At 64.1% G+C, this 57,671-nt stretch carries 36 protein-coding genes and 3 pseudogenes (1 of these 39 running past the window's edge); 10 read left to right on the top strand and 29 right to left on the bottom strand.

The annotated features are described in order from the left end of the window. The 5 genes and pseudogenes from EMO90_RS02080 to EMO90_RS02060 form a co-directional block, all read right to left on the bottom strand. A pseudogene (locus EMO90_RS02080) lies at positions 1-166 on the bottom strand (ABC transporter substrate-binding protein) (it extends 1,037 nt beyond the left edge of the window). Positions 167-517: 351 nt separating this feature from the next. Beyond that, positions 518-1,468 carry a carbohydrate ABC transporter permease gene (locus EMO90_RS02075; RefSeq protein WP_150353879.1) on the bottom strand — a complete coding sequence of 317 codons (951 nt, stop codon included), beginning with the start codon at positions 1,466-1,468 and terminating at the stop codon, positions 518-520. Next, positions 1,468-2,403: a carbohydrate ABC transporter permease gene (locus EMO90_RS02070; RefSeq protein WP_150353880.1), complete on the bottom strand. Its 936-nt coding sequence runs from the start codon at positions 2,401-2,403 to the stop codon at positions 1,468-1,470. Before EMO90_RS02070 ends, EMO90_RS02075 begins: the two co-directional genes overlap by 1 nt. Further along, positions 2,400-3,605, bottom strand: a complete 1,206-nt coding sequence (locus EMO90_RS02065) for an ABC transporter ATP-binding protein (protein ID WP_150353881.1) — start codon at positions 3,603-3,605, stop codon at positions 2,400-2,402. The genes EMO90_RS02070 and EMO90_RS02065 overlap by 4 nt, the downstream gene beginning before the upstream one ends. A 290-nt stretch (positions 3,606-3,895) precedes the next feature. Further along, on the bottom strand, positions 3,896-4,138 hold the full coding sequence (locus EMO90_RS02060; RefSeq protein WP_150353882.1) for a hypothetical protein: 243 nt from the start codon (positions 4,136-4,138) through the stop codon (positions 3,896-3,898). Between the two features lie 1,121 nt (positions 4,139-5,259). Between EMO90_RS02060 and EMO90_RS02055 the strand changes: the two genes are divergently transcribed. The 5 genes from EMO90_RS02055 to phnX all read left to right on the top strand — a co-directional run bounded on the left by EMO90_RS02055 (position 5,260) and on the right by phnX (position 12,525). Further along, positions 5,260-6,156 (top strand): MurR/RpiR family transcriptional regulator, encoded by an 897-nt coding sequence (locus tag EMO90_RS02055; protein WP_150353883.1) that lies wholly within the window; start codon positions 5,260-5,262, stop codon positions 6,154-6,156. Positions 6,157-6,541: 385 nt separating this feature from the next. Next, positions 6,542-7,321, top strand: a complete 780-nt coding sequence (locus tag EMO90_RS02050; protein ID WP_150353884.1) for an ABC transporter ATP-binding protein — start codon at positions 6,542-6,544, stop codon at positions 7,319-7,321. A gap of 6 nt (positions 7,322-7,327) precedes the next feature. Then, complete coding sequence (locus EMO90_RS02045) at positions 7,328-10,198, top strand: extracellular solute-binding protein (protein ID WP_190971984.1); 2,871 nt, start codon at positions 7,328-7,330, stop codon at positions 10,196-10,198. Between the two features lie 285 nt (positions 10,199-10,483). After that, positions 10,484-11,695: a 2-aminoethylphosphonate--pyruvate transaminase gene (locus EMO90_RS02040; protein WP_223849730.1), complete on the top strand. Its 1,212-nt coding sequence runs from the start codon at positions 10,484-10,486 to the stop codon at positions 11,693-11,695. Positions 11,696-11,739: 44 nt separating this feature from the next. Further along, on the top strand, positions 11,740-12,525 hold the full coding sequence (gene phnX / locus EMO90_RS02035; RefSeq protein WP_150353885.1) for a phosphonoacetaldehyde hydrolase: 786 nt from the start codon (positions 11,740-11,742) through the stop codon (positions 12,523-12,525). 201 nt (positions 12,526-12,726) lie between these two features. Here the strand turns inward: phnX and EMO90_RS02030 are convergent, their stop codons facing one another. From EMO90_RS02030 to alr, 12 genes are all read right to left on the bottom strand, one after another. Further along, complete coding sequence (locus tag EMO90_RS02030; protein WP_150353886.1) at positions 12,727-18,579, bottom strand: AAA domain-containing protein; 5,853 nt, start codon at positions 18,577-18,579, stop codon at positions 12,727-12,729. 1 nt (position 18,580) lies between these two features. Beyond that, entirely contained in the window at positions 18,581-21,985 is a 3,405-nt protein-coding gene (locus tag EMO90_RS02025; RefSeq protein ID WP_150353887.1) for a Swt1 family HEPN domain-containing protein, read from the bottom strand. A 39-nt stretch (positions 21,986-22,024) separates the two neighbouring features. Then, entirely contained in the window at positions 22,025-24,235 is a 2,211-nt protein-coding gene (locus tag EMO90_RS02020; RefSeq protein WP_223849731.1) for a DUF1156 domain-containing protein, read from the bottom strand. A gap of 113 nt (positions 24,236-24,348) precedes the next feature. Continuing rightward, a complete protein-coding gene (locus EMO90_RS12310) occupies positions 24,349-24,780 on the bottom strand; it encodes a DUF1156 domain-containing protein (protein WP_223849732.1) in 432 nt (143 codons plus the stop codon). Between the two features lie 55 nt (positions 24,781-24,835). Beyond that, positions 24,836-28,399 (bottom strand): helicase-related protein, encoded by a 3,564-nt coding sequence (locus tag EMO90_RS02015; protein ID WP_150353888.1) that lies wholly within the window; start codon positions 28,397-28,399, stop codon positions 24,836-24,838. 89 nt (positions 28,400-28,488) lie between these two features. Next, positions 28,489-28,641, bottom strand: a complete 153-nt coding sequence (locus EMO90_RS02010; RefSeq protein ID WP_190971985.1) for a hypothetical protein — start codon at positions 28,639-28,641, stop codon at positions 28,489-28,491. A 217-nt stretch (positions 28,642-28,858) separates the two neighbouring features. Continuing rightward, positions 28,859-29,566 carry a hypothetical protein gene (locus EMO90_RS02005; RefSeq protein ID WP_150353889.1) on the bottom strand — a complete coding sequence of 236 codons (708 nt, stop codon included), beginning with the start codon at positions 29,564-29,566 and terminating at the stop codon, positions 28,859-28,861. A gap of 373 nt (positions 29,567-29,939) precedes the next feature. Further along, positions 29,940-30,143 (bottom strand): hypothetical protein, encoded by a 204-nt coding sequence (locus tag EMO90_RS02000; RefSeq protein WP_150353890.1) that lies wholly within the window; start codon positions 30,141-30,143, stop codon positions 29,940-29,942. Next, a complete protein-coding gene (locus EMO90_RS01995) occupies positions 30,136-30,363 on the bottom strand; it encodes a hypothetical protein (RefSeq protein ID WP_150353891.1) in 228 nt (75 codons plus the stop codon). The genes EMO90_RS02000 and EMO90_RS01995 overlap by 8 nt, the downstream gene beginning before the upstream one ends. 862 nt (positions 30,364-31,225) lie before the next feature. Next, positions 31,226-33,361 carry a DNA primase gene (dnaG, locus tag EMO90_RS01990; RefSeq protein WP_150353892.1) on the bottom strand — a complete coding sequence of 712 codons (2,136 nt, stop codon included), beginning with the start codon at positions 33,359-33,361 and terminating at the stop codon, positions 31,226-31,228. A 180-nt stretch (positions 33,362-33,541) separates the two neighbouring features. Further along, positions 33,542-34,849, bottom strand: a complete 1,308-nt coding sequence (locus EMO90_RS01985; RefSeq protein WP_150353893.1) for a deoxyguanosinetriphosphate triphosphohydrolase — start codon at positions 34,847-34,849, stop codon at positions 33,542-33,544. Positions 34,850-34,859: 10 nt separating this feature from the next. Further along, positions 34,860-36,218 (bottom strand): alanine racemase, encoded by a 1,359-nt coding sequence (alr, locus tag EMO90_RS01980; RefSeq protein ID WP_150353894.1) that lies wholly within the window; start codon positions 36,216-36,218, stop codon positions 34,860-34,862. Positions 36,219-36,445: 227 nt separating this feature from the next. Here alr and EMO90_RS01975 point away from each other — a divergent pair, with 227 nt between their 5' ends. Next, the gene (locus EMO90_RS01975; protein WP_150353895.1) at positions 36,446-37,867 is read left to right on the top strand and encodes an APC family permease; all 1,422 of its coding nucleotides are present in this window, start codon (positions 36,446-36,448) and stop codon (positions 37,865-37,867) included. Between the two features lie 347 nt (positions 37,868-38,214). Here EMO90_RS01975 and EMO90_RS12815 read toward each other — a convergent pair. The 5 genes and pseudogenes from EMO90_RS12815 to EMO90_RS01950 all read right to left on the bottom strand — a co-directional run. Further along, positions 38,215-38,556: pseudogene (locus tag EMO90_RS12815) on the bottom strand (N-acetyltransferase); the annotation flags it as partial. A gap of 1,474 nt (positions 38,557-40,030) precedes the next feature. Beyond that, positions 40,031-40,990, bottom strand: a complete 960-nt coding sequence (locus EMO90_RS01960) for an aldo/keto reductase (RefSeq protein ID WP_223849733.1) — start codon at positions 40,988-40,990, stop codon at positions 40,031-40,033. A gap of 312 nt (positions 40,991-41,302) precedes the next feature. Next, a complete protein-coding gene (gene gnd / locus EMO90_RS12665; RefSeq protein ID WP_317908998.1) occupies positions 41,303-42,196 on the bottom strand; it encodes a phosphogluconate dehydrogenase (NAD(+)-dependent, decarboxylating) in 894 nt (297 codons plus the stop codon). 84 nt (positions 42,197-42,280) lie between these two features. After that, positions 42,281-42,700: pseudogene (locus EMO90_RS12660) on the bottom strand (gluconokinase); the annotation flags it as partial. A gap of 162 nt (positions 42,701-42,862) precedes the next feature. Next, on the bottom strand, positions 42,863-44,296 hold the full coding sequence (locus EMO90_RS01950) for a GntP family permease (RefSeq protein ID WP_150353897.1): 1,434 nt from the start codon (positions 44,294-44,296) through the stop codon (positions 42,863-42,865). Positions 44,297-44,470: 174 nt separating this feature from the next. On the opposite strand from EMO90_RS01950, the gene EMO90_RS01945 reads away from it, so the two are divergent. Beyond that, complete coding sequence (locus EMO90_RS01945; protein ID WP_150353898.1) at positions 44,471-45,223, top strand: FadR/GntR family transcriptional regulator; 753 nt, start codon at positions 44,471-44,473, stop codon at positions 45,221-45,223. Positions 45,224-45,233: 10 nt separating this feature from the next. Here the strand turns inward: EMO90_RS01945 and EMO90_RS01940 are convergent, their stop codons facing one another. From EMO90_RS01940 to EMO90_RS01915, 6 genes are all read right to left on the bottom strand, one after another. Beyond that, the gene (locus EMO90_RS01940; protein WP_150353899.1) at positions 45,234-46,685 is read right to left on the bottom strand and encodes an APC family permease; all 1,452 of its coding nucleotides are present in this window, start codon (positions 46,683-46,685) and stop codon (positions 45,234-45,236) included. A gap of 99 nt (positions 46,686-46,784) precedes the next feature. Next, the gene (locus EMO90_RS01935) at positions 46,785-48,032 is read right to left on the bottom strand and encodes a metal-dependent hydrolase family protein (RefSeq protein ID WP_150353900.1); all 1,248 of its coding nucleotides are present in this window, start codon (positions 48,030-48,032) and stop codon (positions 46,785-46,787) included. A 238-nt stretch (positions 48,033-48,270) separates the two neighbouring features. Further along, positions 48,271-48,777: an S-ribosylhomocysteine lyase gene (locus EMO90_RS01930; RefSeq protein ID WP_150353901.1), complete on the bottom strand. Its 507-nt coding sequence runs from the start codon at positions 48,775-48,777 to the stop codon at positions 48,271-48,273. Positions 48,778-48,897: 120 nt separating this feature from the next. After that, positions 48,898-50,949: a RecQ family ATP-dependent DNA helicase gene (locus tag EMO90_RS01925; RefSeq protein ID WP_150353902.1), complete on the bottom strand. Its 2,052-nt coding sequence runs from the start codon at positions 50,947-50,949 to the stop codon at positions 48,898-48,900. Positions 50,950-51,017: 68 nt separating this feature from the next. Then, positions 51,018-52,205: a cystathionine gamma-synthase gene (locus EMO90_RS01920; protein WP_150353903.1), complete on the bottom strand. Its 1,188-nt coding sequence runs from the start codon at positions 52,203-52,205 to the stop codon at positions 51,018-51,020. A gap of 97 nt (positions 52,206-52,302) precedes the next feature. Further along, entirely contained in the window at positions 52,303-53,319 is a 1,017-nt protein-coding gene (locus EMO90_RS01915) for a pyridoxal-phosphate dependent enzyme (RefSeq protein WP_150353904.1), read from the bottom strand. Between the two features lie 500 nt (positions 53,320-53,819). On the opposite strand from EMO90_RS01915, the gene EMO90_RS01910 reads away from it, so the two are divergent. Further along, complete coding sequence (locus tag EMO90_RS01910) at positions 53,820-54,401, top strand: DUF3592 domain-containing protein (RefSeq protein WP_190971986.1); 582 nt, start codon at positions 53,820-53,822, stop codon at positions 54,399-54,401. A gap of 74 nt (positions 54,402-54,475) precedes the next feature. Here EMO90_RS01910 and EMO90_RS01905 read toward each other — a convergent pair whose 3' ends face one another. Then, entirely contained in the window at positions 54,476-56,335 is a 1,860-nt protein-coding gene (locus EMO90_RS01905) for a phosphatase PAP2 family protein (RefSeq protein WP_223849734.1), read from the bottom strand. Between the two features lie 297 nt (positions 56,336-56,632). Between EMO90_RS01905 and EMO90_RS01900 the strand changes: the two genes are divergently transcribed. Both EMO90_RS01900 and EMO90_RS01895 read left to right on the top strand, forming a co-directional pair. Continuing rightward, entirely contained in the window at positions 56,633-56,959 is a 327-nt protein-coding gene (locus EMO90_RS01900; protein ID WP_150353906.1) for a DUF2089 family protein, read from the top strand. A gap of 10 nt (positions 56,960-56,969) precedes the next feature. Next, positions 56,970-57,308, top strand: coding sequence for a hypothetical protein (locus EMO90_RS01895; RefSeq protein WP_150353907.1), 339 nt, complete (start codon positions 56,970-56,972; stop codon positions 57,306-57,308). Positions 57,309-57,671: the final 363 nt, after the last annotated feature.

The following is a 57,671-nucleotide window of genomic DNA, read 5'->3' as shown; positions in this document are numbered from 1 at the left end:
TCTGGACGAGGTCGGCGCCCATGTTACCGATCTGGGCGCTCTTGAGCTTGTTCAGCGAGTCGTCGTAGTCGCCCTGATACTGGGCGGTGACCTTGATGCCGAGCTTGTTCTCGTCGTTGAACTTCTTGACGAGGGTGTTGATGGCCTCGCCGTTCACGCCACCCATGGAGTGCCAGAAGGTGATGTTGGTGCCGGAGACCTCGTTGGCCGCGGCCATGGTGGCGTCGACGGCGTCGGAGCCGGTGCCGCCGGCCTGCTGGTCGGAGACGGACTGGCCGCAGGCGGCGACGGAGCCGATCATGACGACGGACGCCAGAGCGGCGATCGCTTTCTTGTAGAACTGCATGATTCTTTCTTTTCCTTGTTTTCCTGTAATTGCCAATTGATGGGGTAAATCTTGAAGATCAGGCCGCAATCAGCGACCCGCCTTCCGGCGGGGCTCAATGCCACCTCGCGTCCCTTGGCGGGCCGCTCGGCCGACCGGGCCGGCAGTCCACCGGACTGCCGGCTGATCCGGTCAGCCCTTGACGGCGCCGCTGAACAGGCCGCGGATGAGCTGCTTCTGGCCGAAGATGAAGATCAGGATGGACGGCACGATGACCATCACCACGCCGGCCAGCATAAGCGTGATCGACTGAGAGTCGACCGAGTCGAGCATGGCGATACCGATCTGCACCGTGCGCATGTCGTCGGTGCCGGTCACCAGCAACGGCCACATGTACATGTTCCAGGCGTTGATGAACGTGTAGACGCTCATGGCGCCGATCGCGCCCTTGGTCAGCGGCAGCAGGATCGACCAGATGAAGCGCAGGTCGGAGCAGCCGTCGAGCTTGGCCGCCTCGTACAGCGACATCGGGAAGGACATGTAGAACTGTCGGAACAGGAAGATGCCCATGGCGCTCGTCAGGTACGGGACGATCAGCGCCACATAGGTGTTGAGCATGCCCCAGCCGCCCACGGTCAGGTAGTTGGAGATGATCGTGGCCTCGCCGGGGACCATCATCGTGGCCATGACGACCATGAACAGCACGTTCTTGCCCTTGAAGTTGAGGAAGGAGAACGCGAACGCGGCGAGCGAGCAGGTGAGCACCTGGCCGATCGTGATGACCGCGGAGACCACGAACGAGTTGATGATGAAGCGCAGCAGCGGGATGTTCCTGAACGCGGCCACGAAGTTTTCGAACGTGGGGTGCTTGGGCAGCAGGTTCATCTCGGTGGTGAACAGCTCGCCGGAGGGCATGAACGCCACGGACAGGCAGTACAGCAGCGGCAGCAGCACCACAAGGGCCACGAGGATGTTGATGAGCACGCGGCCGGTGAGCCTTGCGCGGCGGCGGGCCACGGCCTTCTGGCGCATGGTCTCCTTGAGGGCCTTGAGCTGCTCCTCGGTGGCGTTGTTGAGATGCAGGACCACGGAGGCGGGCGCCACCGGGTCGTTGACGGTGAGTCCCTGGACTGGATTGGTCATCAGTACCTCACACCCCTCTTCTCGATGCGGAACATGATCAGCGTGATGATCATGACGATGATGAACAGAATCACGGATTCGGCGGAGGCCGCTCCGAACTTGTAGTTGAAGAACGCGTCGCGGTAGATGGCGTAGACGATCACGTTGGTCGCCTCGCCGGGGCCGCCCTCGGTCAGGATCTTGATCTGGCCGAAGGATTGGAACGCCTGGATGATGTTGACCACGAGCGTGTAGAACATGATCGGCGACAGGCCCGGCAGCGTCAGGTGCACGAACTGCTGCCAGCTGTTGGCGCCGTCCACGGAGGCGCGCTCGTAGATCGTCTCGTCGATGTTGCCCAGACCGGCGGAGAAGTACAGGAAGTTGATGCCGCTGTTGAGCCACGCGGTCACCAGGGCCACGCACCACAGGGCGGTCTTCGGGTCGTTCAGCCAGTTGATGTCCAGACCGAGCAGCTTGTTGACGATGCCCACCGAGGGGTGGAGCATGATCTGGAAGATCATGGCCGCGGAGCTGGAGGCGATGGCCATCGGCAGGGCGTACGCGGTGCTGAACACGCGCAGACCCGGGAAGGCCTTGTTGCACAGCACGGCGGTGATCAGGCCCAGCGCCATCGCGCCCACCACCACGATCACCACGAACACCAGCGTGACCACCATGGAGTTGCGGAACCAGTCGGACATGAACAGGTCCACGTAGTTGCCGATGCCGTAGAAGATCTTGGCCTGGCCCAGCTTGTTGGTCTTGTAGAGGCTCAGCCAGATCGTCTTGAAGAACGGGTAGAACAGGAACACCGCGAAGATCACGAAGCTCGGCACCAAATACAGGTACGGGGCGATGCCGCTCTTGCGCGGCGGGTTGTCCTTGATCGGCGCCGCGCCCTTGTCCGCGCGCGCCTCGCTTACGGCCTTGGCGGCCGACTGGGCGTCACTCATGCGCCCACCTCCTCTTTCTGTGCGTCGTCCGCCGCCTTGGCCGCGTCGTCGCGGGCGTCGAGCTCCGCGAACACGCTGGCCTCGGTCTCGCGATCGAACACGTGGATCTGGGACGGGTCGTAGAACAGGTCGATCGACTCGCCCACCTTGGTGCTGTTGTCCGGACGCATGCGGGCGGACTGCTTGACGCCCTGGCGCATGAAGTAGAGCATCACCTCGGCGCCCAGCATCTCGCGCGCGGTCACGGTCTCGGAAATTCCGCGGCTCATGGACGCGAAGCCCAGGCGCTCGGCGTCGGCGCGGTCGTAGATGTGCTCGGGGCGGATGCCCAGGATCACGCGCTGGTTGTTGTAGCGCTCCTTGAGCAGGGCACCGCGCTCGCCGGGGACCTCGACCTCACCGCGATCGGTGCGGCCGTCCTCCTTCTCGAAGACGAGGACCGTGCGGCCCTCCTCCTGGCGGACGGTGGCGTTGATGAAGTTCATGCTGTACTGGCCGATGAACCCGCCCACGAAGATGTTGGCCGGGTGGTCGTAGACGACGGTCGGCTTGTCGGCCTGCTGAACCACGCCGTGGCGCATGACCACGATCAGGGTGCCCAGAGTCATGGCCTCGGTCTGGTCGTGCGTGACGTAGATGATCGTGGTGCCGAGCGCGCGGTGCAGCTTCTGCAGCTCCACGCGCATCTGGGCGCGCAGCTTGGCGTCCAGGTTGCTCAGCGGCTCGTCCATGAGGAAGGCCTTGGGCTTGCGCATGATCGCGCTGCCGATCGCCACGCGCTGGCGCTGGCCGCCGGACAGGGCCGCCGGGTAGCGCTTGAGGAAGTCGGTGATCTGCAGCAGTTCGGCCACCTGACGCACGCGCTTGTCGATCTGATCCTTGGCGATGCCGCGGATCTTGAGGGAGAAGGCCAGATTGTCGTACACGTTCATGTTCGGGTACAGCGCGTAGCTCTGGAAGACCATGGACAGGCCGCGCTGCTGCGGGTCGAGATAGTTGTTCAGCTCGCCGTCGACCCACATTTCGCCGTCGCTGATGTCCTCCAGCCCCGCGATCATGCGCAGGGTGGTGCTCTTCCCGCAGCCCGAGGGGCCCACGAGAATCACGAATTCCTTGTCCTTGATGTCGAGGTTCACGCCCTTGACGGCATAGGTATGGCCGTCATACGTCTTCCCGACGTTCCTAAGAATGATTTCAGACACAGATGTTCCGCCTGACTTGTTTTGACTTCGTTTTTTCTCTCCGACGGCTCCTGATGAAACAGCGTGAAAGTGAACGGAAGGCAACCAACACACTCAAACGAAAGTGAACGCTACATTGACATCAGACGTCGTAGCACTATGTATTTTACGTAGTTTTCCGACGGTCGGAACAAAACAAGCCCCTGACGCCATGAGCGCCAAGGGCTTGTATTCCGACCATTTTACAGTCGGCCGGCAACGTCATCGATCACCATCGACCGCCGGATCGTGCACACAACTACGTAGGGAAACTACGCCATGATCCGCAGCAGCATCGGCAGGGCGGGCATCACCACGGCCGCGCCGAAGATCACCATGAGCACGCCGAGGAAGATGAGCGGGCGGGTCATGCCCTCCCACGCGGGCAGCCTGCGCATCGTGCGCACCCCATACGCGACGCCGGAGAGCACGAACGACACGAGGCCGAAGATCAGCAGCGGGCCTCCCACCACGAGCAGACCCATTTGCGACAGCAGATTCACATCCAACATCATGGCCTCCTTTCGGCCGTTTGTCCGGGGCCGGCAACCCTTGCCCGCCCAGTGATTACAGTCTGCCCGATTCTCCCACGCCCCGCCCTCATGCGTCGGGATGATTATGACAAGGCGACCCGCGCGGCGCCTCATCCTTGGGGATGATGACTGCCCTCGCGTCATCCTGAGCACTGAGCCGTTAAGCGGACAGCCCGGTGGGCTGTCCGTAGGCAGGCCGAGCCGTGAAGCGAACGCCGGCGGCGTTCGCAGGCGAGGGCGAACGACAGTGAGCGAATGAAGCCGCGGCCGCAGGCCGACCGCAGTTGCGGTCGAGCCGCTGCCAAGGCGGCGACGGTCCGGCGCAGCCGGACACCGCAGCGGAGTCGAAGGATCCTTAACCTCGTGCACTAATACTTTCTGCACGATGACGAAGGATCCTTCGCTCCGCTCAGGATGACCGAACAATCGTCACCGAACCGGATAATTGCGGGCTGTGCGGACCGATTCCGGCTCTTCGCAGCACTATCGGGCCGAAATCCGGCCGAAAAACGACCCGATAGTGCTGCGAATTCCCGATTCCGGCCCGCACAGCCCGCAATGTTGCATCGTACGGCAACCGCACGGCGCCGGGACGACTCATCAGACGACTCATCGGCACGCAAAATGAGCAAATCCAATGCCGACGAACGCCTAACCGAACCCGGCCAAACCTCTCAGACACAGAATGAGCAAATCCGATGCGCTACGGCCCCTAAACCGGCTCCATCACAATGGATCCGCTCATTCTGCGAATCCGCAGACACAGAATGAGCGAATCCGATGCCCTGCGGCCCCTAAACCGGCCCCACCGCAAGGAATCTGCTCATTCTGCGAATCCGGGAGCGCAAAATGAGCGGATTGGATGCGCGATGACGCAATGCACAAAGGTTAAGGATCCTTCGCTGCGCTCAGGATGACCGAGAGGCCGACTCAGGATAGCAGGGGACCGACTCAGGATGACGGGGGCGGCGAAAGGCCGCCTCGCCCGTGCGCCGATCTTCCGAAAAAGTTCACCTGTGCTTCAACTACGGCGGCGCAACGTACCTCCGCGTTCTTTTATGCTGGGAGACGTAGAGCCGTCCAACATGATGGAGTCAGGAGCAATGGGTTCGACATCGCACATCATCGAGCGCATCAACCGTATCTACCCCACGCTTCATCCGGCGGAGAAGCAGGTTGCGGCCTTTGTGCGCAGCAGCCTCGACGTCATCGGTTCGCTCACCGTAGGGCAACTGGCCGAGCAGTGCGAGGTCAGCCAACCCACGGTGATTCGCTTTGCCCGCAAGCTCGGGTTCAACGGCTACCGGGAGTTCCGCTATGCGGTCGCGCATCCGGCCACAAGCCTCGAATCGGCCGACGATACTGCATTCAACCCGCTCGAGGGCTTCAATCTTCACCCGTGGGACAATCCCGACGATGTGCCCCACAAAACCGTCGCGGCCGCCACGACGATCCTCAACGAGATGCTCGGCACGCTGGATATCAAGGCCTTCCGCCGTGCGGTCACGCAGATCGCCAAGGCGCGCGTGATCGACATCTACGCCGTGGAGGATTCGCTCGCGCCCGCGGCCGACCTCAACGTCAAGCTCAGCTATCTGGGACTGCAGTGCCGTCTGCATCAGGATCCGTACCTGCAGCAGATCTCGGCCAGCCATCTGACGCCGGCCGATCTGGCCGTGGCCATCTCCTACTCCGGCAGCTCGTCGGACACCGTCAAGGCCCTGCGGCTCGCCAAGAACCAGGGCGCGGCCACGCTGGGCATCACCAACAACGCCGGCACGCCGGTGGCCAACTGGGCCGATGTGACCCTGCTGGCCGGCCGCGATTCGCACACGATCTACGGCAACGCGATCTTCTCGCGCATCTCGCATTCGGCCGTGGTGGACATGCTCTACATGGGCGTGATCCTCACCGATTACACGCGGTACGCGAGCGTTCTCGACGCCTCCGGCCGCGCCATCTCCGACCGCGCCTTCCAGCCCGGCAACGCCGCCGACTGATCGCACAGCGGACAGCACAAAGCGCGCCGCGAGCCGCAAGGCATGCCACCATGCGCCGCGAGCCGCAGGAAACCGCCGGACCCAGCCATTGTCCGGATCCGACCACGGCGCAGCATTCCCCAAAGGCTACGTAGACTACACACTTTCCACGTAGATTAACTTGCTGTTTACCGTAGTTTGAACAACCTTTTCCCCGGCAACCCGAATGGGCCCCCTTCGCCGCGCGATTATGGAATTGGCCCCGGAAGGGACCGAAAACCAAAACCAAACCAACCAAAACACACAACCTCATAACTGAATACCGATCCAGCGCGACCCGAAACGTCCATGCAGTTTCGGAGGGGGACGGCCGCGCACCAACAGAGAAGCACGAAGGTCAAGGAATATGCTCGAACTCAAGAACATCACCAAATCGTTCGGGGACACCCACGTCCTCAACGGCATCAGCCTCACGCTGGACAACGGCCAGATCATGTCCATCCTCGGCCCCTCCGGCGGCGGCAAGACCACGCTGCTCAACATCATCCTCGGCATCACCGAGGCCACGAGCGGCCAGTTGATCTACAACGGCGAGGACCTCACGGACGTGCCGATGGAGAAGCGCGGCTTCAACATCGTGTTCCAGGACTACGCCCTCTTCCCGAACCTCACCGCCTACGAGAACATCACGTACGGCCTGCGCAACAACCCGGGCATTTCCTCCGAGAAGGAGATCAAGGAGCTCATCTCCCTGCTGGGCCTTGAGGAGCACCTCAACAAGCGCATCGACGAGCTCTCCGGCGGCCAGAAGCAGCGCGTGGCCCTGGCCCGCACGCTCGTGATGAAGCCGAAGCTGCTGCTGCTCGACGAGCCGCTGTCCGCCCTGGACGGCGTGATCAAGGAGTCCATCAAGGCCAAGATCAAGCAGATCGTGGAGCAGTACAAGCTCACCACCATCATGGTCACCCACGATCCGGAGGAGGCCTGCACGATGAGCGACAAGGTCCTCATCATCAACCAGGGCAAGATCGCCCAGTACGACACCCCGGAGAACATCATCGAGCACCCGGCGAACGACTTCGTCAAGAAGTTCATCCTCCACCAGCTCGAGGTCAAGCGCAACAACATCTACACCCTGTTCAACGAGGGCGACGTCAAGCCCGTCGCCGCTACCACGGAGGCCTGATCCCCAATGTCGGTCGAATCCATCCAGGCGGGCAAGCAACTGCCCAACGTAGCCCCGGAGATCTCCAACCACGAGCGCAGGCCGCGCGCCCCGAAGCAGACCGAGCTGTGGACCCTGCTGGTGGTCGTGTCCGTGGCGTTCCTCGCCTTCCTCGTGGTCCCGCTGGTCACGGTCATCGTCAAGTCCTTCCAGACCGGCGACGGCGCGGCCACCATGTCCAACTACTGGGCGGTGCTCTCCCGCCCTGAATTCGGCACCTCGGTGGCCCACTCGCTGATCGTCGCGGCCACCTCCGCGCTGGTCGCCGTGCTGCTGGCGTTCCTGCTGGCCTACACGGTCAACTGCACCAACGTGCCGAAAGGGCTCAAGAAGGCCATCACCCTGCTCACGCAGGTGCCGATGCTGCTGCCGACCATCACGTACGGCTTCGCGATCATCTACTCCTTCGGCAAGCAGGGCCTGATCACCAGGCTCCTGGGCTTCCAGCCGTTCGACATCTACGGCTTCAACGGCCTGCTGATCGGCTACGTGATCTACACGCTGCCCACCTGCTTCCTGCTGATCAACAACAGCTTCCAGTTCGTGGACAAGAAGTTCATCATCGTCTCGCACATCATGGGCGACAAGCCGTGGACCACCTTCCTCAACACCGTGGTCCGCCCGCTGATCGGCACGATGGCGATCGCGTTCATCCAGTCCTTCTTCCTGGCGTTCACCGACTACGGCATCCCGACCTCGGTGGGCGGCGAGTACGACGTGCTGGCCATGACGCTGTTCAACCAGATGCTCGGCTCCATCCCGAACTTCAACCGAGGCGCCGTGATCGCCGTCGTGATGCTGATCCCGTCGATCATCTCGATCATCCTGGTGACCGTGCTGGAGCGCTTCGCGATCCGCTACAACAAGATCTCGCAGGTCGAGCTGCCCAAGGGCAAGAAGCGCGACTGGCTGTGCGGCATCGGCTCCATCGTCACCCTGGTGTGCGTGCTGTCCCTGTTCGCCGTGATCATCCTCATCCCGTTCGTCTCCGAGTGGCCGTTCAACACCAGCTTCACGTTCAGCCACATCACCGCGCTGTTCACCGATTCGGAGCTCACGCAGGTGTACACGAACTCGCTGTACGTGGCCGTGATGAGCGCCATCATCGGCTGCCTGTTCGCCTACGCGGCCGGCTTGGTCACCTCCCGCTCCAAGCTGCCGAACTGGGCCCGCCGCACGGTGGACGCGATGAGCTCGATCATCAACACGGTCCCCGGCATGGTCCTGGGCATCGCGTTCCTGTTCGTCTTCTCCGGCACCTCGCTGCAGAACACGTTCTGGATCCTGATCGCGGCGAACATCGTGCACTACTTCGCCACCCCGTACCAGATGATCAAGGACTCGCTCACCAAGATGAACGGCTCGTGGGAGACCACGGCCAAGCTCATGGGCGACAACTGGATCAAGACGATCGTGCGCGTGGTCACGCCGAACGCCCTACCGACCATCCTGCAGGTGTTCAGCTACTACTTCGTCAACGCGATGGTCACGATCTCCGCCGTGGTCTTCCTGACCGGCGCCCGCACGCAGGTGATCACCACCAAGATCTCCGCGCTGCAGCACGTGGCGAAGTTCGATGAGATCTTCGCGCTGTCCCTGCTGATCCTGGTCACCAACCTCGTCGTCAAGGGCCTCACCGCCTTCCTGACCCGCGACCGCAGCCGCGAGAAGGCCAAGGCCGCCGTCAAGGTGAAGGCCCCGCAGGTGGCCGTCGCCTCCGCCGCGGTCCGTCCGGACGCCCGCCAGACCGCGATCGAGCAGACCGGCGCCTCCGGCAACCCGGACTTCCCGCTGCCCACCTCCGGCAACCGCAAGGCCCGCAACATCTTCACGGGCGCGCTGTCCGCCGTGCTGGCCGTCCTGCTGGTGGCGTTCGGATTCGGTGCGACCGCCTCCTCCGCCAACGGCCAGGTGGTCATCTACACCAACGCCGACGACGAGGCGATCGTGGCCTTCCAGAACGCGCTGGACAACAACGGGTTCAAGAACCAGTACATCATCCAGAGCTTCGGCACCTCCGAGCTCGGCGGCAAGATGCTGGCCGAGGGCAAGGCGCTCGAGGCGGACATGCTGACGATGAGCTCCTACTACGTCGATTCCGCACAGGACCGCAACCACATGTTCGCGGATCTGACGGACGTCAAGTCGAAGCTGCTGGGCACCTCGGAGAACTCCAAGGCTCCGGCGTACCGCTCCCCCACCACCGCGCAGGAGGGTGCGATCATCGTCAACACCAAGACGATCGCCGAGGCCGGCGTCCCCGAGCCCAAGAGCCTCAAGGATCTGGCCGATCCGAAGTACAAGGGCCTGATCTCCGTGCCGGACATGGAGGGCTCCTCCACCGGCTGGCTCATGGTCCAGGCGATCGCCGACGCCTACGGCACCGGCGACGAGGGCAGGAAGATCCTCACGGACATCTACCGCAACGCCGGCCCGCACCTTGAGCAGTCCGGTTCCGGCCCGCTGAAGGCCGTGCGCTCGGGCGAGGTGGCGATCGGCTTCGGCCTGCGCCACCAGGCCGTGGCGGACAAGGCCAAGGGCCTGCCGATCGACTTCGTGGATCCGACCGAGGGCAACTACGCGCTGACCGAGTCGGTGGCGGTGCTGGACAAGGGCCGCGCCACCAACCCGAAGGCGCAGCAGATGGCCGCCGTGATCATCGACAAGGGCCGCGCCGAGCTGCTGCAGACCTACCCGACCCCGCTCTACCAGGGCGAGAAGGCCGCGTCGAACGCCTCGAAGAACCCGAAGAACTTCCCGAAGCCCCTGACGGTTGACCTGCTCCAGGAGCATCAGGACTTCTCCTCGGCCTGCAAGCGCGTCGCGCAGGACGAGTAGTCCGCCGAGGTAGCCGCCGCCTGTCCGGGCCAACCAGTCCGGGCCGACCAGTCCGGGCGGGCGGGCCCCTCCCAAACGCTGGTGACGATGTGGGCACAACGGGTGTCCATTGTGCCCACATCGTCACCAGCCCCGCAACCGCAACCGCCCCCTTACGCCAACTACAAATGACACTCCATTGGTCTTTTGTAGACTACGTAGATTTACCAAAAACTTCATAGTTTATTAGAATCGCGCCCGGAAAGTTCCGGAACAGCGCTCTTCCAACCCCCAAGAAAGGAAGCAATGATGAACACCGAATACAAGCTTCTCACCCCCGGTCCGCTGACCACCACCCGCACGGTCAAGGAGGAGATGCTGTTCGACCACTGCACGTGGGACGAGGACTACCAGCAGATCACCCAGAAGATCCGCCGCCAGCTGCTCGAGCTCGCCCACTGCAACGCCGACGATTACACCGTGGTGCTCATGCAGGGATCCGGCACCTTCGGCGTGGAGAGCGTGCTCACCTCCGTGATCGGCAAGGACGAGAAGGTCCTGCTGTGCACCAACGGCGCGTACGGCGATCGTCAGGCGGACATCTGCCGCCACGCCGGCATCGCCTTCACCCAGTACGCCGAGCCGTACGACCGCATCCCGGACGCCGCCAAGGTGGCCGAATACCTGGACGCCGACCCGTCCATCACCCACGTGTCCATGATCCATTCCGAGACCACCTCCGGCCTGCTCAACGACATCGAGGCCGTGGCCCGCGTGGCCAAGGCGCACGGCAAGACCTTCATGGTGGACGCCATGAGCTCCTTCGGCGGCGTGGACATCCCCGTGGCCGACTGGGGCATCGACTTCCTGGTCTCCTCCGCCAACAAGTGCATCCAGGGCGTGCCCGGCTTCAGCTTCATCATCTGCAACAAGGCCAAGCTCGAGGACTCCAAGGGCAAGGCGCGCAGCCTGTCCCTGGACCTGTGGGACCAGTGGAACACCCTGGAAAAGGCCAACGGCAAGTGGCGCTTCACCTCCCCCACCCACGTGGTGCTCGCCTTCTCCAAGGCGCTGGATGAGATGTTCGCCGAAGGCGGCATCCCGGCCCGCTCCGCCCGCTACACGCTCAACAACGAGCTGCTGATCGCCCGCATGAAGGCCCTCGGCTTCCGCCTGTTCCTGCACGACCACCAGGGCCCGATCATCACCACCTTCCTCTACCCGCAGAACACCAAGTTCGACTTCCACGACATGTACGAGTTCATCAAGGAGCGCGGCTACGCCATCTACCCGGGCAAGCTCACCGACGAGGAGACCTTCCGCCTGGGCAACATCGGCGAGATCTACACCGATGACATCGAGAAGGTGACCGAGCTGCTGGCCATGTACATGGGCGAGCGCGGCCTGCTCGAGCCCGCCACCGGCTCCGCCTCCGTCCCCGAGGCGATCGCCGCCATGGACGCCGCCGGTGCCCCGATCAAGGCCGCCGCCCCCGTCACCGTGAAGCTCACCGCGTGAGCCGCAGCCGATCGAATCCAATCTTGCTGAAAGGAACAACCATCATGACCAGCACCCGTTTTGAGGCCGTCATCTTCGACTGGGCCGGCACCACCGTGGACTATGGCTGCTTCGCCCCCGTGCGCGCCTTCCAGGAGGCGTTCAAGGAGTTCGGCATCGAGCCGACCATGGACGAGACCCGCAAGCCGATGGGCATGCTCAAGCACGACCACATCTCCACCATGCTGCACATGGACCGCATCGCCCGCGCCTGGGAGGACGCCCACGGAGCCGCCCCCACCGAGGCCGACGTGGACAGTGTGTACGCGCACTTCGAGCCGAAGCTGCTGTCCATCCTCGACCAGTTCGCCACCCCCAAGCCGGGCGTGGTGGACACCGTTGCGACCTTGCGCGAAATGGGCCTCAAGATCGGCTCCACCACCGGCTACACGGACAAGATGATGGAGATCGTGGTCCCCAAGGCCGCCGAGCAGGGCTACGCGCCGGACTTCTGGATCAGCCCGGACGGCACCGACGGCTTCGGCCGCCCCTACCCGTACATGGTGTTCGAGAACCTCAAGACCCTGCGCGTGACCGATGTGCGCAAGGCCGTCAAGGTGGGCGACACCCTCTCCGACATCCGCGAAGGCAAGAACGCCGGCGTCTTCACCGTGGGCGTGACCGAGGGCAGCTCCCAGATGGCCCTGAGCCAGGACGAGTTCGAAGCCCTGTCCGACGCCGACAAGGCCGCCGCCCGCACCGCCGCGCGCAACGCCTTCACTGCCGCCGGCGCCGACGCCGTGATCGACACCATGGCCGAGCTGCCCGCCCTCCTGCGCCAGATCGCGTGAGCTTTCCGTCATCCTGAGCGGTCCTTGGCGGGTCCTCCGTCATCCTGAGCGTAGCGCGTAGCGCGAAGTCGAAGGATCCTTAACCTTGTGCGTAAAGTTAAGGATCCTTCGACTTCGCGCTACGCGCTACGCTCAGGATGACGAAAAGCGCATTCCCCTCATGACACACCGCGGGCAGCGGTTTTCACATGCTTCGCGGCATTATTCCCCGGCATCTGTCTGTGATGCGGGAAGCCGCCGATACGCGGATTCGAAGGCATCGCGGATCTTGGACCCGATGCCTCGGAATCCATACACCGCACGGGTCTCCTCGAACAGCCACGCTTTGCCGCCATCCGGACGATCCCGAAGAATGCACTGCATGACGAATGAGAGCTCCTGGGTGCTGATGAATTCGATCTCCCGATGCCGTATGATGCGGAATGGGAAGCCCTTGCCCTTCGGAGGAGAATAGAAGCCATCCTTCCCTTGCCGGATTCGTTCGCCGCACTGCTTCAAGCAAACCGTCAGCAATCCGTCAAGCACGCCCTGACGAATGCCGGCACGCCGCAGCACGGCAGCCAGCTGCCGGCTCAGCATGGCACGGCAGATCGGGAACTGCATATACACAAGTTTGATAATGACGTCCGTTAGCCAATCCTCAACACTGTCATAGTCTCGGCGCAACGGCAGATCCTTCACCGCTACGGGTTCCGCATACCGCAGATGATACCGTTCGCCGTACGTGGTGATCGTGCGTCTGCGATCGCCCAGATCGGGGTCTCCCGTGTCCTGAATATCCTGAACATCCTCGGATTCGGCTTCCCCACCGTCAACGTCTGCGGAATGCTCGGGGATGGATTCCGTCACGGTTTGCGCTTGTTCGTTCTCCGATGCCGCCACCATCATGCTTTGCCAGACGGATGCCGTCTGCGTACCCATAAGCAGCGAATGCTGCGTGGGAACGACCACATCGTGTTCGATGGTCGCCAGACCGGAATCCACTATCACTTGGAATGCCTGATCCACGAGCGCGCTGTTACCCATATCTCTGCCGCTCCACTCGTAGATGCGATCCAACTGGGTTTCGATCACGCTTCTTCTCTTGCCTTCGGGGAAGAACGAGAGCTGCCGTATAACGAAGGCGACTTCCTCGGCGCTGATGTCTTTGACGCCTCTGCCCCGTATGATGCGGAACGGCACGTCCACAGGCATGGGATAGCAATAGCCCACCACACATGCAATGTGCCGCTTCGTGACAAGGTATTCCAGAGCCCCCGCAACACGGCGACGCGCATAGGAAGCGGAGTAACCTTTTTCGCGCATGAGCGGGATGACCTGTCGATTCAGCAGATCGACCGATAGCGGGAATTCGTTGGCCACCAGCATGAGCACCGTGGATTGCAGCCATGCCACGTCAGATTCTCCATCTGACTGCTTCGGAATGTCTGATTCGTTGAGCAGATTGCCGTATTCAAGGAGCGAATACTCCGCTTCCATTTCATAGTCGGCGATGCCCTTGGCATGGCGCGCATGGCGCGCATGATGCGTGTCGGAAATGGATTCATCCGTTGCCGGAGTACTGTCGGCTAAAGAGGGTTCGGGCTCGGCGCGGTCCGTCGATTCATCGGGATCGTCCGTTCCGGACGCGCCACGTCCGCCTTCGTCTCCCTTATCCTGCCGCGAAACGTCCGGCTCCGAAGCATCCGCGGCAAGCGCGTCGCGCATCCGCGTCAGCTCTGTCAGATGGGAGTACACCGGCGCCATGGCCGATTCCGGGTCCAGATAGTAATCCAATGCGGCAAGGCGCACGAAATGCCATCCCAGTCGTTCGAGCACACGTTGCTTGGCAATGTCCATGGAGAACTGTTCGGCGGTTTTGCTCTCGTCACCGTCGCATTCGATCGCCAGCCGCTGCCCCTGCCCCAGGTCAACCACGCAGTCGATCGCATACCTGCCGACTCGGTATTGGGCGCGCAGCTCATCCCGGTAACCATGCGCGGTAAGGTTCTCGATCACGTCCCGTTCGAAATCGGTATGCGCCGTCGCCATGGGACTGCTGTCAGGTTCCTCCACCGCGTAGTCACGGATGTATTCGATCAGCCCCCGCCTCAGATCGTTGGCGTTCAGCGCCGCGGGATCCATGGAATAGAACGCCCAGAGCTGGTTCTTGGCACGGGATGCCGCGACGTTCATCCATTGGGCGTCGCTGATGCGCGTGGCGGCATAGGCGTGGCCTCCTGCGGCATCGGTGACGAAGGACAGGAATATGACGTCTCGCTCATCGCCCTGGAATGCGGGAGGGTTGCCTACGCGCAGCCGCCTTTTCGCGTATTCCTCCGCCCCTATGGCCTCGATGATCCTGTCGCTGACGATTTTCTGGTGCGCCTCGCTGCTCATGAGCGTCACGACGCCGAACGTCATGCCGTCGTAATGGGCGTCGGCGCAGCATGCGCGGATCTGTTCGGCAATGGCCTGCGCCTCGCTGAAGTTAACGGTGTCCTTGCCGAACTTCTGCACATGGGCGTTCGCCACGCGCACGGCCCGCAGCGGAGAGCCGATCTCGGGATGGTCGCGCTCGCGCAGCGGGAAGATCTGACTGTCGTAGAAGCGATTGGAGTAGTCGATGATCTCCGGCACGCACCGGAAATGCTCGCGTAGCATGATCTGTGACTGGAACACGCGGTTCGAGAGCGAATACAGCGATTCGTCGAACGTCAGGAGGGACTTGCCGAGGAAATCGGGAATGTACTGCTCCTGCAGCTTCACCATTTTGTCCACGCTCTTGAAGGCGTTGGACGGTGAAGTCTGCTTGTCGTCGCCCACGATCACGGCCTTTCGCGCCAAGGCCAGCACGCCCACCGACAGCAGGTCGCACTGCGACGACTCGTCCACGATGATCACGTCGAACAGCTGGGATACCGCCGGATCGAAGTTGTCCATCACCTTGTGCAGCGGCATGATCCATACCGGCATGGCATTCATGGCTTGAGGTATGGCCCGTCTGGCGGTGGTCAGATAGTTGCCCGCGTTTTTGCCAGTTCCTTTGCCGTAGCGTTTCATCGCATCAAGCCAGATGTTCAACGCCGTGCGGTCGTCCGGGTTACGCGTGAGTTTCAGGTACATGCGGGAAGCGAGGCTCACCGCCGCCACCGTCGCCTTGCGCCGTGTTTCGCTGACGGTTCTGGATTCGTCGATCCACGGTCCGGTTTCCGTTTCGCGCGAGATTTCCGCAAGCCATGCGCAGGCCTGCGCCAGACGCCAGGCGAGCGTGTAATCCTGTTCGGATTCGCAGACGGCCTGCTTGCCATGGGATGCCATGATGGCATCGGCCCATTGCGGAGCCACTGCACCCAGACGATCGTGCAGGGTCTGCAAGCGTGCGGCATCCCGCGCCACGCCTGCCAGACGCACCGCCTCGTCAAGTGCGCGCTGCCAGCCTTCGTAATCCTTGGCATGAAGGCATTCGTTCAGAGATCGCCAGAGATGTGATTCTCCGGCTCCTGCGTGCCCATCCAGCAACCGTTGCACGTCGTCGAGCCGCTGCGCGAGTTCCTGCTCGCTGCGCCGAGCCACCGACGATTCCAGCGCTTCAACAGCGTGGCGCAACGCATCGAGATCGGCGACCGGATCCCCAAACGGGAAATACGGGCGCAACAACCGTTGCGCCGGAGCATAGCGCTCATGCCACCATGCGTTGATGGCGGACGTTCTCTTCGTCAGACTGGCCAAAGCCATCAGGTATGACCCGTTGAACTCCGGGACGGGAATGGGCAGGCCTGCAAAGGTCTGCTGCACCAGTACCGGAAGCGCCGACTGCCGTTGCCGGCTTTGGATGTATGCCGCGACCAATTGCAGCTCATCAGCAGTCTGCGGCGTATAGCCGTCCACCGTTACGGATTCGCCGAATTCGCGCAGCTCCTTGTTGAGGAAGCGCGGCAGTCGCTTGCCCTGACGTGCTCGTTGCGTCCACTGTTCGAGCAGATCGAGCTGGTCCTTCGGATTGCCGTCCGGAACGGACACGGTGTGCCCCAGCAGACGGCCGGACAGCTGCATGCATGAGTCCAACTGATCCTGCAGCAGGGCAAGGCTGCTGCGCAGCCATTCGCGGTGCTCGGGGCTGTCGCGCAGCGTTGCTCCAAGCTCTCGCTCCCATGGTCCGTCCAGTGCCGTGAGTTCCGCGAGCAACGGGCGTACGATCTCTACGACGGATTCCACGTGTTCCACGGGCGAGGCGTCGATGGCATGCATGTCCAGACCGCTGTGCGCAAGGTGTTCCACGCTGGTTCGGATCCGTTCGAGCTTCGCATGCAGCGATGCCAGTTCCGCTCCGGTGGGCAGCACGGACGGGTTCGGCAGGTTCAGGGAACTTTCCCTGGCGTCGTCGTCCCGTATGCGACTCGCGAGTGCAACATATTCGCTGTATTCGTTCCAGGGCAGCGGCACGGACGCGGATGACGGCACATGGTCCGGAACGACGTTGTGCGCCGCGTTCGCCGTCACCCATTGGGCGACGCGGGCTGCAGTCAGGGAGCCTTCCGTGGTTTCGAACTCGTCCATCTGACGCTCGAGGCACTGTGCGAGGCCGCGGTTCAGCTCGGCAAGCCTGCCGTCCGCCGCATCGATGGTTCGGTTCAGTTCGTCGAGGCGTCGGCGCGCGTCGTCAACGTCCAGATCCGTCAGGGAATCCTGCATGCGCTGCACGGAAAGGCGCAGCATTTCGGCGTCGGCCACGGAGTCGCCGATCGGTGCCACCGCAAGGTCCTGGATTTCCTTCGGCATCTTGTTGTGCAAGACGGCAAGTGCCTGCGCTTTCTCCGCGGTGACGAGCACGCGCTTGCCCTGCGCCAGCAGGTGGGAGATCAGGTTGACGATGGTATGGGACTTGCCTGTGCCGGGAGGCCCCTGCACGGTGACGCCCGAATTGCGGTCAAGCTGGCGCACGATGCGTCGCTGCTCGTCGTTGGCGGGCAACGGCATGAGCAGCCGGTCGGCATGCTCGTCGTCGTGTTTGTCACCCACGGCAGCCCGTACCGTGCTAACATCGCTGAACATCGAGGAGAACGCCTCGGGCAGGTAGTCAGATGTCTGCAGCTTTCTGGACAGCCCTTCGTAGAACGCGCTCGTGTTGTCCACGCGCTTGCGCATCAGCAGGCACCATCCTCGCTGCAGCACGGGTTCGTTCCCCGGCTTGATGTCCAGAGTATCGTTGATGCGCGCAGCGGTTCCCAGTTGACTGACGATGACGCGCCTCAGCTCGTTCGACTCTGTTTCGTCCCATACGTCGGCAGGATGGTCGTTGAAGGTGTCCTGATACCGGGCGAGCAGGTTGTAGCCAAGCAGATCCGCGCCCTCGAACGGCGCCACGGACATCCGTGATGGCCCGGTTGCCTCGACGAGTATGGTGCCCGTACTTTCCTTGAAGATCATGTGGGCGCCGGTCAACACCAAGGGGTAGTCGACAGCATGCCGTCCCGACCAGGTGAGGATGCAATGGCCAAAGAGCAGCTCCACGTAATCCGCGTCCTTGTCCAACCGCAGATACATGTTGAACAGTTTCTGATAGAGGTCCAGCGCCGCCTCCAGCGGTTTCACGCTGGTCTTCCACTGCGCCCACACGGTTTCCCGCCACGTCGCAAACGCCTCACGAACGTGTTTCGTCTCCGCTCGAGCTTTGAATGCGTCCGCCGAGGGGTGCGGAGTCCCGAGTTCGCATGCCGCTTCCAGTTCGTCGAAGCGTTGGTTCAGCTTTGGCGTCTGCGTGCTCCTGACAATGGTGAGACGATTGATATACGGTTCCAGCGTCGGGGGGACATCAACAGGCTTGGGCTTGCTCGGCTGTCTCATGGACAGCCACGTACGGTCAGTGCCCAAAGGCCCTACGCTCACCAGATTCGATCGGTCGGGAATCTGCGAGGACAGGATGAATGCTTCGCTGTTTTCCAGCCGACGCGGAGTCCGCGTGGCGAAGGTCTGCGCCACAGCCGCAAGATAGTCCAGAAAGCGGCTTCCTCTGTCCTTGAGGATCGCCCGCGCCTGTTGCTGCTCCGATTGCTGATCTGATTCCTGTAGCATGTTATTCCTCCTCGAACCCGGAGTTGCCGAGTTTCAGGGTTTTGGCGCTGGCGTCGATGATGCGGATGGTGTTGTCGTCGAATCCGCCCGGCATTTCGGCATGGATCTCCAGACTGAGGGAGATGCTCGCACCGGCATACTTGAGCTGGTCGAGGATGCCCTCGTTGATGCGTGCGAGGTCACGGCTGAACCAATCCGGGTCGAGCTCGGCGGTGGCGTAGTAGCGCCTTTTCCTCGCCGGAGCCGGTTCACGGAACGGATCGACCGCGTCCGCCGGTTCAACCGGCTGGGAGCCGGGCGTGGCATGCTTCGGTCGCCGCACGGCGGGTTCGGCGGGCTGCTCCTTGATGCGAAGCAGGCTTTCGGCTTCCCGTTCGGCCTTGACGGCCTCCAGATCGGCCAGTGCCGTATCCCAGTCCACGATGAGCATGGAGTCGGTCACCTGCACCACGGCCTGTGCCGTGTCCGTCACGCCGGGGACGATGAGGTTCTGGAAATGCCCCGATTCATACCGTCCGGAGGCAACCGCGAAGCGATCGTCAGGCGTCAGCATGGCACTGGGCGCATCCTCGATGGCATGGTCGAATACCTCACGGTCGACGAGTCGGGGCATGTACGGGAACCGAGTGATGCACTCCCACACGGTTTTCACTGGCAGCACGCCGTCGGTGAACGCGGACAAGAGATACTTGCGCATGTCCTCTCCCAGCGAGCTGGAGGCGTAATGCTCGACGAGCATGTCGTCGGTCGCCAGTTTGCTGCCGGTGCGCTGCGCCATGGAGTCGCCGCCGCTGTCGGGGATGCGGACGTCGGACAGGCGGTACGCGCTCCTGGCGTCGATCTGTTCGGGATATACGCACCAGCAGTAGGCGTTGCGAATGCGATCGTTCAACGTCCTGTCGAATCCTGCCATCGCGTTCCTAGCCTGTTCGATCTGCTGATGGGTCAGGTTGAGCTGCACCTCGCTGTCGGCCACGCGCTTCCAGCCGAGATAGGAGCGTGCCGCGTCCTCGGTGAAGGTGAGCTGACTGCGGTCGGCCGCGAGGAACACGAGCATGTTGCGGTTGGATCGCTGCGCCGAACCGCGATGCTCGATCGCGTCGCGCACCCACTGCTTGGCTTCGGAGGTGTCGCTTTCGCCCTTGGTGATCGTCCAACGGGGATGCAGGATGACGAGCGTGGCCTGATCGGTGTCCGGAATACCGTCTGTGCCTTCCGGGGCAATGCAGACGCGACGGAACTTGCCGCGCTTGCCCGCCAGCCCTTCCGGCTGGAGCCGGGAGACGATCTCGTTGTAGACGCTCGCCGGGTCTTCACGCAGCCGTTCCGCATAGTCACGCGCGGTCTTGGTGATGGACGGCTGGAGACTATACCGGTATGCGGAACCCTCCGCAAAGAAGTATGTGGAGCGCTGTTCCAGCTGGCTGACGGCGGTACCGAAGTTGCCGGGAACGTCGCCGGGCATGGCGGTGCCAAGCCACACATGCTGAACTCCCAATCCACGGTTGGGCAGGCCGGCGCGAGGCGCAGAACCCATGAACACGGTCCGCGCCACGCGCTGGGTCAGCACACGCTGGCCAAGCGCGGGACGGTCGTTGTCGATCTGCGCGGCCGTGGACTGCGGTCCGGACACGTCAGTGTCAATGATGGCCTTCCACGAGTCGGGCAGATACTGGGCAAGGTTCGAGTAAACGGTTTCGGAATCCAACGGCACGTTGCCGGACAGGATCAGCGGGCTTGAGTCGTTTGACGCCCACAGTTCATGGATAATGGACGACACCAGTGTCAGCACGCCGCGTGTACGCTGGAAGTTCTCCAAACTCGACCAGTCCTCATACAAGCGGTCCAGCAGTTCGGGGTGCAACGGATACGAGGACCGGATGCGTTTGTCGTAATCGGAGCTCGTCACTTCTGCAGGGTACGATTTCGGCTCGGCGCGATACATGGCCATGAACTGTTTGGCCGTGAGCGCTATCTGCGCTTGTGCCTGCGCGTCCGGCTCCTCGAACAGGCGCTTGCGTACGATCTCGAAAGACTCGTCGCGCGTAGAGGGACGCCACTGGTCGGCTTTGCGGCGCACGATCATCTGCAGACGCTTCAGTGCCTCCTGACCGTTCTCGCCACCCACTTCCATGTTGGACGCCTTGCCACCGTCCTCGGATGCGGGGATGGAGACCACCAGCATGCAATGGGGCACCGAGGCGGCCGCTTCGGTCAGGGTCTGGGCGAATGTGAACTGGTCGTCGAATGTGCCTGCGGGCAGATCGTCACGGCCAACGAGCTGACGGGCGTATGCGACCCATTCGTCGACGAGGATCAGGCACGGGCTGTACCGGCGCAGCAGCTGGTCGAGGGAATCCGCCGGCGGTTTGCCAGCCTGGTCATTCTCGGCGACCATGGCGTAGCCTTCGACACCGCCCAGTTGCCATGCGAGCTCTCCCCAGATGGTGTGCACCTGCGTTCCGTCGGGTTTGACGCTAGGCTTGGCGACGTTGAGCTGCGTGCCGACGATGGCCGCGCGATGCACTAGTCCCGGAGCCCATGCTTGGATGCCGAGCCCGGCGACGAGGTTCTGCACGTCGGATGACAGATCCACCACCGACTTCTCACCGAACATATGGTACAGGGCGAGCAGCGAGTGGGTTTTGCCACCGCCGAAGTTGGTCTGCAGGTTCACCACGGGAGAACCGCTATTATCCCCCACCAGCCTGCGGATGGCGCGCGTGAGCAGGTCGCGCAGGCCTTCGGTGAGGTAGGTCCGGTTGTAGAACTCCACCGGGTCTCCGTAGGCGTTGCCGGGCACGCACGCGGTCTTCGAAACCGCCACATCGTAGAGATTCGCAGCGAACTCGGATGCGGTGAACCGACCGCTGGCAACGTCCTCGTGCGGCGCGATGACCTCGCGCCACGGCTTCATGCCCTGCGTGGCATCCACGGACAGGATCTTGCGCTGGCTCACCTTGCGCGTGTGGTCCTCGTACACGGTGCGCTGCAGCGTGTCGCGCAACTTGCGCACGTCCGCCGCGGAATCCGGGGCATTGACCGCGTTGAGCAGCAGCTCGATGGTGCTCAGGGCGCGAATGGCCTCGTCGGACGTGAACGGCTCCAGATGCGCCCACTGGTTGCGCGTTTCACGCAGTTCGGATGCGTACGACTGCTGTGCACGCGAGAGGATGTCGTTGAAGTTGCGCCCGTACTCGGTGATGGCATGCAGCTGCACCTGTACGTCCGTCTTGCTCATCTTGCGCAACGGCGATCCATACTTCTGCTGCTCGGCGAGCGCCCATGCGTCAGGCCAATCCAATGTGCCGTAGACCTTGGTCATCACCTCGTCGACCGGGTCGACCAGCCCTTCGGACAGGAAGTCGAACGCCTTGCCTACACGGTCCCTGTTGTTGATCGCCATGATGGAACTCCTTTATCCCCAAATCCTGTGTATTGCCGTTCACACGTCCAGTTCGCCCTGCAGCACGACAGTTTCCTTCGCCGCCATGAGCGAGAGATCGTCCCACATGGAGACAAGGTTGTTGAAGCGGATGGCACCTTCAGTGTCCTTGCGCTTCTCGGCCTCGTGGTACATGCGGAATCCCAGTGCACGAATGCTGTCCAGAGGCAGCAGCTCCCCGGCTTCGGCCATGACGGGTGCCACCTTGTCCACGCCTTTGGCATCGAGGATGCCGGCCATGCGGATGCACGCCTCCCACAGGCTCACATGGTCGTCCTGCAGCGGATGCCAGTTCGTATCGTCCATCTCCGCTGGGGTCAGGAGCCGCGACTTGCCTCCGGCGGCCTCGAACATGCCGCCGCGAACCAAGGCGTCGGGCGAGGTGCCGCAGGAGCGGGCCAGCTGGTCGGCCATGCCTGTGTTCTCCTGCTCCCAGCCGTACGACTGATACCATTTCACGGCGAAGCGCGTGTCCGGGTCGTAATCGGAGTCGGTGTCGCCCATGACCTCGTCGACGGTGCGGTTGATGATCTCCAACGCCTTCTGCACCGGCATGTCGGTGCCGTCAGCCTCGCGGATGCGCGCGTAACGCGAGTACACGCTGATGCCGGGGCCGATCGCCGCCTGATTGAGGTCCACCGGGTCGATGCCGGACGCCATCAGAGTTCTGAGTTCCTCGGTGAGTTCGGAACGCAGCAGGCTGTTGAAGATGCGCATCGTGACCGACGGCGCATCCTCCGGACGCGGGCGGCAGGCGAGAACGATGGAGGAGGCAAGCGCGTTCGTGCCGACGCTGATCATACGTCCGCCTCGCTCACTGCGTACCGGCCATGTGGCGGTGATCTCCCAGCCCGCCTTGATCAGGCCATCGAGCAATGCGTACCAACCTGTTGAAGTACCGCTTTTCTCATCCTGCTGCTTATAGGCGTAGTAGACGGTCATCGGCACGCTGGTGTTCGCGGTCTCGCGGATATGCGCGAACACATGGTTGAACCCGTCCACGAAGAATTCGGCCGCTCCCTCCCTACCGCCGTGACGGTACGGGTTGGCGACCAGCTCCTGCGCCTTGGGCGTGAGCGTGGTGCGCACCGTGGACGGGAGCACACCCTTGAGCATACGACGCAGCCATACGTAGAAGTAGTCGGACAGGTCCGAGTAGCCGATGTTGTCGTAGTACGGCGGATCGGTGGACACCACCACGTTCGTGTAGTCGCGCGTGGCTGCATCGGCCTGATGCGCCTCGCACTGGGGATGGGCGGGAACGTTCTGGATGGCCTCAGCAACCCAATTCACATTGCTTGAGAAACTACCTGATGATGATGAAAATGGATTAGCCTCGGCAAAGTCCCATGTCATGGGAATGGCTTGGCGAGCGAATACGTTACGAATCTTCTCACCAATATTCTGCCAACTGGCGATAGACGAGCACCTATCGGTCTGCCGGCTGACGGCGAGGGACAGATACACGCTGATGGCATCCGCATACGCCTGTGCGCTGGTGCCACCCGCATCCAGAGGCTCGCCCTGCGGCAGCCCCTTGGCGAGCGCGTCCTCAAGCACCTGCTCGCGCACCTCGGCCACGGTATCCGCCAATGTCGTCAACACCGTCAACTGCCGGTTGGTGAACAGATCCGCGAAGGTACACATACCGTATTGCGGAGGCGAGAACCAACGTGGATTCTCGGCAATGGGCACGTCAAGGCCAGCATCTTCTATACGCGGAACATTCGCGGCATCAATTTGCAAGGCATCCGGCGAACAATACAGACGTCCACGATTGGTCTCGGCAACTACGCCAATGAGCACCGCTCCGAGTCGTCCCGCCTCTCCTTCTTCACGCACATAGTCATACGTGAATGGAGTGCCATCGACAATGGACCTGCCACCCTTACCATTTTTGATGGTCCACTCGTCATCCCCCTTCGGCCCATCGGCATTATGCTGCACCTCATACCGAATCGATCCATCATCCTCGACTATGGGCTTGATCCACGCCTCGTGGCCCTTTTTCTTGCTGAGCCACCACGAGCGCACGAGCGGCACCTGCACCGGGTTGGCCGGGTTCGGGTTGGTGACGGTGCGCGCCCAGATCCACGCGATGACGGCGTGTTCATTTCCCTGATCGTCCGTGACTTTGGGGTAAAGATGGCCCACCTTGGCGAACATCTTGTCACGCAGCAGCTGACCGTAATAACGGATGTCGTCGGCCATGCCCTCGGCACGGTCGACAGCGGACACCTCGGACTCCGGATTGACGGACGCCTGCCCGCGGAATCGCGCCGGGAAATCGATGAGCGCCTTGTTAAGAATAACCGGCAGCGGATTCAGATCAGAGGCATGAGCCTCCAAGCCCAACCGTTGCGCCTCCAATGGAATGGAGCCGCCGCCCGCGAACGGGTCCAATACCGCAAGCCCCCCCCGCACGATTCCGTGATCAGGCGGTTGGCCTCGCGGTACAGCTCGGCGTCGGTGACGTTCTCCCAGCGGGCGAGCCGTTCCATCAGTTGGTGCAGACGGCTGCGCTCGGCGTCCTGCGCCTCCGCCGTGGGGAATCGGTCCGGGTGCGCGGACGGGTCATCGACCAGCTGTGCGAACAGGATGGAACGCGTGGTGGCCAGAGGCCGGCGCGCCCAGTACAGGTGCAGTGTGGACGGCAAGCCATGCCGAAGCGACTTCTCGCGGGCGGACTCCTCATTGATCTTCTTGAGCGGAATGCCGGTCTCAATGAGCTTCTTCCTGCGTGGCGTATCCGTCATGGCTCTACTCTCCTATTACTTTCTATCCGTTCTATTGTATGCAAACCAGACAATGTTACGAAGTAACCTTGATCGGCGCGTACCCCCGATCCCAGTAGTCGGCCCACTGTTCATTGAACGATCGCGTGGAGGACGCGGGGCTGATGTGGTCGAACGCATGCGCCACGTACCGAATGGCGTCATGCTCCGGCCCGTCCGGACTGACACGCACCAGGGCGAGGCGATGCCGGTCCCCCTGCGATTGGGCCAACGCCACCTCGTTGGCGGTCACGGTGAACGTATCCGCCTCGGGCAGGTCAATGCGCCCCTTGACCTCGATGAAGTGCACGTAACCCTGCCAGTCAACGGAACGGATGTCGAACCCCTTGTTGTTGTGCGGCATCTCGGTGGGCGCATTGCCGAGCAGCTCCTCCATGCGCATGGTCAGGGCGACCGCCCGCCGGTCCACTTCCTCGGTGTTCCGCGCGAACGGTCTGGACGCCGCCTCGTTGTCGTTCGCCCCGATGACGATGAGACGTTCGGGAACCACCAGCGCCATGCCGCGCATCACCGCAGGCTTGGCACGAAGTCGCACGTCCTCGCTCAGATCCCGCTCGCGCCGGTCGAGCCGCTCCTCCATCTCCCGGGCGCGCTTGAGGGCAAGGCCGGAGGTCATGCGCCCGCCCCGCCTGCCGTTCCGCTCGTCATCACGCAGCTTGTTGTACTCGCCGTACCAGTAGTCGATCTCCGCGTTCAACCGACTCCTGACCTGTACGAGCACATGTTCGTTCTCCACCGTCCGGCGCGCCTGCAGCTCGGCCAAGCGAGGCTTGGTGCCCCGCTCGTATGCCATACGGCGCATCGCATCGGCATGGTCGTCATGCAGCCACGGAGCGGCGAGCAACGATTCGATGTTGCCGCGTTCCTCGTCCCGCGGACCGTCGTAATCCAAGTACGGCGGCGCTTGGGAGAATGCCGGCTCGCCGTGTTCGCCGAGCTGAAGGTAGTCGAAATGCCTGGAGACGGCGCTGCCCTTCGCATCGATGATGGTCTGTTCAGCGGCAACCATCAGAATAGGCTCGTCAGGTTGCGTATCCGTACGGTCTACGAACACGGTTCCTCGGTCCAAGGCCTCGCCGTACCTGTCGATGACGAAATCAACGACGGCGTCGAGTAGCGGCACACCCGGCGCAACCAGCACCGCATCCGGGCTGCCGTGGCCGAGATGCGTAAGGCCCGGATCGAAGGTAATGCGCTCATATGCGTCCACAACCATCCGATGACGGTCAATCCGCTCCGCACGTCTGCGAATGGCGGACGGCACATGGGTCAGCTCCCACCGGTTGGTTTCGCGCTGCCGTGCCGTGCCACCAAGCCGCTGGAAAGCCGGCAGGAAGAACGCGGAGATGAAACCCGGCTGGAGCTTGCGTTCGCGGGTCTTCTCCATGAGCTCGCGAACCTCGCGCACGTCAAGGCTCGGGTACATCTCCGGATGGGCGGACCGTTCCGCAATGAGCTCGTCCAGTTTCTGTCTCACGCCGCTGTCGATGACCCGGTCGAGTCTGGCCTGCACCTCGGGGTCATCGCCATACCGGATGGCCTGCAGCATCAGGTCCTTGAGCGGCTTGCCGTCGAACGCCCTGCCGTCGCCCAACACGTTGAACAAACGGCCTCCGTAGGCTTTGCCCATCGTTTCGATCTTGCCCAGCAGTTTGCCGTACACCTCGCCCTCGCGAGTGTTCTTCGCCACGAGGTTCCACAGGAAACAGGTGCGTTTCTGTCCGATGCGGTGAATGCGCCCGAAGCGCTGCTCGATGCGGTTCGGGTTCCACGGCAGATCGTAGTTCACCATCAAGTCGGCTCTCTGCAGGTTCAGTCCCTCGCCGGCTGCGTCCGTGGCCACCAGAATGCGCACGTCGGGGTTGCTGATGAACCGTTCCTGCACGGCCTTGCGCTCGTCGCGGTTCATGCCGCCGTGGATCACCGTCACCGCCTCCGGCCGTCCCAGCAGCGAAGCGATCCGACGAGACAGGTAGTCGAGCGTATCCCTGTGCTCGGTGAACACGATCATCTTGTGCGGTTGTTCGGCGGTGCCGGCATCCAGCACACGATGCTGGAGGATGTCCGTCAACTGTGACCACTTCGCATCCACGCCTGTCATGCGCACCGCCTTGGCCTTACTCACGAGACCGTCAAGCACACCGATCTCCGCGGCAAGCTCCTGCTCGGTGCGCGCGGCCGTGGCCGAATCGACCACCTGATCAAGTTCCAGTTCAAGTCTACCCTGACCGTTCTCGTCGGTTTCATTCCACATGTCTTCATAGTCATCGATGTCGGTCGGCTGGTTGGCCGCCGGCTCGAACATAGTTGCAATGGAATCGGGGTCCTCCCGTAGGCGACGCAGCAGTTCCGACAGGCGATCGCGACGACGAACCAGCGAGCGAAGAATGGCTTCGGGACTGGATGCCAGACGGCGCTGCAGAATCGTCAGGGCGAAGCCGATGCTGTTCGCGCGTCGGCCGTCGGCTTGCAACAGTCTGGCCGCGGCATTCATGCCCGAACGCACGTATTGCGTCACGGCCCGGTACAGATCCGTTTCTCCGGCCGAGAGCTCATAGGCGACGGTTTCGGCCCGGCGTTCGGGAAATAGCGGCTTGCCTTCGAAAGTGAGCAGATCCTCCTTGACCATGCGGCGCATCAGGCCCTGGGTATCGGTGCGGCGGTGACGAGCCGGTTTGTACAGCCCCGCGAACCGGTCACGATCCAACAAGGACATGAACAACTGGAAGTCCCGCTCGTTGCCGGAGTGCGGCGTTGCCGTCATCAGCAGCAGGTTCTCGGCCGTTGCAGCCAGCGTCTCGCCCAATCTGAATCGGCTTGTGCGCTCCACATCGCCATATTGGTTCCGGAAATGGGCGCTCATGCGGTGAGCCTCATCCACGATGGCAATGTCCCACCGGACCTCTCCGATCATGTCCATCAACTCGTTATTGCGCGCAACCTGATCCATGCGGATGATGAGCCGGTCATGGTCGCGGAGCGGATTGCCCGACGGCGACGCAAACCGCATGGACGGGTGGAACACCTCGAAATCAAGCGAGAACTTCTGCGCGAGCTCGTCATGCCACTGCTCCGCCAACCCGCCGGGACACACTATGGCCACGCGCTCGGCGGCCGAACGCAACAGCATTTCCTTGACGTACAGACCCGCCATGATGGTCTTGCCCGCACCCGGATCGTCCGCCAACAGGAACCTTAGTGGCACCTTCGGCAACATATCCTCGTATACGGCGCGAATCTGATGCGGCAGCGGATCGATGTCCGAGGAGTACACCGCCGCCATCGGGTCATACAATGCGGCGTACCTAATGCGCAGCGCCTCCGCCGCCAGCCGGAATTCGTCAGGATCTGCGTCGAACCGCGGTCCGCCATGCTCCGGCTGCACAACCCGCAGACGCGCGATGCCGTCGGATCCGATGATCTCCCTGCCGGTGCCGCCATCGGCCGTCGTATAAAACATGTCCACGGCATCATCGCTCATCGGCATCACGGCCGCTACCGTCACCGATTGGCCGGACACAACGCCGGAAAGGACAAGACCCGGCCTGATGTCGTCAAGTTGCAGCGGTGCATCATTCATCCCGGCATCCCTCCATCATCCCCGCCGATCATTCCACAATACCCGAAACGGCAGATAGCGGGAACGCTGTTTCAGTGCCTTCAGGAACACTAGCCGACCAGCCACTTCAAGGCGTAGACCTGTTCGATGCCCTCGTATGAGGCTGGACGTTCATCATCCAGCGTGATCAGGATCTTCGGATAGTTGACCCGTACCGCGCGCAACGACGACAGCTCCCGTTCCAGCGCATCCGGGTTGCGCACGGATACGCTGACCTGACAGTAACTACGATCTGTCGGTCTTCACGGCGAACCGCCCCGTCATTCTGAGCGAAGTCGAAGGATCCTTGGCCACTGTGCACCAATCACGTGCGTAAGTTAAGGATCCTTCGACTTCGCGCTACGCGATCCGCTCAGGATGACGAGAAGGCCAACTTCGCTTCACGGCTCAGCGCTCAGAATGGCATAAAGCGCATTCCCCTCATGATGCCGCTGCCCGCGCCCCCTGCGGGATCCTTCCGCCGCCGTAGTCGAGCACGTGCGCGATGAGCAGCGCCAGCGCGCCGACCACGAGGTACATGCCGATCTCGCTCAATTGCGGCGAGATGTTAAGATTCGACCGGCCGGTAATCGACGAAAGCACCACCGCCAGCAGTGAGCCAGCCCCCGCGACCACGGGCATCGCGATGAGCAGCCAGCCGATGCGATTCAGGGATTCGACGAATCCTTCATCGAACGGACTGAACAGGTCGGCGCGATCCAGCCACGACTGTATGACCTGACTGATGCGTCGGATGTTGCGCATCACAAGCGCCATCGCGATCGCACAGCCAAGCTGCAGGACGATCAGCGTGAACAGCGCAGCGGGGTTGGCCGCGCGCGCCTCGGCCTGCTCCTGAAGCATGATCCGGTACTGGTCAGGATCCATGCCGTTGATCGTATTCGTCGCCGGCACGCAGTCGATGCGCCACAATTGCGCCTGGTATTGCGAGTCCGTTGCGGGATCCGGCAGCGTGAACGTGAAGCCGGCGACCGTATCCGCCACGCCGACACCGAACGAGCCCTGCCCGGTTTCTTGGCCGTATCCGCCATTCGGCATGCGGTCCGCGACGCCGCCCGCCATGACGGTGAGCACCAGCATGACCGTGCACGCCGCCGCGCCGATCCAGCAAATCACCTCGATCAGCACCGACGCCCAGTACACGATGCCGTTGAGTCGCGTGAAATCAAGTTTGCCGTTCCCAAACCTCTTGCTCATGATGCAACCTCCACGTCGCATCGGGCGCAGCCTCCGGAAGACCGCCGCTATGACTCCATGATACCGGATCCCGGTTGTTTCGTCGCCTGAGCGGCCCTCCTTGGCAGATCCTCTCCGTCATCCTGAGCGGAGTCGAAGGATCCTTGGCCACTGTGCACCAAACATGTGCGTGAATTAAGGATCCTTCGGCTCCGCTCAGGATGACGAGAGGGCTAACTCCGCCACACTTCACTCAGGATGACCAAGGGACGGCTCAGCACATCAGGAATGAGGCCACTCAATTCCGAACACACCATCATGAAGCTCAGCATGCGTGAAACTCCATGTATCCGGAGTAATGTCCGTTCGGATTGTTCAATATATGCGGTGCATAGGCGTCGGACACCCTGCCATCCACACGCAGTTCCTCACGGACGATGCGAAGGACCTCCGCGGCATAGTCACGCCGGTATCGCGCAAGCCGTTTGAGATCGGCCTTGGCCAATTCGGAATAGGCGACGTCAAGCATCGCCCAGCACCTCACGCTCAAACGCGTCGAAATCCGAATCCGTGCGCAGCACGGTATCGGTCGGCAGCGCATGAGCAATCCTGCCCTTGATGTCGTCGCGCTGGGCGAACGTATCAATCACGTGGCGCAGATACTCATCGAGATCGATGCCCGCCGCGCGCGCGGCGTTAGCCGCATCGACGTATCGCGCCGTATCCACATTGGGAATGTTCAACGTCATGGTGGACATGGTTCCCTCCAATCTGTCGTCATCAGGCAGCCGACAACACATCTATTGTACGTACGAAGATGGGGAAACGATCCTGTCTTTACGCGACGTCGCCTGACCGTCATCCTGAGCACTGAGCCGTGAAGCGGACAGCCCGGTGGGCTGTCCGTAGGCGAGGGGAGCCGCCGCCAAGGCGGCGACGGTCCGGCGAAGCCGGACAGCGTAGCGCGAAGCCGAAGGATCCTTGCCCGCTGTGCACCAAATCTGTGCGCGAATTAAGGATCCTTCGACTCCGCTACGCTCCGCTCAGGATGACGAGAGGGCCAACTCCGCTCCGCTGCGCGCTCAGGATGACGAGAGGGCCAACTCCGCCACACTTCGCTAAGGATGACGTTGGGAGTCCTCACTCTGCTCAGGATGAGAGAGTACCCTGTAGCGCCCGCTGTCGAACCGAGTTGCAGGATCTGCCAGCAAGTCGATCGTCTTTCCTGTTTGCTGGCAGATCTAGCATTTTAGCGGGCTGTTGGGGGCTCTCAGATACAGGTTTTGCCAGTAAACAGGTAAGCTCAGTAAGTTGCTGGCAGATCCTGCAACTCGGCGGAGATTTGTGCGGGAAGTGAAGGATCCTTCGACTCCGCTACGGTGTCCGGCTGCGCCGGACCGTCGCCGCCTTGGCGGCGGCTCCCTTCGCCTACGGACAGCCCACCGGGCTGCCCGTCACGGCTCAGTGCTCAGGATGACAGCGGGAGGGGCCCGACGTGCACCGCTCAGGACGACAGAAGGGAGGGCATATCCGCCACACTTCGCTCAGGATGGCACAAGGGAGGGCTAGCTCCGCTACGCTTCGTTCAGAATGACGAGAGAGCCGGCTCAACTAGGCCACGTTGTTGTTGTAGACCTGCGACTGGAGGTCCTTGCGGGCGGCCTCGAGCTTGGCGACGCGGCCCAGCAGCGCGAACTTCTCGTCGCCGTCGGGCAGTTGGGCCATGCGGCGGCGCGCGGCGGCGATCCGGCGCATGTAGTCCATGTCGATCAGTCGCACCAGCAGTTCGGTGGCGTACCGGGTCTCGGCCTGGCTGGGCGCGCGCAACTGCACGGCCGCCGCGTTCTGCGATCCCGCCGCATCCTGCGCGCCCGGGCCCTCGGAACCCGCACCGGCCGGCGAGGGAGGCAGCGGCAGCGGCATCACGGCGAGTTCGTTGATCACCTGATCGAGCATGGGCCCGCCCGCCTTGGACAGCGCGTGCATCCACAGCCCCTGCGGAGTATCGTTCGATGGCAGTCCGCCCGCCGCCTCGAGCGCTTGGAACAGCGTGCGGAACACCGGCGTGGTGAAGCTGTCGACCGTGAGCGCCCCGAACAGCGACCGGTCCACCGCGCGCGGCACCTGGATGAGCGTGGCCATGAACTGCTGCTCGCAGATGAACACCGCGTCGTCGATGCGATGGTACGTCTGGTTCTTGGCATCCTGACGCTCCAGCAACTTTCGCGCGGCAGGATTGGCGAACGGGTTCTCGCCCTGGCGCTCACGCTCCCGGTCGAACTCGCGTTCACCGTCAAAACCGCCGAAACCACCGGATCCACCACGGCGGCGCGGCGCATAGGCGTCCTCGTCGCGCACATGGGCGGCTCGGCGGGCGGAGGCCACCTCGCGCTGCAGGATGTCCAGATCGACGCCGATGCGGCGGGCGGCCTTGCGCGTGTAGATGTCCAGCAGGGACCGGTCGCGGATCTGCGCGATCACCGGCGCCACCGCATGCACGGCCCCCATCTGGCCGGTGGTGAACTGCGTGTCGAACCGGTCGATCGCCGTCTCGATCACGAAATCGTACAGCGGGCGCGCATGCTCCACCAGCGAGCGCACGGCCTGATCGCCGCGTTGGATGCGCAGATCGCAGGGATCGAGATTGTCGTCGGCCACGGCCACGAACGTCTGCGACAGGAACGCCGAATCGAGGCCGAAGGCGTGCAGGGCGGCCTTCTGACCGGCCGCGTCGCCATCGAATGTGAACACGACGCGCGAGCTGAGGGCCTGCCCGTCCACCTTGCGCGGGCCGATCAGCTGGATCGCGCCCAGCGAATCGTCGGCGATCAGGCGGCGGACGATCTTGGCGTGATCGGCGCCGAACGCGGTGCCGCACGTGGCCACGGCGGTGTCCACGCCGGCCAGATGCATGGCCATCACATCCGTGTAGCCCTCCACGATCACCACCTGGCGCTTCTTGACGATCGACGTCTTGGCCAAATCGATGCCGTAGAGCACCTGGGTCTTGCGGTACAGCTGCGTGTCCGGCGTGTTGATGTACTTCGCGGCGATCGTGTCGTCCTCGTACAGCTTGCGCGCGCCGAAGCCCAGCGTGCGGCCGGTCGAATCGCGGATGGGCCACGTGACTCGGCCGCGGAAGTAGTCGTAGACGCCACGCTGGCCCTGACGAGCGAGGCCGGCATCCAGCATTTCCTTCTGCGTGAAGCCCTTGGAGGCGAGGTGGCGGACCAGATTGTCCCATCCCTGGGGCGCGTAGCCGCAGCCGAAGCGCTCGCAATCGGCCTGGCTGAAGTTGCGGCCGCCCAGCAGCTTGCGCGCGGCGAGGGCCTCCTTGCTCATGATCTGCGAGACGAAGAATCGCTGGGCCTCCTCGTTCGCCTCCAGCAGACGGGCGCGTCTGGTCCCGTGCGCGGCCTCGCGGTTGGCGCCCTGCCCGTTCTGCTCGTAATGCAGTTCTATATGGTACTTGTCCGCGAGCAGCTCCACGGCCTCGCGGAAGTCGATGTTCTCCTGCTGCTCGACGAACTTGAACACGTCGCCGCCCAGCCCGCAGCCGAAGCAGTGCCACACGCCCAGCGACGGCCGCACGTTGAAGCTTCCGGTCTTCTCGTCGTGGAACGGGCAGAGGCCCACGTACGTGCCGGTACCGGACGGTTTGAGGGCGACGGATGCGGACACGATGTCGTACAGGTCCGCGGCGGCGCGCACCTTCTCCACGTCTTCCTTCAGAATCATTCCAGCCATAGCTCACTACAGTAGCGCACGGCCGGGTGCATTCCGGCGCATTCCGGCGCATTCGACAGCCCGGAACGTTTGGTTCGTTTTCGGCCCGAAAAACCGGCGTAAAACGGACCAAACGTTCCGGGATGCGCCGGGCGGGCGGCCGGGCAGAGCAGGGCGGCCGGGCGGGCAGGCAGGCCGGGCTCAGCCGCACAGGATGGAGTGCAGCGCCAGCGCGGAGCCATCGGTCAGGCTGGCCACCTGATCCACGGCCACGCGCAACCGCTCGTCATCGTTCGAGCATTCGTACCAATCGTCCAGGAACTGGCTTTCCAAGGCCTCCGAAGGTTTGGGCGAGTCGCGCATGAGCACGTCGATCAGATCCCCGATGATCGTGCGCTCCTCGCGGTGGAACGGCTCCCGCTCGCGCGGGGCCATGACGAAATGCACGGCGATGCCCTTGAGCGCCACGATCTCGTAGCTCGTCGATTCGGGGATCACCAGACTGGCCGAATAGCGCGTGAGCGGGCCGGATCCGTACGTCTCGCGCGTGGCCTCCTCCACACTCCACGCGAACCGGCCGATCAGGTCCGACGTGATGTTCTTGAGCTGGGCCAGCGCCCGGCGCGACCCGTTGAAATGGTCCGGGAACATGTTGAGCCGCTTGAGCCGTCCGTAGGCCGCGACCAGCCCGTCCGCGTCCCATTGCGATCCGTACCATTCGCGCGTGCTGTCGACGATCCGGTCGATCATCCGCGGATCGTCCAGCACGATCGGATTGAACGCGCCGGTGGCGATGGAGTCCTCCACATCGTGCACCGAATAGGCGATGTCGTCCGCGAGATCCATGATCCGGCACTCCATGGGCTTGGTGCGGCGCAGATCCTCGGGCACGCCGTCCTTGAGCCACCGGAAGACGTCCTCGTCGTCCGGGTACACGCAGAACTTGGTGCCGGGGCTGCCGTCCGGCTTGGCGGGCGCATCCCGCAGCGTCCACGGGTATTTGACGGCCGCATCCAGCGAGGCGCGCGTAAGGTTCACGCCGGCCGATCGCAGTCCGTCCGGATGGAACACCTTGGGTTCCAGGCGCGTGAGGATCCTCAGGGTCTGCGCATTGCCCTCGAACCCGCCGATGCCGCCGGCGATGGCCGCGAGCGCCCGCTCCCCGTTGTGTCCGAAGGGCGGGTGTCCCAGATCGTGCGCAAGGCAGGCGCAGTCGACCACGTCCGGATCGCAGCCCAGCAGCGCGCCGATCTGCCGGCCGATCTGCGCCACCTCAAGCGTGTGCGTGAGCCTCGTGCGGGCGAAGTCGTCGGTGCCGGCCACCAGGATCTGGCTTTTGGCACCCAGCCTGCGCAGGGCCGAGCAGTGGATGAGCCGGGCCCGGTCGCGCTCGAACGCCGTGCGCGACTTGGATTTGGGCGGTTCGGGCGCCCACCGCTCCTCGTCGCGCGGGCCGTACCCCTCGCCCGCGGGTATGCGTTCGAACGCTCCGATGGCACCGGCTTCCATTGCTCGCCCCTTATAGGATCGACGCGGGGTCGAGGAGCTTCAGGTCCTCGGGCGGCAGCACCTCGGCGGCGTTGAGGTACAGGCGCGGGATGCGGTTCCTCAGGCAGGTGAAGATCTCGTAGCTGATCGTTTCGGCGGCGCGGGCCCAGTCGTCGGCGGTGGGCTCGCACACGGCCTCGCCGCGGCCGGGGCCGAACAACACCACGGTGTCGCCCTCCTGGATGCCCATGTCCGCGGCCGACCCGTGCAGGTCGAGGATGAACTGGTCCATGCACACGCGGCCGGAGACGCGCTCCAGCTTGGGCCCCTGCCTGGTCATGAGACGGACCGGGCCGCCGAGCTTCTCGACGTGCTTGGCGCCCTGCATGTCGAAGCCGGAGGCGGAACGGTGGATGCCGTCCGCATAGCCCAGCGGCACGATGGCGGTGGACGTGTTCTGCGGCACCAGATAGGTGCGGCCGTAGGAGATGGCGTGGCCGGCCTCCACGTCCTTGACCGTGCCAAGCTGGGCCTGCAGGGTCATGGCGGGCTTGAGATGGTAGCGCTGCGGGGTTCCCATGGCCGGATCGGGCTCGTAGCCGTACAGGCCGATGCCCGGGCGGGTGAGCTCGTAGTGGGCCTTCGGGCGGTCCAGCGTGGCGGCCGTATTGGCGATATGGCGGATCTGCGGCTCCAGACCAGCGGCGCGCATGCGATCGGTGAACTCGTCGAACACCTCGATCTGACGGTCCGTGGATGCGACGAACTCAGGCACGTCGGGCGCATCCGCCACGGCGAGGTGGCTCCACTGGCCCACGATCCGGATCAGCCCCAGCGCCTCCTGCTCGCGCAGCTCGCGCAGGGCCTCGTCGAAGGCGGCCGGCGTGAAGCCGTTGCGGCCGAAGCCGGTGTCGCACTTGACATGCACGCGGGCGGGGCGGCCCACCTTGCGGGCGGCCTCGGCCACGCGCGCGATGCCGGCGAGGGAGCCGACGGACACGTCCAAGTCCGCGGCGATCAGCTCGTCGAAGGGCACCTCAAGGCCGGAGTACATCCAGGTGAGGATGTGGCAGCGATCCGGTCCGATGCCGGCCGCGCGCAGGGCGAGCGCCTCGTGCGCTTGGGCGGTGCCCAGCCAGGTCGCGCCGCCGGCCAGTGCCGCCAGGGCTGACGGGATGAGGCCATGGCCGTAGGCGTCCGCCTTGACCACGCCCATCACGGCCGTGCCCGAATCGGGCCCTCCGCAGATCTCGACGAGACGGGCCATGTTGTCCCGCAGCGCCTTGAGATCGACGATGCACTGCGCGGGATATCTCCTGCACGCCGCCTTGTAGTTGGCCTTGCCCTGTTCACTCGAAAAAACCCATTCCGGGGCCGCATTCAAACTCATGCGCTCCATTGTGGCGCGGCACTATGACGTTTTCGTGAGCCCGCATTCCGAGACGAAGTCCATCGCGATGCGGCCTTCTGTCCCCATGCCGCCCTATGCTTGCTCAACATGTTCGCGCGGTGCTGTTTCACGCGCGGTCATTCTGATTCCCGGCGTTTAAGGCGTGCCGAGGTCCCGGAACTCCGTCCGGTCCAGCCCATATCCATTCCGTATATTGAGAGAAGACAATGGATCTTTTTCGCAAGAAGTCGGTGGATCAGCTGGTCGCTGAATCCACCCCGCTCAAGCGCACCATGCGCACATTCGATCTGACGATGCTCGGCATCGGCGCGATCATCGGCACGGGCATCTTCGTGCTGACCGGCAAGGGCGCGCTGACCGCCGGCCCGGCGCTGTCGGTCTCGTTCCTGCTGGCCGCCATCTGCTGCGGCTTCGCGGGCCTGTGCTACGCGGAGTTCGCCTCCATGGCCCCCGTGTCCGGCTCCGCATACTCCTACTCCTACCTGGCGTTCGGCGAGCTCATCGCATTCATCATCGGCTGGGATCTTATCCTCGAATACGCGCTGCAGGCGGCCACCGTGTCCGCCGGTTGGTCGGGCTACTTCAACAAGCTGCTGGAGGGCTTCGGGCTGCATCTGCCCGTTGAGCTCACGGCCGCATACGGCACCACGCCGGGCGTCACCACGTACTTCAACCTGCCCGGATTCGTGATCGTGCTACTCATCACCTGGGTGCTGTCCATCGGCATCAACCAGACCAAGAGGACCAACGACGTGATGGTGATGATCAAGCTCGTGATCATCGTGCTGTTCATCGTGTGCACGGTCTGGTACGTCAACCCGGCCAACTGGAAGCCCTTCTCCCCCTATGGCATCTACACATTCCAGCCCGGATCGACCCAGCCGTACGGCATCGTGCCGGCCGCATCGATCGTGTTCTTCAGCTTCATCGGCTTCGACGCCGTCTCATCCTCCGCCGAGGAGACCGTCAATCCCAACAAGACGCTGCCCAAGGGCATCCTGCTGTCCCTGATCATCTCCACGGTGTTCTACATCATCATGACGCTGATCATGACCGGCGTGGTCCCTTACCAGCAGTTCGCCAACTTCATCGACGCGCCCGTGGCTGGCGTGATCCTGGCCACCGGCATGAACTGGCTCGCGTTCATCGTGAACCTGGGTGCGCTGGTGGGCATGACCACCGTGATGCTCGTGCAGCTGTACGGCCAGTCCCGCATCTGCTACGCGATGAGCCGCGACGGCCTGTTCCCGGAGTTCTTCGGCCACGTGCACAGCAAGTACCGCACCCCGTTCAAGGGCACCTGGTTCTTCGGCATCCTCACGGCCGTCGCCGGCGGCTTCATCAACATCAACGTGCTGTTCGAGCTGGTGAACATCGGCACGCTGTCCGCGTTCATCATCGTGTCCGCGGGCATCCTGTGGATGCGCCACACCCAGCCCGACGCCCACCGCGGTTTCAAGGCCCCGCTCGTGCCGTTCACGCCCATCTGCGCGATCATCTTCTGCTTCGTGCTCATCGCCGGCCTGAACTGGGAGACCTGGGTGCGGTTCGCGGTCTGGTTCGGCATCGGTCTGGTGGTGTACTTCGCGTACAGCCGCAAGCGCTCCAAGCTCAACGCGGCGGACTGATCCCCGGGTTCGGCCGGCCGGCCAAGACAATGGCAAAGTGAGCAATTCCATTGCGGTGGAGGATTCAGATGGCTCCAGATGTCTCCCACCGCAATGGATTTGCTCACTTTGCGACGACAACTGCATAGAATGAGCGGATCCATTGCGATATGGGCCTTTCGGGGCCTCCAGCGCAATGGATCCGCTCATTTTGTTCCGCAGCGCGCTCCACGGCGCTTCCACGGCAGCGGATTTACTCACTTTGCGACGATGAATGCGCAGAATGAGCAAATCCACTGCGGTGCAGGCTCCAAAGGGACGCTAGCGCAATGGATTTGCTCATTCTGCGTGCCTTGCGGGCGCGCGAATCAGGCCGCCTTGCGGTTGTGGCGCTGGAAGGCGATGCGCAGGGTGTCCGTGGGCCTGTCGATGAGCTGGATGGTGCCGCAGCGGGTGAAGCCATTGGTGGCGAGCACGTGCTGCATGGCCCTGTTGTTGGGATGGGTGTCCACGCGCACGTTGTCGTAGTGGCTGAGCACCCAGCCGAAGATGATGTGCGCCGCGCCCTTGATGATTCCGGCGGAGGCGACGCGGTGGATGGTCACATACCGGTCGTCATCCAGCCAGGCGCCGTCGATGGTCTTGTAGGTGGGGTCCTCCCCCGGGCATACGGCGAAGACCGCGAGGATGCGCTCGGCACCGGATGTCTTCGAGCTGGCGCCGGCCTTCGCGCCGGACTTGGGGTCGGCCGCGCCGGTTGCACCGGATTTCCCTGCCTGATACCCCTGCGGATTGCCCGGCGTGGAGACCCTCAGCGTGCGCGCGGTCGCCTTGACCGCACCGAATCCGGCCGGCGCATCCGCCTCGGTGCCGCCCAGATGATCCACGAGCAGCGTGCAGCGGCCGCACTTGATGTCGTCGCGGATCACCGATTCGCGCGGGAAGGTCTTGCCCCACTGCGTCGGATTGCCATTGGCGGCCATGAGCTTGCGGGCGCGCGCGTAGATCGCCAGGATCGCCGGCAGATCGGCCTTGGTGGCCTTGCGGAACTCATGCGCGGACTTGCCCGAACCGGACTTGCCGAGCGCGTTGGCTACGTTGGACTTGGACTGCATGCCGAACCCTCCGGAAACTGACGTAAAACGACTGACGACAACGTACCACACCGCCTCCCCGCCGGCATTTCGGGTGCGATTTCGGACGCAAGTCGGACCTCCCGTGTCTCAAGTCACATCCGATTCCCGAAATGGGTGCGAATTCGGACGCAAGTCGGGCCTCCCGTGTCTCAACCCGCATCCGATTCCGGAAAAGGATGCGAATTCGGACGCAAGTCGGACCTCCCGTGTCTCAACCCGCATCCGATTCCGGAAAAGGATGCGAATTCAGACGCAAACCGGACCTCCCGTGTCTCAACCCGCACCCAATTCTGGAAATGGGTGCGAATTCAGACGCAAATCGGGTCCCCCGCGTCTCAAGTCACATCCAATTCTCGAAAAGGATGCGAATTCAGACGCCAGCCGGGTCCCCCGTGTCTCAACCCGCATCCGATTCTCGAAATGGATGCGAATTCGGACGCGGGGGGCGGACGGTGGCGCAGAGGGGCGCACGGTGACGCAGAGGGACTAACGGGGTTCACGGGGACCACCCGCGAAGACACCCATGAGCGTCTGCGCACCAAGACGGGCGAACTGCGGGAGGCAATCACATCATGATTGAGGGCGGATTTTCGACTTCTCCGGATGATATCTGCGTTTTCAGGGCGTCCAATCAGCCGCATACCGCCCGGATGCCAACCGCGTGCCAAGGAAAAACCGCGGAATTCCACCGATCTCCATCATGTCCGGTCGGCGTCGAACCGGTCCTGTCGGCATGAAGACGCCCTGGAAATGCTGATCCGCCCCGACTATGCGAAATACCCGCGTCGCTAGGCCCGTGCCCTTCCGCAAACTGGGCAGATCGGAACCCGATCGTCGCAAACTGGGCAGATCAGGTCATATGGACACCAAAATCGGCCTCCAGATGACCGGATCCGCCCAGTTTGGAAATCAGGCGTTCCGATCTGCCCAGTTTGCACTGCCCGGTCTGCACTGCCCAGCCCACTGCCCAACCCGCAACCCGCAGAACCGAGAATGATCTTCCGCCGCCTTAGGGCCTTAGGACCTTAGGGCCTTAGGGCCTTAGGAACTACTTGGTGAACGGCTCGGAGGCCTTGTCCAGCGCAGCCACCTCGTCCGCGGTCAGGTCGAGCGCGGTGGAGGCAAGGAGCGCGGGCAGCTGCTCGGGCGTGCGGGCCGAGGCGATCGGGCCGGCGACCTGCGGGCGATGGCGCAGCCAAGCCAGCGCGACCGTGGCGATCGCCGTGCCGTGCGCCTTGGCCACCTCGTCCAGCGCGTCGACGAGCGCGAATCCGTCGGCGGTCAGGTAGTCGGCCACCATGCCCTGGCGCGCCTTGCCCTCGGCGTCCGCGGCGGAGCGGTACTTGCCGGTCAGGAACCCGGCGGCCAGCGAGAAGTACGGGAACACGGCGAGGTTCTCGCGCGCGGCGATGGGCGCGAGCGTGCGCTCATAGTTGCCGCGGTGGACCAGGTTGTAGTGCGGCTCGAGGGCCACGGGCAGCGCGTAGCCGTGCTCGCGGGCGATCCGGAACCACTCCTCGATGCGCTCGGCCGTGTAGTTGGACAGGCCGATCGCGCGGATCTTGCCGGCGCGGACCAGCTCGTCGAACGCGGCGGCGGTCTCCTCGAGTGGAGTCGAAGCGTCGTCGAAGTGCGCGTAGTACAGGTCGATCTCCTCCACGCCCAGGCGCAGCAGGGATTCGTCCGCGGCGGCCAGCACGTTCGCGCGGGACAGGCCCTTGTACTGCGGGTGCTCGCTGACCTTCGTGGCGATCACCACGCGGTCGCGGTTGCCGCGCACGGCCAGCCAGCGGCCCAGAATGATCTCCGATTCGCCGCCCGCGTTGCCCGGCGCCCACGCCGAGTACACGTCGGCGGTGTCGATGAAGTTGCCGCCCGCCTCCGTGTAGGCGTCGAGCACCGCGCGGCTGGTCGCCTCGTCGCTCGTCCATCCGAACGTGTTGCCGCCCAAGGCCAGCGGATACACCTCGAGGTCGCTGCCGCCCACCTTCACACGCTGATCAGCCATAATCATCATCCTTTCCGCGTACGGAACCAATCGTTGCAACGCGCCGCAATCCGGCCGCACGGCACGCCGCCCACGGCCCCGCGATCGCGTCCCCATCATTGTCACGCGCCGGCATGCCCGCCCGAAGGCCGTTCCGCTCCAGGCCGAGAAACGCCGCCCGTTCGGGTCAAAAAAGCATCGGCCCCTTCGGCACGATCGGCATGACGCCCTCCCAATACCGCCGCGAGAACCGGGCGGCATTGGGAGGCGAGGGCGTCGACTAGGGGAAGGCGACTAGGGGGCGACGACTAGGGGAAGGCGACTAGCCGCAGCTCACCAAGTGGCGATCTCGTCCACCTTGGTCACATGCCCGCCGAACTGGGCGCGCAATGCCGTCACCACGCGCAGGATGTCGTCGGCGCCGCCGCGCGAGGTCTGGCGCTGCCAGAGGGCCGCCGCGGTGGCCGGGGTGGGCACGCCGAGCTCCATCGCGGCCTCGACCATCCACCGGGCCTCGCCGGACTCGTTGGCGACGGCCGGCACGTTGCGCAGTTCGGGGTCGTGCGCGGCGGCGTTCTCGAACAGGTCGAGCAGCCAGCTGACCACCACGGATCCGGAGCGCCACGACTCCATGGTTTTGGCCGGGTCGGTGATGTACTCGCTGCGCATCATGGTAGCGAAGCCCTCGCCGAACGCCTGCATCATGCCGTACTCGATGCCGTTGTGCACCATCTTGGCGAAGTGGCCGCCACCCACCGGACCGGCGTGGACCAGACCGTATTCGCCCTCGGGCTTGAGGGTTTCGAAGATCGGCAGGACCTTGGCGTAGGTTTCGTCGTCGCCGCCCACCATGAGCGCATAGCCGCGTTCGGCGCCCCACACGCCGCCGGAGACGCCGCAGTCCAGGAACCCGATGCCGTGTTCGGCCAGCGCGGCCGCATGCTCGCGGTCCTCGGTGTACTTGGAGTTGCCGCCGTCGATCACAATGTCGCCGGGCTCGAGCAGCTCGCCCAGGCGCTCCACGGTGGAGTCGGTCGGCTTGCCGGACGGCACCATGATCCACACCACGCGCGGAGCGGACAGGGCGGCCACCAACGCCTCCAGGGAATCGACGTCGCGTCCGGACTCGGGGTTCATGTCGAAGCCGACGATCGTGTGGCCGCCGGCGCGCAGTCGGCGGACCATGTTGCCGCCCATGCGCCCCAGGCCGACCATGCCCATGGTCATGTGCCCGGCACCCGCCTCGAAGCCGCCCCGCTTCAGCGCGCCGATCACCGCGTCGCACTCCTGCTCGGGCGTGGTGCCGTGGCCGATCTCCACGTCCACGTGCACCTCGTCCGCGCCCGGCTCCTCGAGGATGTCGAACTGGGACTGCAGCATGTTGGGCTTCATGAAGTGGCCCTGACGATGGGACAGGCGCTCCAGCACCTCGTCGAAGGAGCCCTTCATGTAGACGAACACCACACCATCGCGGCGCAGCCGATCGCGGTACGCCCTCTTCAAGGCCGAGCAGGTGACCACGGCGGGCTCGCCGGCGGCGATGCGCTCGTCGATCCACGCGGCGAGGGTGTCCAGCCAGGGCCAGCGGTCGTCGTCGGTGAGCGGGATGCCGGCGGACATCTTGGCGATGTTGGCCTGCGGGTGGAAATCGTCGGCCTCGGCGGACTTGAGGCCCAGCTTGGCGGCCAGGTGCTCGGCGACGGTGGTCTTGCCGCAGCCGCACACGCCCATCATGACGATGACGGGGGCCTTGCCGGCGAAGTAGCCGGCGGGGATGGTGTTGGCGGCGATGATGGTGGTTTCGGTGGTCATGGTTCCTTCTTTCGATTACAGGTTGCACCGCGATTGGGACGGAATGGGATGGGTAAAAGGACGGACGGGTCGCGGCCGGCGCTACACCAGCGGCACGAAGATGCTGCAGATCATGACGAGCGCGAGCACGACCACGGACAGCAGGCATTCGAGCACGGACCAGGTCTTGAAGGTCTCGCCCACCTCCAGGCCGAAGTACTCCTTGATGAGCCAGAAGCCGGCGTCGTTGACGTGGGAGAGGAACACCGAGCCGGCGCCGATGGCGATCACCAGCAGAGCGATGGACGGGGTGGTGACCCCCATCTGCTCCACGACCGGCCCGAGGATGCCGGCGGTGGTGATGATCGCCACGGTGGCCGATCCGGTGGCCACGCGCACGAAGGCGGCGATGAGCCAGGCGAGCAGGAAGATGGAGACGGAGGAGCTTTCCACGAAGCGGCCGATGATGTCGCCGATGCCGGTGTCCACGAGCACGCCCTTGTAACCGCCGCCCGCGCCCACGATGAGCAGGATGCCGGCGATCGGAGGCAGCGCGGCCTTGAGGGAGTCGTTCACGTCCTTCCAGGACATGCGGGTGACCTTGCCGAGCGCGATCATGGAGAACAGCACGGCGGTGACGAGCGCGATGGCGGGCTTGCCGAAGAAGGCGAGGATCTGCGCGTGCAGTGCGGAGGAGCCGGCCTGATCGGGCGCGACGATCTCGAAGATCGCGTTGCCGAGCATGAGGATGGCGGGCACGAGGATGCACAGGACGGACAGCCAGAAGGGCGGCAGCGTGCGGTTCTGCGGCTTGGCGGCGGTGGCCGCGGCAGCCGCGGCGGATTCGTCGCCCAGGGATTCGGGGGCCGGCACCGGCACCCACTTGGCGGCGATGCAGGAGAACAGCGGGCCCACGAGCGCGGCGGTGATGACGGCGATCGGCAGGCCGAACATCATGGTCACGCCTACGGAGCCGTTGGGGAAGTTGCTCAGGGCGGCGAGCGGACCGGGCTGCGGCGGCATGCAGGCGTGCATGACCGAAAGGCCGGCGAGGGTGGGGATGGCCACGCGCATAAGCGGCAGGTTGGAGCGGCGGGCGATGAGGATGATCACCGGCACGAGCACCACCAGGCCCACCTCGAAGAACATGGGCAGGCCGATCAGCGCGCCGATCAGGGCCATGGTCCACGGGATCATGCGCGTGGAGGTTTTGGCGAGCAGCGTGCCCACGATGCTGTCCGCGGCGCCGGTGTCCATGAGCACGCGGCCCAGCATGGCGCCCAGGCCGACGAGGATGCCGACCGAGGCCATGGTGGAGCCGAACGTGGCGGAGAAGCTCTCCACGGTGGCGACCGGGCCGTAGCCGGAGCCGATGCCCACCACGAGCGCGGAGATGAGCAGGGAGACGAAGGGGTGCAGTTTGGCGACGGTCACCAGCAGGATCAGCACGACGATGCTGGCCACCACGCTGATGCCCAGTTGGGTGCCGTTGAGCTGGACGGCGGTTTCGGCCGCCGCAAGGATCAGATCATTCATGGTCCATCTCTTCTTTGAGTACGTGTGTTATATGCATGCCATCTTTGGTTCATGGTCTGCATTTGTATGACGTAATAAAATATATGACTCGATTACGGATTACGCAATACGATTGCAGATCGGCGTGTCGAATATGTATGACATAACGACCGCCGCCCATGCGATAATCAGGGCATGACTTCCCCCACCGACGACATTTCCCTGCACGACCGGCTGCTCAATGAATGGGGCATGGCCATCATCGGCGGCGCCATCGCCCCCGGCGACCGGCTGCCCGAACCCGTCATGGCCGACGGCGGCGACCCCTCGCACACCCCCGCGCACGAGGCACCCACGCGTACAGCCCCCTCGCGCTCGGTCACCCGCGAGGTGACGCGCGTGCTCGAATCCATGGGGCTGGTGACCGTGCGGCGCAAGGCCGGGGCCACCGTGAACCCGGTCGACATGTGGAACGTCTTCGATCCGCAGGTGATCAGGTGGCGCTTGGGCGGCGCATACCGCCTCAACGCCCTCAACGAGCTCTCCCAGCTCAGGGCCGCCGTGGAGCCGATGGCCGCGCGGCTGGCCGCCGCAGCCGCCACGCCGAAGCAGTGGGGCACGCTCACCGAGGCGGCCGTGGGCATGGTGTCGCATGCCGATCGGGCCAATGAAAGCGAATATCTGAACGCGGACATGCTGTTCCACCGCACGCTGCTCGAAGCGTCCGGCAACCTCATGTTCGCGGCGCTCGGCGATGTGGTGGCCTCCACGCTGGAGGGCCGAACCGCGCACGAGCTGATGCCGTCCGTCGCCAATCAGGAGGCGCTGGACCTCCACGTCGAGGTCGCGGCCCTGATCCGCAGGGGCGACGGGGCCGGCGCCGAGGCGGCGATGCGGCGGATCGTGGACGAATCCGCCGACGCGATCACGCGCATCGCCGCCGGGTGACCCTCGGTTTTCAGCGCCGTCGCACCGCCAGCCTCAGCATCAGCCCCAGCGCGACCCACACCGCCACGATCGCCCAGGAGACGGGCTTGAGCGCGGCCGGGGAGAACGGCAGCACCTGCAGACCGATGATCACCGCGCCGGCCGCAATGGCCAGCCCAATGCCGAAGCGCCCGCCGGGAACCGTGTACGGCCGTGGCAGATCGGGATCGGTCCGGCGCATCCTCATGCATGCGGCCGCCGCCATGGTGCACGCGAACACGAAGGCCAGCGAGGAGACCTCCGTGAGCGGGATCAGCAGGTTGCCGCCCAGGAACGGGCCGATGACCGTGGCCACGGCGAGCACGATGTTCGCGGTCCTCGGCGTGCCGGTCCGCTCATCGATCGACGCGAAGGACCGCGGCAGATACCCCTTGCGCCCCATGGCCAGCATGATGCGTGCGGTGGCCCCGTAGAACGAGTTCATCGGCCCGAGCGGACCCAGCGTGCCGATCACCAGCATGGGCAGGTAGAGCCACATGCTGATCCTCTCGATCGACGCGAGAGCGGGCACCGGCATGGCCACAGCCTGCCGCCACGGCATGATCGTGCCGAAGGCGTAGATGCAGAACACATAGAACAGTCCCGACGCCAGCAGGGATGCGGAGATGACGCGACCGAAACGCTTCCAGTCGAGACCCTCGCTGGCCTCCTCGGCGCTTTGCGGGATCGTGTCGAAGCCGGTGTAGAAGAACGGGGTCATCACCAGCACCGCGAGCACGCCCTGCGGGAACGAGCCGGCCGTGGTCGCCGCGCCGGACGCCGAGCCGGACTCTCCGGCGGGCACCTGGTCGAACAGTGGCAGCAGGTTGCCCGGACCGCCCCTGAACAGCGAGATGACCATCGCCAGGACCATGCCGGCCAGCAGCGCCTTGGACAGGAAGGAACTCAGTTTGGCGGCGGCGCTCGCCCCGCGGAAATTGAGCGTGATCACGAGCACGCAGACGGCCTCGCTGATCACCAGCGGCCAAAGATAGACGCCGGAGCCGGCAATGTCGTACAGCTTGACCGAGGTGAGCCAGCCGAAACCGTTGAGGCGGCTCCACATGGTGGTCAGCAGCGAGCTGATCGCGATCGCCTCCCACGGGCACAGGATGCCGTTGCCCAGACTCAGGAACCAGCCGGTGATGTGCGCGGCGGTGGGGCCGAACGTGCGGTCGACGTATTCGACGATGCCGCCGGAGATGGGTATGGCGCAGGTGAGTTCGCCGAACACCGCGCCGATCGGCAGCAGGAACACGGCGCCCAGGATGAATGCGATCATCGCCTCCACGGGGCCGCCGCCGAGGATCATCCAATCGCCGACGAGCAGCACCCACCCGGTGCCGATGATGGCGCCGAAGCCCATGGTGAAGTAGTTCCACAGGCTCAGCGACTTGACCATGCCACCGCCGCCGGTCGCGGCGGGTGACGATGCCTTTGACATGACGGGCCTCCTTTGGCCGGTTGTGCCGGGCCGGCGCGGACTGGATGCGGCCGGGCCGGCCCGGATGATTGGACGACGCGATCGGACGGCGACCGGATGCTACCGGCGCCGGATGACGTCGCCCTCCTTCATGATCATCGTCATGTTCTCCACCGCGAGGTCGCGGATGTTGGCGCTCGGATCGCCGTCGATCACCAGCAGATCGGCGGACTTGCCCGCCTCCAGCGTGCCGGTCTCATCGTCCACGCGCAGCATCCGCGCGCCATTACGGGTGGCGCAGCTGATGGCGAACAACGGCGAGAAGCCAACCTTCTCCACGAACGAGTAGACCTCGCCGAGCAGCGTGGTGCCATAGGGCGTGAGCGACGAGCAGAACGAGTCGGAGCCGGTCACCAGCGTGATGCCCTTGTCGTTGGCCTTGCGCAGGTTGTCGTAGACGCGGTTGAGCTCGCGCTCCACGCGGGTGCCGCCCGGATAGGCGTCCTGCGCCGGGTTGTACTCCGGCGGGTAGGTCTTGAACCACTGCTCCAGGAACTGGATGGTCGGGCAGAAGTAGATGCCCTTGTCCGCCATGATGTCCAGGCATTCGTCGTTGAGCGTCTGGCCGTGGATGATCAGGTGCACGCCGGCCTTGGCGGACGCGAGCGCGCCGCCGTAGCCCTCCGCGTGCGACCAGACCGGGATGTTGCACATCGAGGCCTCGTCGACCACCGCCTTGATCTCCTCGAACGTGTAGTGCTGCAGCAGCTTGTCGTCGTGACGCCAGATGCCGCCGCCGGTGGACCAGATCTTGATCGCGTCCACGTTCTCGCGCAGGCGGCGGCGCACCGCGGCGCGCAGCGGCCACGGTCCGTCCACACGCTCGGCCCACGGATGGGACGCCTCGTTGTACGCCAGGGGCAGCTTATGGGAATCGCCGTGGCCGCCGGTGCGGCAGAATCCCAGCCCGGTGCACACCATGCGCGGACCCTTCATGATCCCGGCGTTCACCGCGTCGCGGATCGCCACGCCGGAGCGCGAGATCTCACCCACGGTGGTCAGACCGCTGTTGAGCGCGTCATGCGCCTGCTGCACGGCGATCACGGTCTTGAGGGTCACGTCGTCGAGCACCCATTGGGTGTCGTCATCGCTTTCGTTGCCGGTGAAGTGCAGATGCGAGTCGATCAGACCGGGCATCACGGCCTTGCCGCCGATGTCCACCACCTCGGCGTCCCCGGGGATCGGATGCCCGTCGCGGGGACCCGCGTAGGCGATCGTCCTGCCCTCCACCAATACCAATGAATCCCGGATCGGTTCCCCGCCGTTGCCGTCGATGAGAATGCCGCCGACCAATGCGATATGTGCCATTGCGACTCCTTTGCCGTCTGGTGTGCCCGTCGTCGTCGACGGGTCGCGCGATTGGTCTTGACCGCGCGTGGGGCCCATTCTATACGCGTCATCAGAGGAAAGCCAGAGGGACCCAACGAGAAGGCCCATGGGTGTCGTATTCCCATGGGCCTTCGAATTCAGGTGCCCGTCGCCAGGCAATCCGCAGACGTGATCACGCGCATCGCCGCCGCCGGACGCCCCGGCGACGCGAGAAGCCTCAGACCACCTTGCGCTCGAACGGGTCGGAGCTGATGCCCTTGGCGAGGATGTCCTTGGCCCATTCCTTGGCGGTGAACAGGCTGTGGTCGCGGTAGTTGCCGCAGCTTTCGATCGTGGTGGCCGGCACGTCGTCCCACGTGGCCTCGTAGGCGATGAACTCCAAGGACTCCTTGAGCGCGCGAGCCACGTCCTCGGTGGAGTGCTCGCCCCAGGTGAGCAGATGGAAGCCGGTGCGGCAGCCAAACGGCGAGCAGTCGATGTAGCCCGGGATGCGCTCGCGCAGCAGCACGGCGATGGTGTGCTCGATCGTGTGCAGGCCGCCGGTCGGGATCGCGTTCTCGTTGGGCTGGACCAGACGCAGGTCGTAGTTCGAGATCACGTCGCCGTGGGGGCCCTTCTCGGTGTCGATGTAGCGCACGTAGGGAGCCTTGACCTTGGTGTGGTCGAGCTGGAAGCTTTCGGGCACCGGCTTGCTGCCGGCGTTGTGTTCGGTGTTCTCCGCCATGAGTCCTCCATTCCATGGGAAAACGGTAACCGAGCCCCATGCTACTCCGGCTTTCCGCGCCGGATCGTGCGATCCCAGCGCGTCGGTATTGGAAAAATGGATAACGGCCATGCGGCCCGGTCAGCCCTCGGCCGCGATGGCCTCCATGAACCGGTCGCCGTACAGCCTGAGCTTACTCTCGCCCACGCCGTTGACCTCAAGGAACGCCTCGGGCGTGGTGGGCTTGAGACGGACCATATCGCGCAGGGCCTTGTCCGTGAACACGATGTACGGCGGCTTGCCGGCCTCGCGCGCGATCTCGAGCCTCAGTTCGCGCAGTTTGCGGAACAGCGCCTCGTCGGCCTCGGTGGCGGGCTCGCCGCCGTCGGACAGCGCGGCCGCACCGGATTGCCCGTATGCGCCGTATGCGCCGAACGTTCCGGCCGACTTCCGGCCATTGGAAGTTCCAGCCGCCTTGGGCCGCTCGATCCGCTTGATCTCGTAGTGGAAGTCCGGCGCCACGGTCTCCGCCGCCCGCCGGCCGAAGCCCACGATCGGCAGACGGCCCTCGGAGATGAACAGGAAGCCGTCGGTGGCCATCTGGCTGAGCACATCGCGCACGCGGGCCTGCGGCACGTCCTTCAGACGGCCGTAGCTGGGGCATCGGTCGAAACCGCGGTCGATCACGTCCTGCGCCTGCGAGCCGCGCAGCACGGCCACGATCTTGCCGCTGCCCAGACCCTGCCGCACGGCCGTGCGGGATGGGCGGCCGGACTCGTCGTAGTCGTACATCACGTCATGCACGCAGCGGCTCACCGCCCGCGCCACATCGCTCACGTCGATGGTTTCGAAGGTGCCGTCGCAGTTCGCGCAGCCACCCTTGCATTTGGCCGGGCCTCCCGTGCCATCCGTGCCGTCGCCGGCCGGCGTGGTCTCGCCGAAGTAGCGGGTCATGTAGACGTGCAGGCAGTCGGTGGTCCGGCAGTAGCCCACCATGCCGTCCAGCAGCCGGCGCTTGGACATGCGCACGATCTCCTGCTCCTCGGGGCTCAGGCGGTCGTTCTCGTAGTCGTTGTCCAGCAGCCGGCGGCGGGTGACGATGTCCGACTCGTTCCACAGCAGCGTGCACCGGCTGGGCAGCCCGTCTCGCCCGGCTCGGCCGGCCTCCTGGTAGTAGGCCTCGATCGATTCGGGCATGTTGTGGTGGATCACGTAACGCACATTGGACTTGTCGATGCCCATGCCGAACGCGTTGGTGGCCACCACCACCGGCACCGCGTCGGTGACGAAGTCGCGCTGGGCCCGCTCGCGCACATCCGGGGACATGCCCCCGTGATAGGCAACGGCGATCGGGGCGCTTTGGCCGCCCGCCGAGTCATCCGCCGCGCCGCCCCGGCCGTTCGCTCCCCCGCGCAGCGTGGGCACGGTGCGGTTGAGCGCCTCCGCGAGCGCCTCGGTCTCCTTGCGCGTGGCGCAGTACACGATGCCCGACTCGTCCGGGTGCTCGGCCACGTACCGGGCCACCCACGCGGCCTTGTACTTGGTCTCCAGCTTGATGACGTCGAAGTACAGGTTCTCGCGGTCGAATCCGGTCACGGTGACGGCCGGGTCACGCAGTCCCAGCATGGCCACGATGTCCCGCCGCACGCGCTCGGTGGCGGTGGCGGTGAACGCGCCGACGACCGGCCGGACGGGCAGTCCCGCGATGAAGTCGCCGATTCCCAGGTAGCTGGAGCGGAAGTCCTGGCCCCATTGGGAGACGCAGTGGGCCTCGTCCACGGCCACGAGCGCGATGGACGTGTGCGCCGCGAAGGACTGGAACCGCTGGGTTTCCAAACGCTCGGGGGCCACGTACAGGAGTTTGACCTCGCCATGGGCCGCCTGCGAGAGGACCATGCCCTGCTCGTCCGGCGTCTGCGTGGTGTTGATGAACGCGGCCGGGATGCCGGCGTCGTTGAGGCCGTCCACCTGGTCGCGCATCAGGGAGATGAGGGGCGAGACCACCACGGTCACGCCGTCCATCAGCATGGCCGGGATCTGGTAGCACACGGATTTGCCGGCGCCGGTGGGCATGACGCCGAGCACGTCCCGCCCGCCGAGCAGCGCGTCGACGATGCCCGACTGGCCGGGACGGAACGAATCGTATCCGAAGTACTGTTTGAGCGCCCCCAGCGCCGCCGCGTTGTCTGTCATGGCCTCCACTGTACCGTGAGCGGCGACCGCGCGGCGTTCCCGGGGACCGGCTTCCCGGGATCCGTGACTCAGATCGCCTGGAACGCCTGCTTCAGGTCGGCGATCAGATCCTGCGGGTCCTCAAGGCCCACGGACAGGCGCAGCAGGTTGGCGGGCACCTCCAGCGTGGTACCGGCCACGGAGGCGTGGGTCATCGCGCCCGGGTGCTCGATCAGCGACTCCACGCCACCTAGGGACTCGGCGAGCGTGAAGATCTGCGTGGCGCCGGCCACGCGCTTGGCCGCCTCGAATCCGGCCGCGATCTCAACGGAGATCATGCCGCCGAATCCGCCGTGCATCTGGCGGGCGGCGATCTCGTGGCCCGGATGCGATTCGAGGCCCGGGTACCACACGCGCTCGATCACTTCGGACGGCAGGGATTCGAGCCACTGCGCCACCTCCAACGCGTTGCGGCTGTGCTGCCTGACGCGCAGGTCGAGGGTCTTGAGGCCGCGGATCTCCAGCCAGGAGTCGAACGGGGAGGGCACCGCGCCGGCCGCATTCTGCAGGAAGGCGACCTGGTCGCGCACCTCCTCGTCGTTGAGGACCACCGCGCCGCCGACCACGTCGGAGTGACCGCCGATGTACTTGGTGGTGGAGTAGACCACCACATCCGCGCCATCGTCCAGCGGGTGCTGCAGGACCGGCGAGGCGAAGGTGTTGTCCACCACCACCTTGGTGCCGTGCGCGTGGGCCACGGCGGCCGTGGCGGCGATGTCGGTGATGTTGAGCAGCGGGTTGGAGGGGGTCTCCACCCAGATGTACGCGTAATCCTTCCCATCAAGCGCGGCGGAGACGGCGGCGGTGTCCGTGATGTCCACCACGTCCAGGCCCACGCCCCACGGCACGAACACCTTGGACAGCAGGCGGTAGGTGCCGCCGTACACGTCGTTGCCCAGCAGGATGTTGTCGCCGGGCTTCACGGTGGCGCGCAGCAGCACGTCGATCGCGGCGAGTCCGGAGGCGAAGGACAGCGCGTACTTGGCACCCTCCACGGAGGCGAGCTGCGCGTCGAAGCTGTTGCGCGTGGGGTTGATGGAGCGGCTGTAGTCGTAGCCGTGGCGCAAGCCGCCCACGCCGTCCTGCTTGAAGGTGGAGGTCATGTAGATGGGCGTGACGACGGCGCCGGTGGTGGGGTCGGGCTCCTGTCCGGCGTGGATGGCGCGGGTGGCGGAGGCGGAGGCGGCGAGGGCTGCGGCGTTGGTGGAGATGGTCATGATGTTGGTTCCTTTGCGTTGTTGGTGGGGGTCTTGTGGGGTTCTTGCGGATTGGTGTGATTGGGATGCTGTCGATCGGTGCGATCCGGCAACCGGCTCAGAGGTACTGCGCCACGAGCGACGGCCTGGAGGTGCGCTCCACCACCTCGCCGAAGCCGTTGGCGCGCATCCAGTCGTCGTCGAAGATCTTCTCGAGGTAGCCGCGGCCGGAATCGGGCAGCAGCAGCACCACGAGCTGGTCCTCGTCCAGGTTGTACAGGCGGGCGTACTTGAGCGCGGCGGCCACGGCCATGCCGGACGATCCGCCCACCAGCAGACCCTCCTCGCCGGCCAGGCGCCGGGTCATCTCGAAGGCCTCGGCGTCGTTCACCTTGACGATCGCGTCGGTGATGTTGCGGTCGAACGCCTTGGGGTAGAAGTCCTCCCCCACGCCCTCGATCTTGTACTGGTGGACGTCCTGTTCGCTGAGCGCGGAGTAGATGGAACCCTCCGGATCGGCGCCGATCACCTTGACGGCCCCGTCGGACGCCTCCTTGAGGTACTTGCCGGTGCCGGAGATCGTGCCGCCGGTGCCGATGCCGGCCACGAAGTGCGTGACCTTGTGGTCGGTGGCCTCCCAGACCTCGGGGCCGGTGGTGTAGTAGTGGCTCAGAGGGCCGTTCGGATTGTCGTACTGGTTGGGCTTGAACGCGCCGGGGATCTCGGCGGCAAGGCGGTCGGAGACGTCGTAGTAGGAGCGCGGGTCGCCGGGGCCGGCGTCGGTGGGGGTGACCACCACCTCGGCGCCGTAGGCCCTCAGGACCGCGCGCTTGGACTCGGAGACCTTGTCCGGCAGCGTGAAGATGGTGCGGTAGCCGCGCTGCTGGGCCACGAGCGCCAGGCCCACGCCGGTGTTGCCGCTGGTGGGCTCCACGATCACGCCGCCGGGCTTCAATTGCCCGGAGCGCTCGGCCGCGTCGATGATGCGCTCGGCGATGCGGTCCTTGGACGATCCGCCGGGGTTGAGGTATTCGATCTTGACGGCGATGGTGGCCCTCACGCCCGCGGTGACGTGGTTGAGCCTGACGAGCGGGGTGTTGCCGATGAGGTCCGCGACGGAGTTGTGGATGGTCATGATGTCTCGTTTCCTTTGCTGTGGATTGGCTGGTTTCCTGTGGTGATTCGATCGGATCGGTTCGATTGATTGGGATTGCGAAGGGGATTGCAGAGAGCGGAAGGCGAACCGGTTGCCGTGCAGCTGTGAAACGGGATTCCCTGGAAGGGTATGGATGATGGGCGCTGAAGTGCGTATTCAAATGCGAATGCATACGCACATACACTCATGTTCCGATAGATTGTGATGATCGAAATTGCCGGGCTGTGATACTACGAGTGAAGCCGTGATGCCGGCGGAAAGGAACCCTATCTCAAGTTATGCGTTGTCAACCGCTCGCCCGAAGGCGTCGGTCAGCGACAACAGCAACACATGAGATAAGTCATAACTTCACCATACCACCCGCGTCCGCACCGGCGTGTCGGCCCGTCTCGCATTGTGATCATCCTGCGGACCGCCCTACAATGTGGGTAAGGGGATCGCGCCACAGGGGACGCGCCCATCGACAAGGACGGGGTCCCATGTCATCATCGTATGAATCGGAGTTGACCATAGCCTCCGCGGGGAATGGAGACAGCGGCATATCGCCCTCCACCATACTCCGGATTTTCTTTGTAGTAGGTCTGTTCATACTTCTAGGTTCGGGATACGCGGGCTATCAACACTGGCACCTGAGTCAGGTCTGCACCCAGCCATCCTCCGCGCGAATCGTGGATGTGCGATACGAACCCGCAGTCGACGAGGATGACAGCGACACTTGGACAGCGACGATCCAATACACGGCCGACGGTGGTTTGGAGTACACCAAACCCGGCGCCGTCAGCACCTCCACCGAGGGCAAATACCAGGTCGGCGACGAAATCGCGATCCGCTACAACCCGAGCAACCCCAGCGAATACATCATCATCGGCGACAACTCCTGGCTTGGCTTCGCCATCATCGGGAGCATCTTGGGGATAGTGTTCATCCTTCCCTATTCGATCGCCCTGATCGTCCGCTTCCGCCGCCGTCGAGCGGCTGTCCGTCTCGCGGCGCAACGCGAGGAAAACCTGCGGGCCGCCCAATCGCCATGGGATTCCTCACAGGAAACCCCACAGGACTGAGCGGCCCGCAAGCCGAAAGGGAAAGGAAGCCAGTCAGGTCAGCTCAGGGCTCTGGAATAGAGCCCCGGCTGCCATCAGTCGTTGCGCACGGCCTTGAAGGCCACGCCCTCGTCGTTCCAGCCATTGGCCTTGACGTTCTCGATCTCGGCCTTGCTGGTGGTGAACAGGTGCTCGCCGGTGAACGGGTTGTAGGCGCGGTACACGTCGGAGGCGGCGTAGGTGGGCACGTACCAGGCGATGCCCTCGTCGTTCCAGCCAGAGGTCTTGAGGCCGTTGTACTCGTTCACGTCCACGGTGTAGTGGTGCGAGCCGTTGTACGGGTTGTACAGGCGGTAGACCGGGGTGCTGGTCTTGTCGGCGGTGCCGTAGAAGGCGATGCCCTCGGCCTTCCAACCCTTGGTCTGCAGGGAGGCGTACTCGGACTCGTCGGTGGTGTAGAGGTGGGCGCCGGCGGCCATGAACGGGTTGTACAGGCGGTAGACCGGAACCGGCTGCTCGGCGGCGTAGACCACGGAGGCTTCCTTCTGGCCGGGCTCAACCTTGGTGACGTTGCCCTTGGCGTCAACGGTCACCTTGGCGCTGTAGGCGGCAGCGAGGTTGAGACGCTGGTAGCCCTCGGAGGAGGCGTCCAGCGGGTAGCCGGAGTCGATCTCGGTGGCGGCCAGGACCTGCTTGCGCTGGTCGGCGCTCAGGGTCGGGAAGGCGGTGATCAGCAGGTTGGCGGCCTCATCCGGGACGACCGGGGCCTGGCCGGCCTTGCCGGTCTGCTTGAAGTTGTAGGTCATGCGGTTGGTGAAGACCTCGATCGCGGACTTGCGGTCGGTGACGGCCAGCTTGGAGACCGGGTCGACGAAGCTGTTCGTGTAGCCCTTGGTGTCGTTGGCGCCCAGGTTGTTCACGCAGTCCTGAACGGTGGCGACATCGGTGGCCTGCTTGGTGGCGTGGCCGTCGGCGACGCACTTGCCGGCCATGTAGGACTGCAGCTCGTCGAAGGCGGGCAGGATCTGCTCGTTGCGGAACTGCTCATCGGACCAGCGGGTCGCGTTGGAGACTTCGCCGTCGATGCGGCCGCCCATGATGTCCAGCGGGTAGTGGACGCCGAGCACGATGCGGTTGTTGCCGGCCTCGGAGGCGCGGGTCACGATTTCGGGGGCCAGCTGCGGGAACAGCGTGGCGAGGGCGATGCCGCCGGAGTAGGCGTAGGTGGTGTGGCCGGACGGGAAGGAGCCGGAGGTGGCAAACTCGTCGTAGCCGGCCTTGTGGGTGGTGCCCTGAGCGTCGGTGTAGTCGGGCACGTGGGTGATCGGGACGGTCTTCTCAAGGCCGGCCGCCACGTAGCCGCCGTCGGTGCGGTCGTACAGCGGGCGGGTGTGGTTGAAGGTGACCTTGGCGGTGCCGGTGCTCAGGTAGTCGGACATGAGCGCGTAGGCGTAGCCGCCGGCCTGATGGTCCTCTACAAGCAGCGACTTGGTGCGAGGCAGGGAGCCGTTCTCAAGGCCCTCGGTGAAGTACTGACTCAGGACCGGACCCAGGGAGTCAGGCAGGGTCTCGGCCATCTTGTAGTCGGCGTCGATCAGGGCGCGGCGCTGCTGGGTGGTGGCGGTCTTCACGCCATCGCCATCGGCGTCGGCCTTGGCGGCGGCCTGGTTGATGGCCAGCGTCATGTCGTCGTCGTTCTTGAGCGTGGCGGCGTCCTTGACCTCGCCCTTGCCGAACGGCTTGGACGGATCGTTCTTGTCGTAGGTGTTGGCGGGCTTGTAGTAGTTCTCGTAGTCGGCCAGCAGCTTGACCAGATCGGGCTGCGCGGCGTCGGAGGGGTACTTGGTTTCGGCGGCGTTCGCAACCGAACCACCGCTCACGAGCATCGCCAGGGCGGCGACGCCGGCCACCGCGCCCGTGAGCGCCGTGGACTTCCTCTTGTTCTGCTTCATCATGTTCCACTCCTTGCTGAGGTATGGTCACGGATGCGTCTGATTTTCCTAATGGATATCATTCGCATTTTCAGCAATTTCTGTTGTACCGCAGTGACAGGCGGCATGCCGGGCAGTAAACCAAGAACTCACCACCGGATAACGCAAAGTTCACCTTCCTCCGGCGATACAGGCGATTCTTACGATTATTCAATCATTCTTGTCTTTTGACTTTAATTTTATTTATGATATATTTAATATTATTCAACTTAGCCAATGAAGACGCACATGAAGAAACGCACTGATGCAAGGAGGCAGCCCATGTCCCCAACCGAACCACCCGCTTGGATCGCCGGCCTTGACGAAGACGACCTGGCCTTCGCCAAACGCTTCCTGCTCGCCTCCGGATCCATGAAGGAGGTAGCCTGCGAATACGGCGTCTCCTACCCCACCGTCCGGCTCCGGCTCGACCGGCTCATCCAGAAGATCCGCCTCGCCGACCAGACCGGGGACGATCCCTACATCGACCTCATCAAGCGCCTCGCCGTGGACGACAAGCTCAGCCTCGACACCGCGCGCATGCTCATCGACGCATACCGGCGCCAACACGCCCAACCGCCCGCACCCGCGCAAACACCGCAATCCTAAGGAGCACGCCATGCGACTCGACACCCCCGCCATCCTCGCCACGATCGCCATCCTGCTGCTGATCCTCGCCGGACTGATCGCATTGCAATTCCGCCTGTCACGGGCGCACGACCGATGGCCCGGACTGGTCCTGCCCGCCATCTCGCTGCTGTTCGCCATCTTCGCGGCCGCGGGACCGGCGATCACCCTGGACGCCTCCGGAGGCCCATGGCCAGCGATCACCGCGACCGTCGCCACGTTCCTGATCTTCAACATACCCGCCGCGGCGTTCGCGGGCATCTACCTGCACCAGCGCGAGCGCCTCAATGTGCGCCACGAACTCGATCGCATGCGCGCGCAGGATCTGTAGCCGGAACGTGGTCGCTCTGTCGTCCTGAGCGAAGCGAAGGATCCTTCGACTACGCCCTGACGGTGTCCGGCTTGGCCGGACCGTCGCCGCCTTGGCGGCGGCTCCCTTCGCCTACGGACAGCCCACTGGGCTGTCCGCTTCACGGCTCAGTGCTCAGGATGACGGCGTGATTGCTTTGCGTCATCCTGAGCGCAGCGCAGCGGAGTCGAAGGATCCTTAATCTCTTGCACCATGCCCCTGTGCGAAATGACGAAGGATCCTTCGCTGCGCTCAGGATGACGGAACAGGACCATGTCACCCTGAGCGGTGAGCCATTCATTCACACATCCACGGTCGCCTCACCCCTCACCAGCGCATCCAACG

The sequence above is a fragment of the Bifidobacterium vespertilionis genome (assembly GCF_008698145.1).
In the GTDB taxonomy this organism is placed as follows: domain Bacteria; phylum Actinomycetota; class Actinomycetes; order Actinomycetales; family Bifidobacteriaceae; genus Bifidobacterium; species Bifidobacterium vespertilionis.
This window is presented reverse-complemented; position numbering and strand designations above follow the sequence as displayed.

Coding starts and splice junctions, on each gene's coding strand:
- EMO90_RS02075 (WP_150353879.1), bottom strand. CDS start 1,468: ATGACCAATCCAGTCCAGGGACTCACCGTCAACGACCCGGTGGCGCCC.
- EMO90_RS02070 (WP_150353880.1), bottom strand. CDS start 2,403: ATGAGTGACGCCCAGTCGGCCGCCAAGGCCGTAAGCGAGGCGCGCGCG.
- EMO90_RS02060 (WP_150353882.1), bottom strand. CDS start 4,138: ATGATGTTGGATGTGAATCTGCTGTCGCAAATGGGTCTGCTCGTGGTG.
- EMO90_RS02055 (WP_150353883.1), top strand. CDS start 5,260: ATGGGTTCGACATCGCACATCATCGAGCGCATCAACCGTATCTACCCC.
- EMO90_RS02050 (WP_150353884.1), top strand. CDS start 6,542: ATGCTCGAACTCAAGAACATCACCAAATCGTTCGGGGACACCCACGTC.
- EMO90_RS02045 (WP_190971984.1), top strand. CDS start 7,328: ATGTCGGTCGAATCCATCCAGGCGGGCAAGCAACTGCCCAACGTAGCC.
- EMO90_RS02040 (WP_223849730.1), top strand. CDS start 10,484: ATGATGAACACCGAATACAAGCTTCTCACCCCCGGTCCGCTGACCACC.
- phnX (WP_150353885.1), top strand. CDS start 11,740: ATGACCAGCACCCGTTTTGAGGCCGTCATCTTCGACTGGGCCGGCACC.
- EMO90_RS02030 (WP_150353886.1), bottom strand. CDS start 18,579: ATGCTACAGGAATCAGATCAGCAATCGGAGCAGCAACAGGCGCGGGCG.
- EMO90_RS02025 (WP_150353887.1), bottom strand. CDS start 21,985: ATGGCGATCAACAACAGGGACCGTGTAGGCAAGGCGTTCGACTTCCTG.
- EMO90_RS02020 (WP_223849731.1), bottom strand. CDS start 24,235: ATGGCCGACGACATCCGTTATTACGGTCAGCTGCTGCGTGACAAGATG.
- EMO90_RS12310 (WP_223849732.1), bottom strand. CDS start 24,780: ATGACGGATACGCCACGCAGGAAGAAGCTCATTGAGACCGGCATTCCG.
- EMO90_RS02015 (WP_150353888.1), bottom strand. CDS start 28,399: ATGAATGATGCACCGCTGCAACTTGACGACATCAGGCCGGGTCTTGTC.
- EMO90_RS02000 (WP_150353890.1), bottom strand. CDS start 30,143: ATGCTTGACGTCGCCTATTCCGAATTGGCCAAGGCCGATCTCAAACGG.
- EMO90_RS01995 (WP_150353891.1), bottom strand. CDS start 30,363: ATGACGTTGAACATTCCCAATGTGGATACGGCGCGATACGTCGATGCG.
- dnaG (WP_150353892.1), bottom strand. CDS start 33,361: ATGGCTGGAATGATTCTGAAGGAAGACGTGGAGAAGGTGCGCGCCGCC.
- EMO90_RS01985 (WP_150353893.1), bottom strand. CDS start 34,849: ATGGAAGCCGGTGCCATCGGAGCGTTCGAACGCATACCCGCGGGCGAG.
- alr (WP_150353894.1), bottom strand. CDS start 36,218: ATGAGTTTGAATGCGGCCCCGGAATGGGTTTTTTCGAGTGAACAGGGC.
- EMO90_RS01975 (WP_150353895.1), top strand. CDS start 36,446: ATGGATCTTTTTCGCAAGAAGTCGGTGGATCAGCTGGTCGCTGAATCC.
- EMO90_RS01960 (WP_223849733.1), bottom strand. CDS start 40,990: ATGGCTGATCAGCGTGTGAAGGTGGGCGGCAGCGACCTCGAGGTGTAT.
- gnd (WP_317908998.1), bottom strand. CDS start 42,196: ATGACCATGGGCATGGTCGGCCTGGGGCGCATGGGCGGCAACATGGTC.
- EMO90_RS01950 (WP_150353897.1), bottom strand. CDS start 44,296: ATGAATGATCTGATCCTTGCGGCGGCCGAAACCGCCGTCCAGCTCAAC.
- EMO90_RS01945 (WP_150353898.1), top strand. CDS start 44,471: ATGACTTCCCCCACCGACGACATTTCCCTGCACGACCGGCTGCTCAAT.
- EMO90_RS01940 (WP_150353899.1), bottom strand. CDS start 46,685: ATGTCAAAGGCATCGTCACCCGCCGCGACCGGCGGCGGTGGCATGGTC.
- EMO90_RS01935 (WP_150353900.1), bottom strand. CDS start 48,032: ATGGCACATATCGCATTGGTCGGCGGCATTCTCATCGACGGCAACGGC.
- EMO90_RS01930 (WP_150353901.1), bottom strand. CDS start 48,777: ATGGCGGAGAACACCGAACACAACGCCGGCAGCAAGCCGGTGCCCGAA.
- EMO90_RS01925 (WP_150353902.1), bottom strand. CDS start 50,949: ATGACAGACAACGCGGCGGCGCTGGGGGCGCTCAAACAGTACTTCGGA.
- EMO90_RS01920 (WP_150353903.1), bottom strand. CDS start 52,205: ATGACCATCTCCACCAACGCCGCAGCCCTCGCCGCCTCCGCCTCCGCC.
- EMO90_RS01915 (WP_150353904.1), bottom strand. CDS start 53,319: ATGACCATCCACAACTCCGTCGCGGACCTCATCGGCAACACCCCGCTC.
- EMO90_RS01910 (WP_190971986.1), top strand. CDS start 53,820: ATGTCATCATCGTATGAATCGGAGTTGACCATAGCCTCCGCGGGGAAT.
- EMO90_RS01905 (WP_223849734.1), bottom strand. CDS start 56,335: ATGATGAAGCAGAACAAGAGGAAGTCCACGGCGCTCACGGGCGCGGTG.
- EMO90_RS01900 (WP_150353906.1), top strand. CDS start 56,633: ATGTCCCCAACCGAACCACCCGCTTGGATCGCCGGCCTTGACGAAGAC.
- EMO90_RS01895 (WP_150353907.1), top strand. CDS start 56,970: ATGCGACTCGACACCCCCGCCATCCTCGCCACGATCGCCATCCTGCTG.